Annotated in this window: 57 protein-coding genes, 1 tRNA gene, 1 other RNA gene and 2 pseudogenes (1 of these 61 only partly in view); 27 read left to right on the top strand and 34 right to left on the bottom strand. The window is 71.9% G+C overall.

Going from position 1 to position 55,467, the window contains the following annotated elements:
* The 4 genes and pseudogenes from VK501_RS05565 to lexA all read right to left on the bottom strand — a co-directional run.
* Positions 1 to 587: pseudogene (locus VK501_RS05565) on the bottom strand (hypothetical protein); the annotation flags it as partial.
* 150 nt (positions 588 to 737) lie between these two features.
* Positions 738 to 1,066, bottom strand: an RNA gene (rnpB, locus tag VK501_RS05570) — RNase P RNA component class A.
* A 298-nt stretch (positions 1,067 to 1,364) separates the two neighbouring features.
* On the bottom strand, positions 1,365 to 1,709 hold the full coding sequence (locus tag VK501_RS05575) for a hypothetical protein (protein ID WP_324335472.1): 345 nt from the start codon (positions 1,707 to 1,709) through the stop codon (positions 1,365 to 1,367).
* On the bottom strand, positions 1,709 to 2,353 hold the full coding sequence (gene lexA / locus VK501_RS05580) for a transcriptional repressor LexA (RefSeq protein WP_324335474.1): 645 nt from the start codon (positions 2,351 to 2,353) through the stop codon (positions 1,709 to 1,711). Before lexA ends, VK501_RS05575 begins: the two co-directional genes overlap by 1 nt.
* Positions 2,354 to 2,480: 127 nt before the next feature.
* Between lexA and VK501_RS05585 the strand changes: the two genes are divergently transcribed.
* The 3 genes from VK501_RS05585 to VK501_RS05595 all read left to right on the top strand — a co-directional run bounded on the left by VK501_RS05585 (position 2,481) and on the right by VK501_RS05595 (position 4,873).
* Positions 2,481 to 2,566, top strand: a tRNA-Leu gene (locus tag VK501_RS05585).
* 248 nt (positions 2,567 to 2,814) lie between these two features.
* The gene (locus tag VK501_RS05590) at positions 2,815 to 3,867 is read left to right on the top strand and encodes a Fic family protein (protein WP_324335476.1); all 1,053 of its coding nucleotides are present in this window, start codon (positions 2,815 to 2,817) and stop codon (positions 3,865 to 3,867) included.
* Between the two features lie 361 nt (positions 3,868 to 4,228).
* Positions 4,229 to 4,873, top strand: a complete 645-nt coding sequence (locus VK501_RS05595; RefSeq protein WP_324335478.1) for a hypothetical protein — start codon at positions 4,229 to 4,231, stop codon at positions 4,871 to 4,873.
* A 408-nt stretch (positions 4,874 to 5,281) separates the two neighbouring features.
* On the opposite strand, the gene VK501_RS05600 is transcribed toward VK501_RS05595, so the two are convergent.
* On the bottom strand, positions 5,282 to 5,845 hold the full coding sequence (locus tag VK501_RS05600; RefSeq protein WP_324335480.1) for a dihydrofolate reductase family protein: 564 nt from the start codon (positions 5,843 to 5,845) through the stop codon (positions 5,282 to 5,284).
* Positions 5,846 to 6,393: 548 nt separating this feature from the next.
* Between VK501_RS05600 and VK501_RS05605 the strand changes: the two genes are divergently transcribed.
* The gene (locus tag VK501_RS05605) at positions 6,394 to 7,233 is read left to right on the top strand and encodes an alpha/beta hydrolase (RefSeq protein WP_324335482.1); all 840 of its coding nucleotides are present in this window, start codon (positions 6,394 to 6,396) and stop codon (positions 7,231 to 7,233) included.
* Here the strand turns inward: VK501_RS05605 and VK501_RS05610 are convergent.
* Entirely contained in the window at positions 7,230 to 7,568 is a 339-nt protein-coding gene (locus VK501_RS05610; RefSeq protein ID WP_414641097.1) for an integrase core domain-containing protein, read from the bottom strand. The genes VK501_RS05605 and VK501_RS05610 overlap by 4 nt on opposite strands.
* A 246-nt stretch (positions 7,569 to 7,814) precedes the next feature.
* Positions 7,815 to 8,036: a glutaredoxin family protein gene (locus VK501_RS05615; RefSeq protein ID WP_324335484.1), complete on the bottom strand. Its 222-nt coding sequence runs from the start codon at positions 8,034 to 8,036 to the stop codon at positions 7,815 to 7,817.
* 234 nt (positions 8,037 to 8,270) lie between these two features.
* Between VK501_RS05615 and VK501_RS28715 the strand changes: the two genes are divergently transcribed.
* Positions 8,271 to 8,495: a cysteine-rich CWC family protein gene (locus VK501_RS28715; protein WP_349260977.1), complete on the top strand. Its 225-nt coding sequence runs from the start codon at positions 8,271 to 8,273 to the stop codon at positions 8,493 to 8,495.
* A gap of 25 nt (positions 8,496 to 8,520) precedes the next feature.
* Here VK501_RS28715 and VK501_RS05620 read toward each other — a convergent pair whose 3' ends face one another.
* On the bottom strand, positions 8,521 to 8,988 hold the full coding sequence (locus VK501_RS05620; RefSeq protein WP_324335486.1) for a hypothetical protein: 468 nt from the start codon (positions 8,986 to 8,988) through the stop codon (positions 8,521 to 8,523).
* Positions 8,989 to 9,273: 285 nt separating this feature from the next.
* Between VK501_RS05620 and VK501_RS05625 the strand changes: the two genes are divergently transcribed.
* Both VK501_RS05625 and VK501_RS05630 read left to right on the top strand, forming a co-directional pair.
* Positions 9,274 to 9,558 (top strand): HU family DNA-binding protein, encoded by a 285-nt coding sequence (locus VK501_RS05625; protein WP_324335488.1) that lies wholly within the window; start codon positions 9,274 to 9,276, stop codon positions 9,556 to 9,558.
* Positions 9,559 to 9,716: 158 nt separating this feature from the next.
* On the top strand, positions 9,717 to 10,160 hold the full coding sequence (locus tag VK501_RS05630; protein ID WP_324335490.1) for an SRPBCC family protein: 444 nt from the start codon (positions 9,717 to 9,719) through the stop codon (positions 10,158 to 10,160).
* A gap of 70 nt (positions 10,161 to 10,230) precedes the next feature.
* Here VK501_RS05630 and VK501_RS05635 read toward each other — a convergent pair whose 3' ends face one another.
* Positions 10,231 to 10,659, bottom strand: a complete 429-nt coding sequence (locus VK501_RS05635; protein ID WP_324335492.1) for a MarR family winged helix-turn-helix transcriptional regulator — start codon at positions 10,657 to 10,659, stop codon at positions 10,231 to 10,233.
* 62 nt (positions 10,660 to 10,721) lie between these two features.
* On the opposite strand from VK501_RS05635, the gene VK501_RS05640 reads away from it, so the two are divergent.
* The 5 genes and pseudogenes from VK501_RS05640 (at position 10,722) to VK501_RS05660 (ending at position 15,055) form a co-directional block, all read left to right on the top strand.
* Positions 10,722 to 12,455 (top strand): MFS transporter, encoded by a 1,734-nt coding sequence (locus VK501_RS05640; protein WP_324335494.1) that lies wholly within the window; start codon positions 10,722 to 10,724, stop codon positions 12,453 to 12,455.
* Positions 12,445 to 13,113: an MBL fold metallo-hydrolase gene (locus tag VK501_RS05645; protein ID WP_324335496.1), complete on the top strand. Its 669-nt coding sequence runs from the start codon at positions 12,445 to 12,447 to the stop codon at positions 13,111 to 13,113. The genes VK501_RS05640 and VK501_RS05645 overlap by 11 nt, the downstream gene beginning before the upstream one ends.
* A 219-nt stretch (positions 13,114 to 13,332) precedes the next feature.
* Positions 13,333 to 13,497, top strand: a pseudogene (locus VK501_RS05650) (LLM class flavin-dependent oxidoreductase); the annotation flags it as partial.
* A gap of 56 nt (positions 13,498 to 13,553) precedes the next feature.
* Complete coding sequence (locus VK501_RS05655; RefSeq protein ID WP_324335500.1) at positions 13,554 to 14,495, top strand: LLM class flavin-dependent oxidoreductase; 942 nt, start codon at positions 13,554 to 13,556, stop codon at positions 14,493 to 14,495.
* A 20-nt stretch (positions 14,496 to 14,515) separates the two neighbouring features.
* The gene (locus tag VK501_RS05660; protein ID WP_324335502.1) at positions 14,516 to 15,055 is read left to right on the top strand and encodes a DsbA family protein; all 540 of its coding nucleotides are present in this window, start codon (positions 14,516 to 14,518) and stop codon (positions 15,053 to 15,055) included.
* Between the two features lie 52 nt (positions 15,056 to 15,107).
* Here the strand turns inward: VK501_RS05660 and VK501_RS05665 are convergent, their stop codons facing one another.
* From VK501_RS05665 to VK501_RS05705, 9 genes are all read right to left on the bottom strand, one after another.
* The gene (locus VK501_RS05665; RefSeq protein WP_324335504.1) at positions 15,108 to 17,234 is read right to left on the bottom strand and encodes an MMPL family transporter; all 2,127 of its coding nucleotides are present in this window, start codon (positions 17,232 to 17,234) and stop codon (positions 15,108 to 15,110) included.
* An 87-nt stretch (positions 17,235 to 17,321) separates the two neighbouring features.
* Entirely contained in the window at positions 17,322 to 18,014 is a 693-nt protein-coding gene (locus tag VK501_RS05670) for a response regulator transcription factor (protein ID WP_324335506.1), read from the bottom strand.
* A complete protein-coding gene (locus VK501_RS05675) occupies positions 18,011 to 19,147 on the bottom strand; it encodes a sensor histidine kinase (RefSeq protein WP_324335508.1) in 1,137 nt (378 codons plus the stop codon). Before VK501_RS05675 ends, VK501_RS05670 begins: the two co-directional genes overlap by 4 nt.
* An 84-nt stretch (positions 19,148 to 19,231) precedes the next feature.
* A complete protein-coding gene (locus tag VK501_RS05680; protein ID WP_324335510.1) occupies positions 19,232 to 20,371 on the bottom strand; it encodes an ABC transporter ATP-binding protein in 1,140 nt (379 codons plus the stop codon).
* Positions 20,364 to 22,112: an iron ABC transporter permease gene (locus VK501_RS05685; RefSeq protein ID WP_324335512.1), complete on the bottom strand. Its 1,749-nt coding sequence runs from the start codon at positions 22,110 to 22,112 to the stop codon at positions 20,364 to 20,366. The genes VK501_RS05680 and VK501_RS05685 overlap by 8 nt, the downstream gene beginning before the upstream one ends.
* Positions 22,113 to 22,121: 9 nt before the next feature.
* The gene (locus VK501_RS05690) at positions 22,122 to 23,171 is read right to left on the bottom strand and encodes an ABC transporter substrate-binding protein (RefSeq protein ID WP_324335514.1); all 1,050 of its coding nucleotides are present in this window, start codon (positions 23,169 to 23,171) and stop codon (positions 22,122 to 22,124) included.
* An 82-nt stretch (positions 23,172 to 23,253) separates the two neighbouring features.
* Positions 23,254 to 23,943, bottom strand: coding sequence for a GntR family transcriptional regulator (locus tag VK501_RS05695; protein ID WP_324335516.1), 690 nt, complete (start codon positions 23,941 to 23,943; stop codon positions 23,254 to 23,256).
* Positions 23,940 to 24,248, bottom strand: coding sequence for a DUF4387 domain-containing protein (locus VK501_RS05700; protein WP_324335518.1), 309 nt, complete (start codon positions 24,246 to 24,248; stop codon positions 23,940 to 23,942). Before VK501_RS05700 ends, VK501_RS05695 begins: the two co-directional genes overlap by 4 nt.
* Positions 24,248 to 25,642, bottom strand: a complete 1,395-nt coding sequence (locus tag VK501_RS05705) for an acyclic terpene utilization AtuA family protein (RefSeq protein WP_324335521.1) — start codon at positions 25,640 to 25,642, stop codon at positions 24,248 to 24,250. Before VK501_RS05705 ends, VK501_RS05700 begins: the two co-directional genes overlap by 1 nt.
* Positions 25,643 to 25,912: 270 nt before the next feature.
* Between VK501_RS05705 and VK501_RS05710 the strand changes: the two genes are divergently transcribed.
* Entirely contained in the window at positions 25,913 to 27,316 is a 1,404-nt protein-coding gene (locus VK501_RS05710) for a hypothetical protein (protein ID WP_324335522.1), read from the top strand.
* A 9-nt stretch (positions 27,317 to 27,325) separates the two neighbouring features.
* Here VK501_RS05710 and VK501_RS05715 read toward each other — a convergent pair whose 3' ends face one another.
* The 6 genes from VK501_RS05715 to VK501_RS05740 all read right to left on the bottom strand — a co-directional run bounded on the left by VK501_RS05715 (position 27,326) and on the right by VK501_RS05740 (position 34,413).
* Complete coding sequence (locus VK501_RS05715) at positions 27,326 to 28,051, bottom strand: ion channel (RefSeq protein ID WP_324335524.1); 726 nt, start codon at positions 28,049 to 28,051, stop codon at positions 27,326 to 27,328.
* Between the two features lie 31 nt (positions 28,052 to 28,082).
* Positions 28,083 to 28,580, bottom strand: a complete 498-nt coding sequence (locus VK501_RS05720; RefSeq protein ID WP_324335526.1) for a DUF1269 domain-containing protein — start codon at positions 28,578 to 28,580, stop codon at positions 28,083 to 28,085.
* A gap of 182 nt (positions 28,581 to 28,762) precedes the next feature.
* Complete coding sequence (locus VK501_RS05725; RefSeq protein ID WP_324335528.1) at positions 28,763 to 30,706, bottom strand: amidase; 1,944 nt, start codon at positions 30,704 to 30,706, stop codon at positions 28,763 to 28,765.
* A 288-nt stretch (positions 30,707 to 30,994) separates the two neighbouring features.
* Positions 30,995 to 33,127, bottom strand: coding sequence for a hypothetical protein (locus VK501_RS05730; protein WP_324335529.1), 2,133 nt, complete (start codon positions 33,125 to 33,127; stop codon positions 30,995 to 30,997).
* Between the two features lie 12 nt (positions 33,128 to 33,139).
* Positions 33,140 to 33,727, bottom strand: a complete 588-nt coding sequence (locus VK501_RS05735; RefSeq protein WP_324335531.1) for a hypothetical protein — start codon at positions 33,725 to 33,727, stop codon at positions 33,140 to 33,142.
* 284 nt (positions 33,728 to 34,011) lie between these two features.
* Complete coding sequence (locus tag VK501_RS05740; protein ID WP_324335533.1) at positions 34,012 to 34,413, bottom strand: nuclear transport factor 2 family protein; 402 nt, start codon at positions 34,411 to 34,413, stop codon at positions 34,012 to 34,014.
* A gap of 31 nt (positions 34,414 to 34,444) precedes the next feature.
* Here VK501_RS05740 and VK501_RS05745 point away from each other — a divergent pair, with 31 nt between their 5' ends.
* Positions 34,445 to 35,296: a fumarylacetoacetate hydrolase family protein gene (locus VK501_RS05745; protein ID WP_324335535.1), complete on the top strand. Its 852-nt coding sequence runs from the start codon at positions 34,445 to 34,447 to the stop codon at positions 35,294 to 35,296.
* 92 nt (positions 35,297 to 35,388) lie between these two features.
* Here the strand turns inward: VK501_RS05745 and VK501_RS05750 are convergent, their stop codons facing one another.
* On the bottom strand, positions 35,389 to 35,928 hold the full coding sequence (locus tag VK501_RS05750) for a DUF488 domain-containing protein (RefSeq protein WP_324335537.1): 540 nt from the start codon (positions 35,926 to 35,928) through the stop codon (positions 35,389 to 35,391).
* 5 nt (positions 35,929 to 35,933) lie between these two features.
* Positions 35,934 to 36,869: a LysR family transcriptional regulator gene (locus VK501_RS05755; protein WP_324335539.1), complete on the bottom strand. Its 936-nt coding sequence runs from the start codon at positions 36,867 to 36,869 to the stop codon at positions 35,934 to 35,936.
* 71 nt (positions 36,870 to 36,940) lie between these two features.
* Here VK501_RS05755 and VK501_RS05760 point away from each other — a divergent pair, with 71 nt between their 5' ends.
* From VK501_RS05760 to VK501_RS05770, 3 genes are all read left to right on the top strand, one after another.
* Positions 36,941 to 37,294, top strand: a complete 354-nt coding sequence (locus VK501_RS05760) for a hypothetical protein (protein WP_324335541.1) — start codon at positions 36,941 to 36,943, stop codon at positions 37,292 to 37,294.
* A 70-nt stretch (positions 37,295 to 37,364) separates the two neighbouring features.
* On the top strand, positions 37,365 to 38,333 hold the full coding sequence (locus tag VK501_RS05765) for an EamA family transporter (protein WP_324335543.1): 969 nt from the start codon (positions 37,365 to 37,367) through the stop codon (positions 38,331 to 38,333).
* A gap of 28 nt (positions 38,334 to 38,361) precedes the next feature.
* Positions 38,362 to 39,786, top strand: coding sequence for a DHA2 family efflux MFS transporter permease subunit (locus tag VK501_RS05770; protein WP_324335545.1), 1,425 nt, complete (start codon positions 38,362 to 38,364; stop codon positions 39,784 to 39,786).
* A 150-nt stretch (positions 39,787 to 39,936) separates the two neighbouring features.
* Here the strand turns inward: VK501_RS05770 and VK501_RS05775 are convergent, their stop codons facing one another.
* Positions 39,937 to 40,374 (bottom strand): Lrp/AsnC family transcriptional regulator, encoded by a 438-nt coding sequence (locus VK501_RS05775; protein WP_324335547.1) that lies wholly within the window; start codon positions 40,372 to 40,374, stop codon positions 39,937 to 39,939.
* A 72-nt stretch (positions 40,375 to 40,446) separates the two neighbouring features.
* Between VK501_RS05775 and hppD the strand changes: the two genes are divergently transcribed.
* From hppD to VK501_RS05815, 8 genes are all read left to right on the top strand, one after another.
* Positions 40,447 to 41,574: a 4-hydroxyphenylpyruvate dioxygenase gene (gene hppD, locus VK501_RS05780; protein WP_324335550.1), complete on the top strand. Its 1,128-nt coding sequence runs from the start codon at positions 40,447 to 40,449 to the stop codon at positions 41,572 to 41,574.
* Positions 41,575 to 41,589: 15 nt separating this feature from the next.
* Positions 41,590 to 42,792, top strand: a complete 1,203-nt coding sequence (locus VK501_RS05785) for a homogentisate 1,2-dioxygenase (protein WP_324335551.1) — start codon at positions 41,590 to 41,592, stop codon at positions 42,790 to 42,792.
* Positions 42,793 to 42,826: 34 nt separating this feature from the next.
* Entirely contained in the window at positions 42,827 to 43,450 is a 624-nt protein-coding gene (locus tag VK501_RS05790; RefSeq protein ID WP_324335553.1) for a phosphate ABC transporter ATP-binding protein, read from the top strand.
* Positions 43,447 to 44,241: an ABC transporter permease gene (locus tag VK501_RS05795; protein ID WP_324335555.1), complete on the top strand. Its 795-nt coding sequence runs from the start codon at positions 43,447 to 43,449 to the stop codon at positions 44,239 to 44,241. The genes VK501_RS05790 and VK501_RS05795 overlap by 4 nt, the downstream gene beginning before the upstream one ends.
* Before the next feature lie 95 nt (positions 44,242 to 44,336).
* A complete protein-coding gene (locus tag VK501_RS05800; protein WP_324335558.1) occupies positions 44,337 to 45,311 on the top strand; it encodes an iron-containing alcohol dehydrogenase in 975 nt (324 codons plus the stop codon).
* Entirely contained in the window at positions 45,311 to 46,768 is a 1,458-nt protein-coding gene (locus tag VK501_RS05805) for a TldD/PmbA family protein (protein ID WP_324335560.1), read from the top strand. The genes VK501_RS05800 and VK501_RS05805 overlap by 1 nt, the downstream gene beginning before the upstream one ends.
* An 82-nt stretch (positions 46,769 to 46,850) precedes the next feature.
* Entirely contained in the window at positions 46,851 to 48,212 is a 1,362-nt protein-coding gene (locus tag VK501_RS05810) for a metallopeptidase TldD-related protein (RefSeq protein ID WP_324335562.1), read from the top strand.
* 285 nt (positions 48,213 to 48,497) lie between these two features.
* Positions 48,498 to 48,920, top strand: a complete 423-nt coding sequence (locus VK501_RS05815; protein WP_324335564.1) for an RDD family protein — start codon at positions 48,498 to 48,500, stop codon at positions 48,918 to 48,920.
* A gap of 46 nt (positions 48,921 to 48,966) precedes the next feature.
* Here the strand turns inward: VK501_RS05815 and secG are convergent, their stop codons facing one another.
* The 4 genes from secG to VK501_RS05835 are packed head-to-tail and all read right to left on the bottom strand — an operon-like array spanning position 48,967 to position 52,241.
* Entirely contained in the window at positions 48,967 to 49,197 is a 231-nt protein-coding gene (secG, locus tag VK501_RS05820; protein WP_324335566.1) for a preprotein translocase subunit SecG, read from the bottom strand.
* 21 nt (positions 49,198 to 49,218) lie between these two features.
* Positions 49,219 to 49,629, bottom strand: coding sequence for a hypothetical protein (locus VK501_RS05825; RefSeq protein ID WP_324335568.1), 411 nt, complete (start codon positions 49,627 to 49,629; stop codon positions 49,219 to 49,221).
* A 10-nt stretch (positions 49,630 to 49,639) separates the two neighbouring features.
* The gene (locus VK501_RS05830; protein WP_324335570.1) at positions 49,640 to 51,826 is read right to left on the bottom strand and encodes a heme lyase CcmF/NrfE family subunit; all 2,187 of its coding nucleotides are present in this window, start codon (positions 51,824 to 51,826) and stop codon (positions 49,640 to 49,642) included.
* A gap of 7 nt (positions 51,827 to 51,833) precedes the next feature.
* Positions 51,834 to 52,241 (bottom strand): cytochrome c maturation protein CcmE, encoded by a 408-nt coding sequence (locus tag VK501_RS05835; protein WP_324335572.1) that lies wholly within the window; start codon positions 52,239 to 52,241, stop codon positions 51,834 to 51,836.
* 150 nt (positions 52,242 to 52,391) lie between these two features.
* On the opposite strand from VK501_RS05835, the gene VK501_RS05840 reads away from it, so the two are divergent.
* Complete coding sequence (locus VK501_RS05840; protein WP_324335574.1) at positions 52,392 to 52,670, top strand: hypothetical protein; 279 nt, start codon at positions 52,392 to 52,394, stop codon at positions 52,668 to 52,670.
* Positions 52,671 to 52,751: 81 nt separating this feature from the next.
* Positions 52,752 to 53,066 (top strand): MTH1187 family thiamine-binding protein, encoded by a 315-nt coding sequence (locus VK501_RS05845; RefSeq protein ID WP_324335577.1) that lies wholly within the window; start codon positions 52,752 to 52,754, stop codon positions 53,064 to 53,066.
* 30 nt (positions 53,067 to 53,096) lie between these two features.
* On the opposite strand, the gene cobC is transcribed toward VK501_RS05845, so the two are convergent.
* The 3 genes in view from cobC to VK501_RS05860 are tightly spaced (each overlapping or abutting the next) and all read right to left on the bottom strand, a layout consistent with a single transcriptional unit that may run on beyond the window.
* Positions 53,097 to 54,122, bottom strand: a complete 1,026-nt coding sequence (gene cobC / locus VK501_RS05850; protein ID WP_324335578.1) for an Rv2231c family pyridoxal phosphate-dependent protein CobC — start codon at positions 54,120 to 54,122, stop codon at positions 53,097 to 53,099.
* Entirely contained in the window at positions 54,119 to 54,658 is a 540-nt protein-coding gene (locus tag VK501_RS05855; RefSeq protein ID WP_324335580.1) for a bifunctional adenosylcobinamide kinase/adenosylcobinamide-phosphate guanylyltransferase, read from the bottom strand. The genes cobC and VK501_RS05855 overlap by 4 nt, the downstream gene beginning before the upstream one ends.
* On the bottom strand, positions 54,649 to 55,467 hold the 3' portion of the coding sequence (locus VK501_RS05860; RefSeq protein ID WP_324335582.1) for a CobD/CbiB family cobalamin biosynthesis protein. The gene runs 102 nt beyond the window's last position; the window shows 819 of its 921 coding nt (coding positions 103–921); its start codon lies off the right edge, out of view — the gene reads right to left on this strand; its stop codon occupies positions 54,649 to 54,651. Before VK501_RS05860 ends, VK501_RS05855 begins: the two co-directional genes overlap by 10 nt.

Below are 55,467 nucleotides of genomic sequence, written 5' to 3' on the forward strand. Positions count from 1 at the left end.
TCGAGCAGGTCGGGCAGGACGGCCGTCTGTGGTCGCGAAGCGAGCAGCGAGACCGGCAGCGGCGCCATGTAGGCGGCCAGCCGCCCTGGGCCCTCGGGCGCCAGCTCCGGCCGGCGGGCGCGGGCGCGCGAGGCGGCGGCCAGCGCGGCGAAGCGCGACGGCGCCGCCCCGATCCGCGCCGGGGTGCCGAGCGCGCGCCGGGCGGCGGCGATCACGTCCTCAACCCGGCCGCCGTGGATGGTGCGCAGGCCCGCCGCATCGAACCACGCGGTGCCGGGATGGCCGGGCTCGACCGCCGCGCCGATGCCCTCGAGCGCCACGAGCAGGCGGTCCCACTCGTCGGCGACGCCCGCCGGGTCGGGCGCGACCAGGCGCAGCGTCGGGCAGCGCGCGAGCGCCTCGCCCAGCCGCAGGCCGGCCCGGACGCCGAACGCCTCGGCGGCGGCCGAGGCCTCCCCGATCAGCTGCTCGCGTCCCGTCTCCGGCGCGAGCGCGAGCGGTCCTCCGGCGAGGGCTTCGCGGCCCCCGGCGGCGACGGCGAGCTCGAAGCGCGGGAGCAGGACGCAGACGACCATGATCGAACACATGTTCGCATCCATCCCGGCGGCACGCAAGGGCCGCCGTCTGACCAGAAGGTGTGCCTTTCCTACCTCATGGTCCGCTGGATGACCGGGTGGGGGCGAGTATTGGGTACGCCGGGCGAATCAACTAGGACGAGCCTCTTGCGAGGCTCGTCCGTTAGCAGGCCTATAAGCCGGATTCTGTCTTGAGCAACCATCCATCTCTGCGGCCGACCTGGACCTCGGCGGGCAACCTCCGAACGGTCCTGCTTGGCCTTGCACCCGGTGGGGTTTGCCTGGCCGCCGCGTCACCGCGGCGCCGGTGCGCTCTTACCGCACCTTTTCAACCTTGCCGGCCCGCGCTCGCGCGCGGACGTGGGCGGTGTGTTTTCTGTGGCACTTTCCCGCGGGTTTCCCCGGGTCGGCGTTACCGACCACCGTGCCCTGTGGTGTCCGGACTTTCCTCGACGGGATGTCTCTCCCGCCGCGGCCGTCCGGCGTGCACCGTCGAGCGTAGTGCGGCGGCGCCGTGACGGGAAGGACTGGGATGCGGCGTGCCGCGGAGCGGCGCCGCCTGCGGCGCGCGGCAGCCCGTGTCGAGACGACACGGACCGGCGCACCGCAGGCGGCGCGCTCCCTCGGGGCGCGCGTCGCCAGGCGCGCATCGACGGAGTCGCGGAGATGCGTACGCACCGCGGGCCGGTCCCGACCCACCGCCAGCCACCGAGCGAGCGAGCCCGCCCGCGCCGGCGCCGCACGCGCCGGCGGCCTGTGGCCTGTGGCCGGCGGCCGGCGGCCGGCGGCTCAGCGGATCGTCGTCCCGCAGCCGAGGCAGCGACCGCCGACCGGCACATGCCCGGCGCCGTAGCGAGGCGTCATCGCCTCGCCACAGGCCGGACACGCGACGGTGCGGTGAGCGGCCAGGCCCTCCCAGACCCCGACCACCAAGTCGTCGAGCGTCGGACCGCCACTCGGCGCGGCCCGGCGATCGTGCACGCGCAGGTCGCCGCCGACGGGCTCCGGCACCGGCGACGGCTCCTGCGGGCGCTCGCGGACCGCCCCGTCGCGCGAGGCACGCAGCTGCTCGCCCGCCTGGACAGGGTCGAGGATCGACGGCCGGAACAGATCGAGCGTGAGGGTGGCGTTCATCACACGCTCCGGAACAGGCCGACGACTCGTCCCATGATGCGCACATCCTTGCTGCGGATCGGCTCCATCGTGGTGTTCTCCGGCTGCAGGCGGATGTGGTCGGACTCGCGGAAGAACCGCTTGACCGTCGCCTCCTCACCCACCAGCGCGACGACGATGTCGCCGTCGCTGGCGCTCTCCTGGCGATGCACGACGACGTAGTCACCCTCCAGGATGCCGGCGTCCTTCATCGACTCGCCGCGGATGCGCAGGACGTACTCGCCCTTGTCGCCACCGGCGACCGGCGGCACCTCCACGTACTCCTCGATGTTCTCCTCCGCCAGGATCGGCTGACCCGCTGCGACCGAGCCGACGAGCGGCAGGCCGTTCGGCCGCACCAGCGACCGCACGTTGTCCACCGCATCCTCGACGGCGTTGCCCACGGCCGACGACGCCTTGTCGAGCAGCTCAAGCGCACGCGGCTTGGACGGGTCGCGCCGGAGCAGCCCGAGCTTCTCGAGGTTGGCCAGGTGCGCGTGGACCGTCGACGACGAAGCCAGGCCCACCGCCTTGCCGATGTCACGCACCGTCGGCGGGTACCCGTGCTTGGCCGAATACCGCTTGATGAAGTCGAAGATCTCTTGCTGGCGCTTGGTCAGATCCACCTGAGTCACCTTTCGCCGCTCGCGTCTCGGTCGAACATGTGTTCGTGAAGGTAGCGGGCCCTTCAGACGGAATCAAGCGGAGCGTCGCAGCCGCGACCTGCTCGCTATGCTGGCTTTCGCTGTCCACGCGCCGGTGGCGGAATTGGTAGACGCGCAAGGTTGAGGGCCTTGTGGGGCAATTGCCCCGTGGAGGTTCGAGTCCTCTTCGGCGCATGGAACGGAAGGCCCGCACACGCGGGCCTTTCGGCGTTGCTAGGGCCGATATCCGCGCGAGTCGGCTACGACGTCTCGAGGCCGTGTCCCACACTTTTGTCCCACAAACGGCGAGCCGAACGGGTGACACGCTCTGCGCCGGAGCTCGGTCGCCCAGGTTGGGGCAGAAATGCGTTACACGGCCGATAATGATGCTAATACTACGCCTGACTTAGCATCATTAGCGTCGCGTTATCGCCATTCTTGCCATGTACTCGTTCGCCGACCTCGCCATCTTCGACCGTCAGCCAGCAAGCGTCGGCGTACTGCTGAGTGACATCGACACCGGGCGTGGCCGGCAGGAGCTCTTCGCCGACCAGGTGCCCGAGCTGCTGTCCGCCCTCGCCACGCAAACGCGCGTCGCCTCGATCCGCGCCTCGAACGCAATCGAGGGCATCGACGTCGACGAGGATCGCGCCCAAGCCCTGGACAAGGCCGACGCGCGATTGCGCAACCGGAACGAGCAGGAGTTCGCCGGCTACCGCGATGCGATCGACGGGCTGATGAGCCGCCCCACCGAGGAGCCGATCTCGGTACCGCTCGTTCTCTCGCTGCACCGCCAGATCTATTTCTACTCCGGCGGCCGCGGCGGCAACCTCAAGACCGACGACAACCTCATCGTCAGGTACGGCGATGACGGGCGGCGCATCGTCGTCTTCGAGCCTCCGCCGTGGCAACAGACCGAGGGCCTGCTCACCGAGCTGGTCGACCGCTACAACAACGCTCAGGCTGAGCGGGTCGCCCACCCCATCGTCCTCCTTGCCTCCTTCGTCCTGGACTTCCTCGCCATCCACCCGGTCGCTGACGGCAACGGCCGCGTCGCTCGCCTCCTGACCACCAGCGAGCTCCTACGACTCGGCTACGACGTCGCCCGCTACGTCAGCGTCGAACAACGCATCTACGAGTCCAAGAACACCTACTACGCCGCACTCCGCCAGTCACAGGAACAGTGGCGCGACGGAAAGCACGACATCTGGCCCTGGACGACCTACCTCGTCCAGGTGCTCACCGAGTCATACAAGGACTTCGAGGACCGCGTCGCGGCCGGCCGCGAGAACAGCACCATGAACAAGCAGGAGCGCGTGCAGCATCACGTGCTGCACGTCGGACCAGCGGAGTTCCGACTCCGCGACCTGCGGCGGGCCCTGCCGGGCATCAGCGATCCGACGTTCCGCCTGGCTCTTGCCGAGCTCCGTGACCAAGGACTCGTCGTCGTCGAGGGCGTCGGGCCGGGTGCAGTCTGGAAGCGACTCCACCACTGAAGCCCGAAATCTTCACCGACGCACGTGCCGGCAATCCACGGAGCCGATCGGCTGTGGCGCGTCGCTGTAGATGATCGCGTCTTCGAAGCGCCGGGCGCGCCAGTACGGTGCGCCGATGCACGTCAGCACCCTGCGAGCGGTCGGGTACCGGAATCTGCCATGACGCTTCCGCTGTCGTTCATGCGCTTCGACGAGGCGGACCAGGGCGAAGCCCTGGAGCTGCGGAGCTCGTTCACGGACATGACCCGAGACGGCGTCAAGCTCTGGCCGGCGGGCCAGGCGGCACTCCTAGTCCGAGACGACGAGAACGGCATGTTCGTCATCGAGGTGGGATCGGTGACACGCAGCCACCATGCGGTTCTTGGACTTCGACCGGATCGAGAGCCCGTCAGGTGCGGTGCAGTTCGCCAGCGGCCGCGAGCGGCTGACGGTCGTCAACGTGAATCGGCAGCCGCTGGAGCGAACGACCGGCGCCGACCTGATCTACATCAACGAGACCATCCCGAACTTCGTGCTCGTGCAGTACAAGACGATGCGCCGGGAGGGCAAGGAGCAATCTCGGCTGGTGTACCGGCCCGACGCCCAGCTCAGAAGCGAGCTCGATCGCATGCACAGGATCAAATCGGGCAACGACGACGGGGCGCCGGAGAGTTACCGGCTAAGCGCCGGGAGCTGCTTCCTGAAGCTGTGCAAGCCCGTGGTCCGGCTGGACCGCGGGCAGGAGCTCGTAAGCGGGATGTATCTGCCGTTGGACTACTACGACGTGTTGGCGGAGTCGGATGACGTTCGCGGGAAGCGGGACGGACTGATCTTCAGCTACGAAACCGTGGCGCGTCACATCGGCAACGACCTGTTCGTCGCGCTCGTGCGAGGAGGGTGGGTTGGCTCGCGCGGCGCGACGACCAAGCGGCTAAAGAAGCTGGTGCTCGCGGGCCTCGACGCCGGCCGCTCGGTCACGGTCGCCGCAGGGTCGGTCCGAGGCGAGATCGACAACACAGACCGATAGGCCACTCGACCGCGCTCGGCGCCGGTCGCGGAGGACGGCTCAGCAAGCCTCGACTATTCGGCGTCGCACTGCTGCGCCAAGCGCGGACGGTGCATCGACGCCTTGAGCTCCTCGACGAACTCTCCTGCGGTGTCGAGTACGTCCTCGTTGATGCTGATGGGCCCGCGGGCTGCAACATGCGCCAGCAACTCCAGTCGGAGCGGATGCGCTGTCACGGCCGGTCGAAAAATGGACCACCTGCGCCGGTTGAAAAGTGTCCCACCTGGGGTCGGTAGCCCTGGGGGTCGCTTTAAGTCCGTCTCGGCGATGGGGCGAGATCGCTCGAGCGCTCGCTGCGAGAACTGGGCTGGTGATTGAGGTCAAGCCACTGGCTGGCCCGTTCTTCCTAGGGCTCGGCGGACGAGACGGCTAGCGCGCCACGCGGTAGCGGAGGTAGATGACTCTCGAGCTGAAGGTGCGGGTCTCGACGAGTTCGAGAGCCACCCGGCGCTCGCGCTGGGGAAAGAACGGAATGCCACCGCCAACGAGCACCGGGCAGACCCTGGCCCGGTACTCGTCGATCAGACCCAACGCGGCCGCCTCGGCGGCGAGAGTCGCGCCGCCGATCGCGATGTCACCCTCCCCCGGCTCGGCTCGCAACCGCTCGATCTCCTCCGCCAGGCCGCCCCAGGGCAGGCGGGCATTGCCCTGCACCGCCGACAGCGTGGTGGAGAACACCACCTTTGGGAGCGGCTTCCAGATCGCGGCCCACTCGAGCATTGAGTCGTCGAGCGATGGATCCTGGTCGGCGGTCTCCCAGTACAGCATCGTCTCGTACAGCCGTCGTCCCAACAGGTGGACGCCGACCTCTCGTATCTCGTCGGTGACGAAGCGAAAGACCTCCTCGTCGGGCGCCGTCCAGTCGAAGTCGCCGTCCGGCCCGACGACGTAGCCGTCAAGTGAGACGCCTATCGAATAGGTCACGCTGCGCACCAGAAGTACTCCTCGGGAACAGGTTCGACAGTACGACCGCCGGACGCCGCAGGACTCATCGCGGCTCGCGGGATCCCCTGGGCTACCGCTGCGACCGAGCAGCGGGTACTCTGGCAGCCGCAATGCGCGCACGGCTGATCGGGTGCTCGCTGCGGGCCTGCTTGCCGGGGCGATCCCGGCGCTCGTCGCTGTAGCTTTGCTAGCGAAGCGACTGCTGACGGGGGTCAGGGGAGGTCGGTGGGTGTGCCGGGCGGGCGTCGAGGTCTTTGCCGCGAAGTCGGTACACGGCGTAGCCGTCGAGGGCAGCCCCAGCGGCGCGCTCGGCGGACCCGGTCATGCGTTTGCGATGACGGCGCCGGCGCCGGCCGGCGCGGCCGTCGTCGCGGCGTGCGCCGCGTTCGCGGCGACGCACACGACCAGCGGGGGCGCGTAGCTTGTGCAGCGGTCCCCGCGCCACCGGCCCACGACGCTGCCCTGGAGGTGACGATGCATCCGACGGTCCACTCGTTCCGCACGCCCGACGGAGTCATTGCTTCGGCGCTGGCCTCATGACGACGGTCGAGGCCAACGGCGTCACGCTCGGGGTCGAGCACTTCGGCGACGCGGCGGCGCCGCTCTTTCTGCTCGCGGGCGGCACGACGATGCTCTCCTGGCCCGACGCGCTCTGCGAGGCGCTCGCTCGCGGCGGACGCCACGTCGTGCGGTACGACCTGCGCGACTGCGGCGCGTCGACCACCGTCGATCCCGAGGCTCCCACGTACACGCTGCGTGATCTCGCAGCCGACGCTGCGGCGCTCGCCCGCGGACTCGACGACCGGCCGGCGCACGTGGCGGGCATCGGCGTCGGCGGGATGGTCGCCCAGGTCGCCGCGCTCGACCACCCGGACGCGTTCTCGGCGCTCACCCTCGCCGGGACGCGGCCCGTCGCACCGGGCCCGCCCGACGACGACCTGCCTGACCATGATGCGGCGACGATGGACCGGCTGTTCTCGCACCCGATGCCCGACTGGTCCGACCGCGCTGCCGTGGCGGAGTTCGCCGCCGCCGGCGCGGAGACCCTCGGCGACGATCCCGCCGCCGCACGCGCGACCGCCGAGCGCATCTGGGACCGCACGCCGGGCACGGAGCCCGCGATCCACATGGCCAACCAGATGGGCATGGTGTTCTCCAAGCTGGACTGCAAGCCGCGCTGGCGCGAGCGCCTGCCCGAGCTCGCGATCCCGCCGCTCGTGGTGCACGGTCGCCGGGACCCGTTCTTCCCTGTCGGCAACGGCGAGGCGCTCGCGCGAGAGATCCCCGGTGCGCGGCTGCTCGTGCTCGAACGGGCCGCGACCGCGATCCCCGATGTGGCCGCCGGTGACGTCGCCGCGGCGATGCTCGAGCTCTAGGTGTAAGTCCTGTGGAGGTTGTTCCGTCGTTCGGTGAGTCGGACGATCGGGGGCTTGTGGCCGAGGGCTGAGTGTCGGCGGTGATGGTTGTAGTGCCAGAGCCAGCCGTCAAGGGCTGCGGTGCGATCGGTGCTTGAGCGGTAGATCGCGCCGTAGGCCCAGCCCCCGAGCATCGTGCGGATGAAGCGCTCTGCTTTGCCGTTGGTCTGGGGTCGGTGGGGCCGGGTGCGCAGGTGCCGGATCCCCATGCTCTTGCAGGCGATCGCGTGCACGGTCGGGCGGTAGGCCGAGCCGGCGCGACGTAGAAAGCCGATGACGGTGATCGCGACATGCACGTACTCCCAGCCGGTCTGGCGGCGGCGGATGCCGGCGGCGTCGGTCTTGGCCGTGTTGTGGTGTCGGAACCCGCGGACGCGATGGCCGGGGCCCTTGTCGCCGATGCGGCCGTCCCAAGGCGCCCGAGCTTGACCATCCCGATCCGGCTCAGGATGCTCGAGACCGTCGAGAGGGCCATGTTGGCGGTGCGCGGCGACCCTTCTGCGAGTTGATCTCAGCGGGCGACCGACCGCTCAGTGCACGCGTCAGCCACGGCCGGGCGGGAAGCCGACCTGTACGTCTGCGCCGTTGCTGCGGACGATGGTCGGGACGACGCCGGTGTTGCGCGTGTAGCGCATGAGCTCTGCCTTGAAGGCAGCGTTCTGCGTCGCGTCGCGCTCCTCGATGGCCTCATCCTCGGCCGCCAAGTGCTCGCGCGCGGCCTGGCAGTAGGGGCAGTTCGGCTTGACGTACATGACCGAGCTCACGCTCTCAGTTTGGCATGCATCACGCGATACGAGCGCACCCTCCTCGAACCGCGTCGCCGTCGACGACGTCGAACCTCGGCGAGGCGCAGGACGAGTGCCCCGTCGAAGAAGTGCGATGCCCAATCGCGAGGTGCTCCTGCCATATCGAGCAGAACGAAGGCACTGCCCAAGACCGTTACACCGTCACGGTTGGGGCGCCGGCGCTCGGCCTCTGAAGTACCGTCAAGCCAGCTGATGCCCGAATCATCTTCGTGCGAACGCTGTGGTGTCCAGTTCGGCTGCGGAGCGGCCGACCGAGGCTGCTGGTGCGCAGAGCTCGCGGTCCCGCCGCCAGCGCAACGCGAGCTGTCACGGCTCTATCGGGCCTGCTTGTGTCCGGCATGCCTCGGCGATCGGGCCGTGGCCGACGCAGCGCACTCGGGCGCTGAGCCGGTCACGCACCGACCTCGAGGCGACTGAGCCTGCGGCTCAGTCCACAGCTGCGCTAGGACTTCGAGGCTCCATTGGCGGCGGGCGCCGCGTAGCCCCGCTCCGCCTTCTCAAGCTCACCGGCCCTGGCCATCTGCGTCAGGCGCGTGGCCACCGAATTGCGGTTCAGGTTCAGGCCGGTCGCGACCTCGCCGGCGGTCGCCGGGCCCTGCGCGCGAACAAACTCGATGATCCGCTCTCGCGACGGCGCGGCCTTACTCGACGAGCGTGCTCGTCGAGGCGCGGCCGACGGGGTCTGCGCCGGACGGGCAACACCCGCACCACGCGTCGCGCGGGCCGACGACTTCGAGTTGCGCGCACGCCGCGGCTGCTCGGGCCCGTTGGGCTCAAGGTCGGCAAGCGCTGACTCCAGTCGCGCAAGCTCCTCACGCAGCGCGTCGAAGCGCTCAAGCTCCTCCCGGACCGCATCGATGCGGCTCCGCAGGCTCTCGGTGATCTCATGGGTCGTCACTGTTGCGCTCATGATTGGTGTAACTGTAGGACAACGGTCGGTGCGGCGCGCGCGTTTGACCACCCGCGGTCGGTTAGCCCGATGGGCAACTGTCACCCGGGCCCGCCAATTTGCGCGAGGTCGTCAGTCGTCTGCACGCGCGGAGCGCTGGGTGCGCATCGCAGCGCCGGTCTATGAACACCGCGGTGCACCTCTGGCCAGGACTGATCGATGCCGGTACGCCAAGCGACGAAGCGACGTGCGCGGTTGCCGCTCGTCGCGGCAGCACGGGTCAGCGGCGTCCCCTAGGCTGCCCGCATGAACAAGACCGAGCTGATCGAAGCCGTGGCCAAGGACACCGGCCTGACCAACGCCGATGCCCGCAAGGCCGTCGAGTCGTTGATCGCCACGGTGGGCAAGACCCTCAAGAAGGGCGACGAGGTCGCGATCACCGGGTTCGGGAAGTTCTCGGTCGCCAAGCGCGGCGCCCGGACAGGCCGCAACCCGCAGACCGGCGCGACGATCAAGATCAAGGCCTCCAAGTCGCCGAAGTTCACCGCCGGCGCCACGCTGAAGACCGTCGTGGCCAACAAGCGCAAGTAACACGCCATGGTCGCCCCGTACGGTTCTACGACATGGTGTTGTGGATCCACGTCGCCGCGCTGGTGACGGCCTTCGGTGCGTTGCTCGCCTAGCGGCCGGCGGCCCGGCGCGAGACGTCCGATTGCGCCACCAACCGCACAGGTCTACGCTCGACATCCATGGCCGGACGCTTCGAGGGAACCACCGTCGTAGATCGCCCGATCGCGGAGGTCTTCGCGTTTCTCGCCGACGGTGAGAACGACGTGAAGTTCAGCCCGCGCGTCCAGGAGATCCGCAAGACGACCGACGGACCGCCCGGCGTCGGGACGCACTTCGCGAGCACCGTCAAGGACGCCGGCATGACGACCAAGCGCGAGTTCGAGCTGACCGAGTTCGTCGTCCCGACCAAGATTCGCTGGGCCGAGCGCTCCAAGAACGCGGTGACCGCCCCGGTCGGCGGCTACGACCTCGCGACCGAGGGCCCCGGCACGCGCGTCACGGTCTTCAACGAGCTCGAGGGACACGGCCTCGGCAAGGTCATCGTCGGCCTCGCCCTGCGGTCAGCGCGCAAGGGCGCCGATGACTTCGCCGCCTCGATCAAGCGTGCCGCCGAGGCCGGCTGACACCTGCGCGGCTTCGAGCCGGCCGATGCCGTCCGATCGTCCGCACGATCGGAGGTGCCGTCCGCCGCGCTCAGGCGTCCGCGATCCGATCCAGCAGGACCAGCGCCCTGCGCAGGAGCTCGCGCTCTTCGGCGTCGAGCCCGGCGTCGAGGGTCCCGGTCAGCCAGTCCTCGCGGGCGGCGCGGGTGGCTGCGAGCTTCTCCACGCCGGCGGCGGTCAGCTCGATGAAGGCGCGGCGGCCGTCCGCGGGGTCCGCGCGGCGTGAGACGAGGCCGGCGGTCTCGAGCTCGCGGACGGTCTGGGCCATCGACTGCGGCCGCATGCGCTGGGCGGCGGCGAGGTCGCTGATGCTCGCGGGCCCCTCGCGATCCAGGGCGCCGAGCACGAGAAGCTGCGGGGCGGGCGGCCCTGGCTCGGCGCGCATCCGGCGGATGAGACGCCCGAGGGTCTCGCGCAGCTCGTGGGCGAGGAGCGAGCTGGAGGGCGCCCGGGCAGCCATGCGCGCAGTGTAGATCAACCGGCGACAGGGAAACTGTACAGGTTGCCTGTATAGTGTCAGAGGTGCGTGCCGCGCCCCCGGATCGCTACAAGTGGATCGCGCTGTCCAACGCGACGCTGGCCGTGCTGCTGGCCACGCTGGACGGATCGATCACGATCATCGCGATGCCCGACATCTTCCGGGGCATCCACCTGGACCCGCTCGTCCCGGCCAACTCGTTCTACCTGCTGTGGATGATCCTCGGCTACCTGGTGGTCACCAGCGTGCTGATCGTCAGCCTCGGCCGACTCGGGGACATGGTGGGCCGGGTCAAGATCTACAACCTGGGCTTCGTCATCTACACGGTCGCGTCGCTGCTGCTCGCGCTCGACTGGATGCAGGGCCGCAACGGGGCCGTCTACCTCATCGTCATGCGCCTGGTCCAGGGCGTGGGCGGTGCCTGCCTGCTGGCCAACGCGGCCGCGATCATCACCGACGCCTTCCCCTCCCACCAGCGCGGCATGGCGCTCGGGATCAACAACATCGTCGGCGTCAGCGGCACCTTCATCGGCCTCGTGCTCGGCGGGATCCTGGCGCCGATCGACTGGCGGCTGGTGTTCCTCGTCTCGGTGCCCGTCGGCATCTTCGGAACCGTCTGGGCCTACGTCGGGCTGCGCGAGCTCAGCACGCCGCGCAAGGCGCCGATCGACTGGGCCGGCAACCTCGCCTTCGCGCTCGGGCTGATCCTGCTCATGACCGCGGTGACCTTCGGCATCCGCCCAGCCGGCGGGCACGCGATCGGATGGGGCAGCCCGCGGGTCCTGGGCCTGCTGGCCGCCTCGGTCGCGTGCCTCGTCGCCTTCGTGATCGTCGAGCGACGATCGGCCGACCCGATGTTCCGCCTGCCGCTGTTCGCAATCCGCGCGTTCACCTTCGGCACCCTCTCCACGTTCCTGTCCTCGGTCGCGCGCGGCGGCCTGATGTTCATGCTCATCATCTGGCTGCAGGGCATCTGGCTGCCCCAACACGGCTACGACTTCACCCAGACGCCGCTGTGGGCCGGCATCTACATGCTGCCGCTGACGGTCGGGCTGCTGATCGCCGGGCCCACCTCCGGCTACTTCTCGGACCGCTTCGGCGCCCGGCCGTTCGCGACCGCCGGCATGGTCCTGACGGCGGTCGGCTTCGGCCTGCTGATGCTGCTGCCGACCGACTTCTCCTACCCGGTCTTCGGCGCGATCCTGCTGCTCATCGGCGCCTCGATGGGCCTGTTCGCCTCCCCCAACCGCGCGGCGGTGATGAACAGCCTTCCTCGCGGAGATCGCGGCGCCGGCGGCGCGATGAACCAGACCTTCCAGAACTCGGCCCAGGTCCTGTCGATCGGGATCTTCTTCACGCTGATGATCATCGGGCTGTCGGCGACGCTGCCGCACACGCTGAGCGCCGGCCTCCAAGCCCACGGCGTGGACGCCGCGACCGCGCACCAGGTCGCCACGCTGCCGCCGGTATCGATCCTCTTCGCCGCCTTCCTCGGCTACAACCCGATCCAGCACCTGCTCGGGCCACACGCGCTGATGGCGCTGTCGGCCCACGACCAGGCCGCCCTCACCGGCAACTCGTTCTTCCCAGCCCTGATCTCCGAGCCGTTCCGGTCCGGGCTGCACGCAGCCTTCCTCTTCGCGATCGTCGCCTGCCTCGTCGCCGCCGCCGCATCGCTCATGCGCGGCGCCCGCACGGTCGACGAGGACGACCTCCGTCCCGCGCCCATCCCCAGCCGTCGCCCGACGGCCGAGCCAGAGGAGCAGCATGCAGGTTGAGTGGTACGGACAATCCGCGTTCCGTCTGACCGACGGCGAACACACCGTGGTCATCGACCCCTTCGCCGACGTCTCGGCGCTGACCGCCAGCGGCCGCCGCTGGGACTACCCCGCGATCACCGGCGTCGAGGCCGACCTCCTGCTCGTGACCCACGAGCACCTCGACCACAACGGCGTCGAGGCCATCGGCGGCAACCCGGTCACGCTGCGCTCGACGGCCGGGCGCCTGCCGTCGCCGATCGGCGAGATCCTCGCCATCGCCTCCGAGCACGACGAGGCCGCCGGCACCGAGCGCGGACCCAACACGCTCTTCGCGTTCACGCTCGGCGACTGGCGCGTGGCGCACCTCGGCGACCTCGGCCAACGCGCCCTCCGCGCCGAGCAGACCGCGGCGCTGGGGACCATCGACCTGCTCTTCGTGCCCGTCGGCAACGGCCCGACGATCGGCCCCGAGCAGGCCACCGAGATCGCCGCAACCGTCGGCGCCCGCGTGATCGTCCCGATGCACTACCGGACCGAGCGCATCGACTTCCTCGAACCGGTGGACGCGTTCACCGACCTGGCACGCCATGCCCAGCGCCTCGATGCCCCCACCTTCGAGGTCGAGGCAGTCGCCGCCGGGGACCGTCCGGTCGTCATCGTGCCCAAGGCGCCTTAGCGTCACGATTGCGGGGCTCCGTTGTTTGGGGGGCCGAGTCTTTTTCGCGTCGTCTCGGACGAGGCCCGCTGGTTCACCGGCCAGAGCATCGGCGCCGGCGGCGGGATGTTCTGACCAGCTCGCGTCTCGCGCGGTGGTCCGCGCGCTGTTCCAGACGCGCCACGCGGCGTGATCCGGCATGTCGCGCGAGCCCGGCCGCTGGGCCCGCCCTGTAACGTCGTTGGCGCGGTCGGCGCGACGCGCTTCGACCTGAAGTACGGCATGGGCGGTCTCTCCCACGGCGCGCTCATGACCAACATCGAGCTGTACGGCACGCAGGTCATCCCACGCGTCCGCGAGCTCTTGGCCGACGACTGGCCACTGGCGGATGCGAGATCCGCATGACGGCCGAGATCCTCAGGGACATGAGCACGACAGTCGGCCGGCGTTGACGTTCTCCCATGGACTACGGCCATCCTCTCGAGTTCGGGTACTTCCTCATCCCCGAGGCGGCTGACCCGCAGGGGGTCCTCGAGACCGCGCGCCTGGCCGACGAGCTCGGCTACGACCTGCTCGCCGTCCAGGACCACCCCTACCAACCCGCGCAGCTCGACACGCTCGCGCTGCTGGGCGTGATCCTCGGCCAGACCACGCAGATCCGCGTCTTCCAGGACGTCGGCAACCTGCCGCTGCGCCCGCCCGCGATGTTCGCGAAGGCCTCGGCGACGCTCGACGTCCTCAGCGGCGGGCGCTTCGAAGCCGGCCTCGGCGGCGGCGGCTTCCTGCGCGCCGCCCAGGCGATGGGCGCGCCGCCGCTCAGCGCCGGGGAGAGCTTGGAGGCCTTGGAGGAGGCCGTGGCGATCCTCCGGGCGAGCTGGAGCGGCGCGCCCACGCTGCGCTTCGACGGCGCGCACTACCGGCTCGACGGTGCGCGGCCCGGTCCGGTGCCCGCGCACGAGATCGGCATCTGGCTCGGCGCGATGAAGCCCCGCGCGCTGGCGCTCACCGGGCGCGTCGCCGACGGCTGGGCGGCGCCGTTGATGAACTACCTGCCTCCGGCCGCCGCCGCCGGAGCCCAGACCCTCATCGACCGCGCAGCCCGCGAGGCCGGCCGCGACCCCAGTGAGATCCGGCGCATCTACAACCTTGCCGGCGCGTTCACCGCGACGGCGCCCGCGCCGGCCCGCGACACCGACGACGCGATCATCGGGCCGCCCGACCACTGGACCGAGGTGCTGACCCACCTCGCGCTGGACCAGGGGTTCGGCACGTTTGTGATCATGGGCGAGCCGGATCCTCGGATGCTGCGCACGTTCATCGAGGACGTCGCGCCGCAGGTCCGGGAGCGCGTCGCGTCCGCGCGTGCGCTCGGCGGCGCGGCCGAACGTCCGGCCCGGCTCTGACCAACCTCCTCGAGAAGATGATGACCAGCACACCGCAGAACTCCGAAGCGAAGATGGAGCCGCTCGACGAGGCGGTCGATCACGTCCGGGGCAGGTCGACCGGGCGGCTCGTCGTCGAGTACGGCGACTACGAGTGCCCGTACTCACGGCGGGCGTTCCGGGAGATCGAGCAGGTCGAGCGACGACTGCGCGACGGCGTCCGCTTCGCGTTCCGGCACTTCCCCCTGACCGAGATCCACCCGCACGCGCTCGCGGCCGCCGCCGCGGCCGAGGCGGCCGCGCTCCAGGACCGGTTCTGGAAGATGCACGAGCTGCTGTTCCACCGCCAGCGGGCCCTCGAGGACGACGACCTGGGGGTCTACGCAGCCATGCTCGACCTCGACGTCGAGCGGTTCCACCGCGACCGGACGGGCGCCGCTGTCCTGCGCCGTGTGCGCCGTGACATGGAGAGCGGCATGGCGTCGGGCGAGGTCCTCGGCACGCCGACCCTGTTCATCGACGGCGTCGTGCACCGCGGCGGCTACGACGCGGGCACGCTGCTGGAGGCGCTGGCGCGATGAGCGCGCTCCCAAGGGCGGCTCCGACGGGTGTGTCCGGGTGGCGGCGCGGTCGTCACTGCGCCTGCTGAGCGGCTTGCACCGTCCTGCCCTCGAGCCGCAGGAGTCGCGCGAAGCCGTCGGGCATCCACCAGTTCCATCGGCCCATGATCGCCACGAGGGCCGGCACCAGCAGCGTGCGAACGACGAAGGCGTCGAGCAGGATCCCGAACGCCAGGCCCGTGGCGATCACGCGCACGGGTAGATCCGGGCTCGTGCTGAGCGACAGGAACGAGACGGCCAGGATCATCGCCGCCGACGTGACGAGCCGGCCGGTGCGCGAGAGCGATCCGACGATCGCCTCCCCCGTCGACCCTGTGCGGTCGTACTCCTCGCGCATGCGCGCCAGGAGGAACACCTCGTAGTCCATCGACAACCCGAACAGGAACGCGAAGACGATGATCGGGATGAAGTCGCGGATCGAGCCGGTCGCCGGGACGCCGTAGATCAGCTTCGATCCGAAGCCGTGCTGCCAGAACAGCGTCAGGAACCCGTAGGACGCGCCGAGGGACACGACGTTGAGCACGACCGCCTTCGCGGCCAGCACGATCGACCGGAACGCTCGCGCCAGCAGCAGGAAGGTCGCCAGCGCGATGACCCCCAGCATGAGCGGGAAGTTGCCGTAGACGGCGTGGACGAAGTCGGCGTTCTGGGCCGTGTTGCCGCCCACCTCCACGCCGCCCGGGACCGACGACAGCCGGGAGCGCAAGGTGCCGATCAGGGCCTTGCCGGCGTTCGTGTTGCCCTGGGCCCGCGGGATGACGCTCACCAGCTCGTCGGAGCCCGAGCGGGCGGCGGGCGTGAGCGTGGTGTAGACGCCCGGCGTGTGGTCGGCGATGCGGGCCACCTGCGCGGCGGCGGCAGGGCCGCCGTGGGCGAGGAGCTGGACGGGGAAGACCACGCCCTGGGGGACGCCTTGGCGGTTCAGCGCGGTCAGCGTCCTGGCGGCGGGCGTGGTCTTGGAGAAGGCGTTGGTGCTGGGCTGCCCGGTGTTCATGCCCAGCGCCGGCACGGCGAGCGCCAGGACGATCGCCAGGCCCAGGCCGCCGGCGATCCAACGGCGCCGGACGACGAGCTCGCCCCACCGCTCCCACGTGCGGCTGAACGTGGTGGAGGTCCGGCGCACACGGCGGCGGTCCAGGGCCGGACCCCACGCCGCGAGCGTGACCGGCAGCAGGGTGATGGCCGCGGCGATCGCGACCAAGGGAATCAACAACCCGCCCTCCCCCACGCTGCGCAGGAACGGCACCGGCAGGACGATCAGCGACGAGAGGCCCACTGCGACGGTGAGTCCGCTGAGCACGACGGCGTGTCCGGCCGAGGCGCCCGCGGCGAGGATCGCATCATGGTTGTCGAGGCCCCCTTCGCGCTCCTCGCGCCAGCGGGTGACGATCAGCAGCGAGTACTCGATCGCCACACCGAGGCCGATCAGGGCCACCAGGAACTCCACCAGGAAGCTGACATCGGTGAGATGCGTCAGGCCACCGACGAGCAGGAACGTGATGAAGATCGACGGCACGGCCATCAACAGCGGCACGACGGCGATCGCCGATCCGTAGACCAGCAGCAGGATCACCAGCGCGCCGGCGGCGCCGATGAGCGTCTCCACCAAGACGCTCGGGCCGCTCCCGCCTCCGCCGGACTGCAGCTGCTCGAAGCCCGTGACGCTGACCGTGGCGCCCTGCGGCGCGGCGCCGTGCAGCACGGCCGGGATCCGGTCGATCACGCCCTTGCCCGATGGGATGTCGGGGTTGGGCATGTTGACGAGCGCCCAGGTGGTCCGCCCGTCGGCCGAGATCAACTTGGGGTTCTTGGTCGACGCGTAGTCGGCCACGGCGACAGGACCGGCACGATGGGCAGCCGCGAAGGTCCTGGCCGCCATGGCACGGCCGGCCGCCGTCCGCATGCCGTGCTGCGCCGGGAGGTGCAGGACGGCGATCGTCGGCTGCTCGTTGCCGTCGACGCCGAACCGCTGGAGGATCTGGCGGTTGGTGTCGTACCCGGCGTTGCCGGGGGTCGAGAAGTCGTGCGTGAGACGGCTCGTCGCCGAGGAGGTCGCGTAGGCGCCGACCACCGCCAGCACGATCCTCGTGACCGCGACCAGGCGCCGGTGTGCGAGGGCGAAGCGGGTGATGGAGGCCATGCGATCGAAGCTACGGGCGGCCTCCAGCCCTGTCGTCGGCCGCCAAGACGCACTTCGCGGAGCACGCCGTACTGCTCGCGGAGTACCTCAGGAGTCGCCGCCGGCCGCCGATGGCCGGATGAGACCGCTCTGGTAGGCCATGACCACGAGCTGCACACGATCGCGCAGCCGGAGCTTGGTCAGGATCCGCGACACGTGGGTCTTGGCCGTCAGCGGGCTCAGGTGCAGCGCGGCGGCGATCTCGCCGTTGCTCAGGCCGGTCGCGACGAGCAGCAGCACCTCGCGCTCACGGGCCGTGAGCTCGTCCAGGCCCTCGAAGGACGGCGAGGCCGCCGCTGCGGGCGCCGAGATGTAGGCCTCGATCAGGCGGCGCGTCACGCTTGGCGCCAGCAGCGACTCGCCGGACGCCACCACGCGGATCGCGCCCAGCAGGTCCGTCGGCTCGCCGCCCTTGAGCAGGAAGCCACTGGCGCCGGCCCGCAGTGCGCCGAAGACGTACTCGTCGAGCTCGAAGGTCGTGAGCACGAGCACGCGCGTGGCCGAGAGCGCCGGGTCACCGGTGATGAGGCGCGTCGCCTCCAACCCGTCCATCTCGGGCATCCGGACGTCCATCAGGACGAGATCGGGCCGCACCGCGCGAGCCGCGGAGACCGCTTCGACGCCCGTCGCCGCCTCGCCGACGACCTCGATGTCGGCCTCGGACTGCAGCAGCGCGCGGAACCCCGCCCGGACGATCGCCTGGTCCTCGGCCACCAGCACGCGGGTCGCGGCGCTCGTCACCGGTCTGCCCGGGCGAGCGGCAACTGCGCGTGGACGCGCCATCCGCCGCCGGCCGCCGGTCCGGCCGCCACGTTGCCGCCCAGAGCGCCGGCCCGCTCGACCATCCCGCGGACCCCGTGCCCGTCGACCGCGTGGAGCGTTCCGCCGCGACCGTCGTCGATGACCTCGATGTCCAACATGTTGGAGATCACCGACACCCGGACGCGGGCCGTCGAAGCGTCCGCATGACGGAGGACGTTGGTCAGCGACTCCTGGACGATCCGGAAGCCGGCCTGCCCGACCGGTGAGGGGATCGCCTTGCCGATGACCCGGACGTCGGCGACGGCATCGACTCCCGTCGCCCGCGCGCGCTCGACCAGCCCCGGCACCTCTGAGAGGTCGAACGCGGGCCCGGTCGGCGCGACGTCTCCCTCCTGGCGCAGGAGGCTCAGCGTGCAGCGAAGATCGCGCAGCGCCTCCGCCGACAGATCCTTGATCTCGGCCAGCGCCGCGGGCTGATCACCGGCGTCGGCCAGGTGCGCCGCAACACCGGCGCGCACGTTGATCGCGACCAGCGCGTGGGCCAGCGTGTCGTGCAGCTCCCGCGCGATCCGCAGCCGCTCGCCGACCACCCGGCGGCGGCTGTCCTCCTCGCGCTCATGGGCTGCCCGCGCGAGCCGTTCGAGATTGGCCGCTACCAGCGCGCGGCGCGAGCGAACCGTGTCGCCGACGACCAGCGCTCCGATGGCCAGCAGCAGCCGGAGCCCGGCCTGCTGCACCATGCCGCCCTCGTCGTGCTCGATGGCGGCGATGATCGCCACCAGCACCACCGCGGTTCCCACGCCGACGGCGATCGAACGCCGACGACCGCCGACGACCGCGACGGTGTAGAGCGGGATCATCACGAGGACGATCGCCGTGTCGTAGGGCTCGAACGCGGCCAGGCACGCGATCAGCCCGGCGAACATCGCCAGCAGGACGGTCAGCGGCGCGACCGAGCGCCACGCCAGCGGCGCGCAGGCGACGAGGGCCAAGACGTAGTCCGCAGCCGGCAGCGATGCACCGTGTCTCCGATTGACGCCATCGGCGACCAGGACGGCCGCGCCCACGACGGCGAGGGCGACATCCGGCAGGCGCGGTCGGCGCAACTCCATCACCGCAAGGTACCGGTGGTCCTGCCGTCCGCCATCGGCCATGCGGACGCACCCGAGTACGCCTCGAGGAGTACCCCGGGCCGGCTATCCGACCAGCGCGCCCACGGGCGTCCCGCTCTGGCGTGGCTGTTCCGGGGCGGCGCCGGAGAGCACCACGCACGCGTCGGGCGGGATGACGATGCTGACGCTGCCGGGCTGCATCGCCTGGCCGCCTTGAGCGACGAGGTCGATCCCGCCACAGGTCAGCTCGTAGCGATAGCGGTCTCCCAGGAAGGCCAGGTTGCGCAGCTCACCCTCCAGCACATTGGCGGCGGGGACGAGCTCACCTCGTCCTCGCGGCGCGAGCCGCAGGGACTCGGGCCGAATGGCGATCACCGCACGGTCGCCGATCGTCAGCGCGTCTGCGTGGACGTCGAGCGCGCTGCCGGCGCCGTCGAGCTTGAGCCGGTACCTGCCCTTCTCGATCCGCTCGGTGACCATTGCGCGAAGGACGTTGCACTGGCCGATGAAGGTCGCGACGAACTCGTTGGCCGGCCGCCGGTAGATCTCCTCGGGAGCTCCCACCTGCTGGACGACGCCGCGGTCCATCACGAGGATGCGGTCGCTCATCGCCAGCGCCTCGTCCTGGTCATGCGTGACGAACAGCGTCGTCAGTCCCAACTGGTGGTGGAGCTGCCGCAGCCACGACCGTGCGCGCTCACGCAGCTTCGCATCGAGGTTGGAGAACGGCTCGTCGAGCAACAGCAGGCGAGGGGAGTACACGAGCGCGCGGGCCAGCGCAACGCGCTGACGCTGTCCACCCGAAAGCTCGTGCGGGTAGCGCTCGCCCAAGTCGTCCAACTCGACGAGCGCCAGCATCTCCTCGACGCGGGACTTGCGCTCGGCCCTGCAGATCCCGCGGACTCGTAGCGGGAAGGCCACGTTCTCGCCGACCGACATGTGCGGCCACACCGCGTAGGACTGGAACACCATCCCCAGATCGCGCCGCTCGGTCGGAAGCGAGACCTTGTGCGCCACGTCGACCAGGACGTCGCTGCCGCAGCGGATGACGCCCCTGTCGGGGGCGACGAAGCCGGCGATCGACTGGAGGGTGGTGGTCTTCCCGCAGCCGCTGGGACCGAGCAGGGTGAAGAGCTCTCCGGACGCGGCCGTGAAGCCGACGTCCTTGAGCACCTCGGTGGCGCCGTAGCTCTTCGAGACGCGATCCAGGACGATGTCAGGCACGGGGTGCTCCACGGTTGAGTCGGATCAGCAGCGCGCCGATCCCCAGGACGATCGCGGTGATGCCGAGCTGGATGACGGCCATGGCGGCGACCGGGCCCTCGGTGCCCTGCATGTACTGGCGCACCATCTCGACGCCCATCAGCTCGGTGCCGGGCTTGGCGAGGAAGATCGCGGCTTCGTAGTCGTTGAGCATCGCGACGAACAAGATCGTCAGCGACCCGAAGATGGCCGGGCGCAGCAACGGCAGCACGATCCTGCGGCTCGTCGTCCACCAGCTCGCACCCACCACGCGGCCCGCGCCATCGAGCTCTTCGGCGATCCGCGCCAGCGACGGCGCCATGATCATGTACGCCAACGGGATTCCGCGCACGACCAGGGCGACCCCTTCGCCGACGAGGTTGTTGCGCAGCCAGTCTCCCGGCGGCACGAAGAACAGGTACGACCAGAAGAAGGCGAGCGAGACGATGATGCCGGGGATCGAGCGTGGGTACAGCATTAAGAAGCGCAGCGAGTGCCGCAGCGCGAACTGCGAGCGGTGAGCGACCAGGGTCGCGACGGCGATGAGCCCCGTCGTGGTGACCGCCCCGGCTGCTCCCAGAACCACGCTGTTGCGGATCGACGTCTTCAGCGCCGGGTCGCTCACGGCGGTGTGGAAGTTGTCGAGCGTCAGCATGGAGAACGGCGACAGCAGAGGCGTGAGCAGCGTGACGAAGGACGCCAGGATCACGCCGCCGACGGGCCCGATCACGGTCACGAGCAACAGCGCCGTCGCCACCGCCGCGGCGGGAAGCCTCCAACGGCCGAGCGGAAGCGGCTGGCTCGCCGAGACCCGCGCCTCCGCGATGAAGCGCGTCCCGGCACCGACCAGCCGTTGCCGCAGCATGATCAGGACCGTGGCCGTGAGCAGCAGCAGGACAGCCCCTGCGCTGACGCTGGCCGGATCCGGCGTCTCGGAGTTGCTCCAGGTGTCGTAGAGATAGCTGGCGAAGAAGTTGATGTCGTGTTCGGCGCCGAGGAAGATCGGGATGCCCAGTTGCTCCAGCGAGATCGTGAAGATCAGCAACGCGGCGTTGGCCAATGCCGGGCGCAGCATCGGGATCGTGATGCGCCGGAGGATGAGCGGCGCCGAGGCGCCCGCGCTGCGCGCGGCATCCTCCAGGGAGGCGTCGCCGCCCCGCAGCGCCGACCGGAGCGTGATCAGGGCGACCGGCATCGCCACCGCCCCGCCCATGACCCCCATCCCCCACGGCGTGCCGAGATCCCATGGCAGGTGGAGCGTTCCGGTGATCGTGCCGGTCAGGTAGCCGCCGTCGCCGTACAGCGTCGTCCAGCCCATGATCAGCCCCAGCGGCGGCAGCAGGATCGGCAGCAGCGCCAGGTGGCCGAGGAGCCTGCGCGCGGGGAGGTCGGTGCGCTCGATCAGGACGGCCAGCGCCGCTCCCCACACGACCGAGATGGTGGTGACGGTCACGGCGAACTCGAGCGTGTTCCTCGCCGCCCGCCAGAATGCGGGGTCAGACAGCAGATCGCGATAGCCCTGAAGGGTGAGCGTGCCGCCGGCCTCGTACAGCGGCCGGCTCCGCACCGAGGCGTAGACCAGTGGCAGCAGCGGCAGGATGATGAGCCCGGCCGTGACCAGCCACACGGCGCCCTGCAGTCCCGTCCCGCGCCAGCGTGCCCCCCGCGGGGCGGGGAGCACGCTGCGCTGGGCGCCGACGGAGGAGATCGGACCCGCGCTCATCGCGTGTGCCTACCGGAACGCCTTGTGCCAGCGAGCGACGAAGCCCCTGTGCGCCTGGGCCACCTCGCCGGTGATGGGCACGAGGTAGGTCTTGGTCGAACGCTGGATGCTGGCCAGCGAGTTGCTGCAGCTCACGCCGCGGCGGTAGGCGGTGAATCCAGCCCCGCACATGGCGCGCTGGCCCGCGGCGCTGAACAGGAAGTTCACGAAGGCCTTGGCCCCCGGCGCGTTGCGCGCGCCCTTGGTCACCGCGATCCCGCGCGGGATCAGCGGCGTGAAGTCCTTCATGTAGGTCCAGCCGACGACCTTGCCGTAGTCGCCCGTCAGCGCGTTGCGGATCAGCCCCGACTCGAAGAACGCGAAGTTCGAGCCGCCGGTCAGCACCTGCTTGGCGATGGCCGTGCCGTCGGCCTGGGGCTTGCTCGCCGGTCCCAGGAGGTTGAGCCCGAACCAGCCGTGCTTCTTGGCGAAGCCCCAGTGCGCCGAGTATCCGAACTGGTTGTCCACCGTGTACGTGGCGATCTTCTTCTTGAACAGGCCCGGGTACTTCTTCACGTAGGTCTCCAGGTCACGGAAGCTGCGCGGGACGCGGTTGGCGGGGAGCTTGACCTTGTTGTACAGCGAGATGGCCGGATCGGGCGAGAGCACGAACACGCCCGGCATCTGCGTGATGAAGCTCGGGAACGCGCCGACGTCGCGCGGGGTCCACCTCGCCGCGATGCCGCGGTTCTGGTACCAGTTCATCGGCGAGCTGGCGATGATCACGTCCGCGGTCCTCGCACGCTGGGCGCTTTCGGCGCGGTACTTCGAGAACGAGACGTTGTCGTCCTGGTCGGTGTACTTGACCTTGATGCCGCGGTTGGCCCTCTGGAACGCATCCAGCACCGGCTTCATCTGAGCCGGAGGGGGATTGCCGTAGATGACCAGCGAGTTGTCGCGCGCCGCTGTCGCGGTGACGGACGGCTTGGCCGCAGGTGTGGCGCTGCCCTGGCTGACGGCGGCGATCGCCGCGAGAACGCACGCTGCAACGAGCGCGATGATGCCCAACTTGACCCTCAACACTTCTCTCTCCTCTGGTTTTTTGCCATTTGCTATAGCTAGTCAGGGCCCGGTCAGACCCATGAGCGTCCCGCCTCCGCGCCTACGTCTTTGCCTTGTCGGGCTTGACCTGCAGGAACGCGTCGGTGACCACTGAGATGTGCTCCCGCATGAGCCGTTCGGCTCGGGGCCCGTCACGGTCGGCGATCGCCTCGATGATCGCCCCGTGCTCGCGGTGTCGGTCCATCACTCGGCGGCGGTCGGGGCCGAAGATGTCGCGGACCGTCGTGAGGCGGAAGTCCCAGTCGAAGGCCGTCGCGGTCGCGATCATGCTGATCAGCGTCTCGTTGTGCGAGGCCCGGTCGATGCTGGCGTGCAGCTCACGGGTCAGCGCGAGAGCGCGCTCCGGGGCCAGCGAGATCTCGGTGAACCCCTCATACAGCCGCCGCATCGCGGCGATCTCCGACGTGGTCGCGTTCTCGGCGGCGAGTCGCGCGGCGACGCCCCGAAGGGCGGCCTCGACCAGCGTCAGCTCGAACAGCCGCTTGTGCGAGGGCTCGGCCACCTGGATGCGGCGCGTCCCGGACCGCTCGATGAGGTGCTCGTGCTCGAGCCGCCCGAGCGCCTCGCGCACGGGCGTCGGGCTCACTCCCAACCGCTGAGCAAGCTGCCGTTCGGTGATCCGCTCCCCGGGTTGCAGACGTCCCTCGATGATGTCCTCACGCAGGGCGCGATAGGCCTGGTCGGCCAGCGTCGGCCCGGTCGACAGCGAACGATCCTGATGCTGGGTCACGCGGTCACCTCGATGTCGAGCAGGGGTGCGTACTGCTGGCCGCCATGCATGTCGCCGTCGCCGAACTCGCCCTGGGACAGCCGGCGAGGCATCGAGAACTTCAACGCCAAGGCGTTGTCGCACGCGTAGCCGTCGACGTCTGCGAGCGGCACGCCGTAGATCGCCGCGACCGCGGTGCGATCAAGCGCTCCGGAGTCCCGCACCATCTCGTAGGTCCCTCGGTCGGAGAACATGATGTCGAGCGTCAAGACGAACGGCCCCGCGTTCTTGCTGCGGATGAGGCTGGCGCTCTCCCACAGCTTCATCAGGCGACCTCGGCCACCGCCGGGCGGCTCCCGCGCGTGCCCACCGTCTGCTCCCGCAGGCGAAAGACATCGCGGTCGCCGGGAACGAGCACGTGGTTGAGCGCAAATCCGTAGGCCGGGCCGAGCTCCACCCACGCCGGGTTGTGCAGGCAGGCAAAGCCGGTGATCGATCCCTTCCATTGCGGGATCGGCGCGTGCAGGAGAGGCTGCCGGCACAGCTTGATCATCTCCGTCGCCTCCTCCTGCGTGGGCGCCAAGGTCGTGCAGACGATGCCCACCTCGTGCGCCGGCCCGGGCGCGGGCTCCAACGCGCCCATGACGGCGTTGCGGCCGTAGACCTGAAAGCCGAGACGGTAGTCGCAGTCGTCGATCTCGACACCCATCAGGCGTGCGACGGACCCGCGGACGTACTCGTCGATGACCCCAAGCCACGAGTCCAGCTGGGCGATGATGAGCGGGTCGCGCACGCCGCCCACGATCATCGCCTCGTAGCCCAGCAGCGTGGCGCCCTCGAGCTTGAGCGTGTGCTCGGCAGCCTCGACGAACCGGCTCTCGCGCACGCGCACGGTGACCGCATCCTCCTGCGCGTACGTGCAACCCGTCAGATCGACGGTGCCCGAAGCCTCGGCGAAGTGATAGGGATCGGCCGTCTCGTACAGGCTGTGCGCGGCGACGCTCTGTGGCGTGCAGCGCAGTCCGTCTCCGATCGGCCAGACGGAGAACGAGTCTTCGCGGAGCGTCACCACCATGACGCCGCGGCCCATCGTCTCGCACGCCATGGTCCCGCACTCGACGACCTTGCCGGCGTGCCAGGCCAGGCCTTCGGGAAAGCCATGGACGAGCGGGAGCGCCGCGAAGAGCGCCGCGTCGCTGGAGCGTCCCGCGATGACGACCTGAGCGCCGGTCGCCAGCGCCTGCTGCAGTGGCTCGACGCCCATCATCGCCACGACGCGCTCACACCCGCTCAGGACGTCGCGGGAGAGCTCGGTCGCGTGGCGCAGCGGCCGGATGTCGCCGGCCGCGAGGCGCTCGACGAGCACCGAGCGGTCCTGCTCGGCGTACACCGCCGCCACGCGCAGCGTCTGCTCGAGCTCCTGGGCGATCTCGTCGACGATCCCGACGACCCAGTCGACGTGAACGTCGGCGCCCGCCGTGCCGGCCGACCCCACGATCACGGGGACACCGGCCTCGAGACCCGCCGCGATCATGACGCTCAGGTCGCGCTTGACGGCGTCGCGCGAGAAGGCCGTGGCCCCCGTGCCCAGGGCAAAGGCCCCCGCGTCGGTGGTGCCGGCATCGGCGGCGATGAACTGCGGCCCGACGGCGAGCGCAGCCGACAGCGCATCGGGATCCACTCCGGCCCCGACCGCCCCGATCGCCGCGATGTACGTCATCTCCTGCATCCGACTCCAACAACCCCGATCGCTATTTGCTATTGCAAAGCCACCCTACGCCGTGGCCGCCGCGGATGTCAAGGGTCGAGGCCGGCGCCGGGAACTGAGCGCGAACGCCTATCGCCCGCGCGCGGAACCGTGTTGGTCGCGCGGCCGTCCGGATCTACGTTCGCTGCGGGCCGCCCGCGGATTGCACGGAGGAGCACTCATGACAGGGGCACGGCGTTGGCAGGAGTAGGACCCAGGCGAATCGCGGGTCGCCCCCGCCCCGTGGTCGTCGCGACCCTCGTCGCCGCGGTGGCGATCGCCCTGATCCTGCTCGCCGCCGCTCACATCCACAACGGCGGCTCGAGCGCGATCGGCCAGGTCAAGCTCGAGACCGCTCCGACGGTCGCGCCCCCGACGCCGAACCCCCAGACCGACCCGTTCGGCGCTCCCAGCGCGAAGCCGGACTACTCGGTCCCGCCGCCGCCGGGCCAGCCGACGATGGTGCCCACGTTCGGCACCAAGTCCACGCAGCGGCTCTACGGGGCCGATCCGTTCCAGGAGGCGGTGTCGGTCACCCAGCACGTGTGGACCTCGGCGCTGCCGGAGAACGCGCCGAACGAGAACAACAACGTTCCCGACCGGCCGTGGGGGCTCACGCTGGTGACGCCCGACGATCCGCTCACCGCGATCACCGCGCTGCCGCTGCTGCACTTCCCGAACGACGCGCCGGTCCTCTACGTCACCAGGCACGGGATCCCGAAGGTGACGGCCAACGAGATCAAGCGCCTCGGCGACACCGGCATCTCGCGCTACCACGACGTGGACGCCTTCCTGGTCGGCGCGGCCGCCAACCCCGGCGTCGAGCGACAGCTCAAGGCGATGGGCCTGAAGTACGCCACGGTCACGGCGCCGAGCGTGCCCGCGCTGGCCAACACGGTGGACAAGCTGTACGGCAGGATCGAGAACCCCGACACCGGCGTGCCCAACATGGACAACGGCGCCCAGGACGTCATGGTCGGCTCGATGCAGTCCTACCGGTACATGCTCCCCGCCACGCACTGGGTCGCGCACATGGCCTCGGGCCTGCTGTGGGTCAACGCGAGCTCCGTCCCGCAGGCGACGATCGACGCGCTCGAGCGCCGCCACGGCCGGGCCCACATCTACCTGTTCGGCGGCCCGCAGCAGATCTCCGGCCCCGTCGCGAAGCAGCTCGCTCAGTACGGCACCGTGATGCGCGTGTCCAACGACGACATCGTCGACTTCAACGCGCCGCCGAAGGAGACGCCGGTGGACACGTCGATCGCGTTCTCGAAGATGTGGGACGTCTCGGGCCAGGTCGGTTGGAAGATCACCGGCCCGGGCCACGGGTTCACGCTCGTCAACGAGAACGACTGGCAGGGGGCCGTGGCTTCCGCGCCGCTGTCGCACCTGGGCTTCCACTCGCCGCTGCTGCTCACCGACAGCGCCGGCAGGCTCCCGCCGCAGCTCGACGACTACTTCAAGTCCGCCGCCCCGACCTACCTCACCTCCCCCGACGACGGTCCGTACAACATGACCTACGTGATGGGCAGCTGGAAGCAGGTCACGTGGCCCGTGCAGGCACACATCGACTACGTCTCCGAGATGATGAACCGCCGGGTCTGGAGCCAGGCCGCCGGCGGCCGCTACGCGGACTCCCAGCCGTAGGGGCGGGCGTCATCGCCGGCGCACGAAGTTGCCCACGAGGACGCCGATGACGGTGACGAGATAGAGCTGTCCGACGAGCATCTCGATGACGGCGAGGGCGTGTCCGACCGGCCGCGCGGCGGTGAGGTCGCCGAACCCGGTCGTCGTCAGCACGACGAAGCTGTAGTACACCCAGTCCGACGCGGTGCCGTCGGTCCCCTGGGAGAAGTACGGAGCGCTGTCGACGCGTGCGACGAACCCGATGCTCCAGGCGAACATGAGCCCGATCAGCAGGTAGATCGCCAGCGCGCCGGCGACGGCTTGGAGCGTGACTCCCTGTCCCGCGACGAGCCGCGCGAGCCCGCCGGCCAGGCTGAGCGGGATCGCCGCCGCCAGCAGCCCTGCGAGTGCGAAGTCGGCCGCGCCGGGCAGGACCTCCGTGGCGACGCCGACGACGATCAGCGCGGCCGCGACGCCGGCGGCCGTCGCCCGCGCGCGCCGCACCTCCTCCCGCGCGCGCGAGGTGCCGAACGCGACCACGAGCGCGGCGCCCTCTATGGCGACCCCGACGGCGCGAGACCAGTCGGCGGCCGGCGCGACGATGATGAAGACCACCAGCGCGACCGTCAGCAGGAACACCGCGCCGTAGCGGTATCCCGCCGGACGCAGCGCGGCGGTCCGGAGGTCGACCTCCGCATCTGTGTGGGTGGACGCGTGCGTGCCGCGGATCAAACCGGCGCGCGCGACCCGCGTCATCACCCGGATCGCATGAGCGCGGGGCCCGCTACTAGCCGGGCACGCTGTCGAGCTCTCTCGCGAGCTCCTTGCCGTCGGCGTCGAGCTCGCGCTCCTCGCTCTTCTGCGCCCGCGTGAGCGCCTTGTCGAGCTGCTCCCGGACGCGCGACCTCCCGATCACGATCAGCGCGGCCTCGCCCTCGTCGAGCCGCTCGCCGAGCTCCTTGGCGTCCTTGCGCGACACGCCGCCCAGGGCATGCCCGATCCCGCCGCCCGCAGCGGCGCCGACGACCGCCGCGCCGAGGACTGCCGGCGGAAAGACGATCCCGACGAGGGCGCCGACCGCGGCGCCCGTCCACGCCCCGTGCTGGGTGGGCTTCTCGTGCTTGGTGACGTGGACCTTGCCCTCGTCGTCCTTGTACATGAGCGCGACGTCGTAGCTGCCGACCAGGTCGGCGGAGTGCAGGTCGAGCAGCATGTCGTAGTCCGCTTCGGCGTCCGCGCGATCCGCATACACGGCTCCGTAGACGAATACGGGGTTGTCACTCATCGCTGAGCTCCTCTCGGTCGGGTCAGCTGAGGACGAGTACCCGATCCACGTTGGGGTGTCGTCGCGGCCCGCGCATCACCCGAAGGGGGTGATGCGCAGCCGCCCGCGCGACCGCGGTTGCGCCCGAACGCCGGGCGACCGCGGCAGCGCCGCGGTCGCCCGTGTGGTGCGTGCGCCCGGTGCTACTTCTGTGGGAGCGGCCCGAAGCCGGGCGGCTGGACCCGGTTGTCGGTCACCGCCTCATACGCCGCGCCGATCGCGAACAGCTTCTGCTCGTTGAAGGGCAGCGAGAGCAGCTGGATGCCGGCCGGCAGCTTTGCGGCCTTGGGCGGCAGCAGCGAGCCGTCCTGGGCGCGATCGTAGACCTGCGTCGTGAACCCGGCCGGGACCGTCATGGCCGGGAAGCCCTTGCTGCTGATGCTGTCCCAGACCAGGCCGCGGTCGTTGACCGACGGCTCCTCGGGCGCGGTCAGGATCCCCGGCGGGACGTTGCCGGTCGGGGAGACCACCGCGTCGAGCCCCATCTCCGCGAAGCAGTCGTAGACGACCGTCTGCCACGTGAAGCGGGCCTGCAGCGTGCTGGCGCTCGCCAGCGTCTGCGCCTTGTCGGCGTTGGTCAGGCTCGCCTTGCGGTTGCCCATCATCGGGTTCGGGTCGTTCCAGAAGGTCGACTTCTGGATCAGCTCCGTGAGGTCGTGGATCGCGGCGTCGCCACGCTCCCGGATGTACGCGTCGAAGTTGTACTTCGCGTCGCCCACATCCGTGCTGCTGCCGCCGAGGTTCCGGATGCTGGGCTGCCCGGTCGCGGTGTGGGGCACCGACGACGGGTTGAAGTACATGTCCAGCAGCGTGTTGACGTGGTCGGTGGCCGGCGCGCCGGCGCCGTCCACCGGGAACTGCGCGGCGAACTGCCGGACGAACTGCTGGTTCATCCACTTCGGCACGTACTTGTCGACGCAGCTCTGAAACAGCGCTCCGTGCGGGCCCGGGTCGACGATCGTCGCCCCGAGGTCGCGCAGCTTCTGGATCGCGCGCTCGGCGATGTCGATGCTCTCGGCGTCCACGACCGGGAACAGGCTCTTGTCCATGTACTCGCGGATGACGCCGATCCGGTAGCCGTCCAGGCGCGGCTTCTTGACCGACGTCTGGTACGGCGCGGTCGGAACCCGCCCGGTGCCGAACGCCGTCAGCTCATCCTTGGGATCGAAGCCCTGATAGGCGTCGAGGATGCGGGCGGCGTCCCCGACCGTGCGGCACATCGGCCCCACGCGCGTGGCGATCCCGCGCTGGATCATCCCGTCGGCGCTGACGAGCTCACGCGTCGGCGCGACGCCGACGACGTCGTTGAACACCGACGGCTTGACGATCGAGGCGCCGGTCTCCTCGCCGATGGCGCACGTCACGAAGTTCGCGGCCACCGCGGTCGCCGACCCTCCGCTCGAGCCACCCGGGTCGCGCTCGGTGTCGTAGGGGTTGCACTGCGTGCCACCGAACGAGCTGCGCGCCGGTCCGCCGGCGTACTCATCCAGGTTGGCCTTGGCGAGGATGATCGCCCCGGCCTGGCGCAGCCGCGCCACGACGGTGGCGTCGTCCGGCGGACGGTCGTTGGCCCACTGCACGTCGCCGCCGGACGTCGTCCGCATGTCGGCGGTGTCGTACTGGTCCTTGATGGCCATCACCACGCCGTGCAGGGGTCCGGCCAGCTTGCCGGTCCGGGCGAACTGCTGATCGAGCCGGGCTGCGGTCTCGAGGGCGTCGGGCATCTTGGGGTCGGCGTCGACGGCGTCGGTCATGCTCCGCGCCTTGCGCGCGTCGAAACCCATCGCCTCGCGCGTCTTGGGCCGGAGGTTCAGCGTCATGAGCGCGTTGACCTTGCCGGCGTTCGGGATCATCGTGACGGGTCCCAGGATCCCGGCGGGCTGGCTCACGCAGGTGCCGTTGTAGGCCTTGATCCGCGCGAGGTAGTCGTTGACGATCTCGGTCGTCGTCACCCGGTGGCGCAGGATCGCGTCCTGGATCTCGGGGATCGTCGCCTCTTCGATCTGGAAGGAGCTCCGACCCTGCCGGTCCTTGGAGTCCTTGTTGTCGGCGGCTGCCGCCTGGGCGGCGCCCAGGGTGAGCACCACGGCCAGCAGGCCGGGGAGGCCCGCTCTCCTCCATCCAGCTCTCCTCGGCGCAGCAGGCAACGACTGCTTTTGCAGTCGTGAAGACGAGTACTTCACGGTGGGACACGACCTTCATTTTCGGGTTTGGTAAGGCGGCGCGACGCTATTGGCGCGGCGGCGCGGTGCCTATGGACCGTCTGTCGGTGCGTGCTCGACCATCGTTCGAGCGCGCGTCATCTGCGCCGCGACCGGGGCGCCTGCGGGTCACCCGCCGCTGGGACGGAGGTCACCCTTGGAGCGTGTCCACGGTCACGCGGGGATCACCCGGAACGTGATGCGCCGGGGGCCGGCCTTCAGGTCGCCCGCCGTGGCGCTCACCGTGAGCCGGTAGGTCCGCGGGGTGAGGATCCGCTTGCCGAACCGACCGGTGAACCGGACCACGCCGTTGCCCTTGCGCGCGGAGCGCGTGAGCGTGCCGACGGTCACCCAGCGCCGGTTGCGGCCCTGGCCGGTGACCCGCTCGACGCGCAGCCGGACCTTGGCGGCCTGGTTGAGCCGCCAGGTGATCCGCGACCCGTCGAGCCGCGTCCCCGGCCGCGGGCGCCGGTGGGCCACGCGGAACTGCCGCGGGCTCATGCGCACGTTCGTGAGCCTCAGCCGCGCGGACGTCCCGCCGGCGGCGCCGGGCCGGCCCGAGGCGCCAGAGGCGGACGGCGCCGGCGACACGCCCGGCGCCGCCGTGTTGACCGGCTCGTCGGGCGCGAGCTCGCGCTCGGTCCCGGCGGGGATCGCGGTCCACCCGGAGCGCTGGTTGGCGTAGCGCTCGCCGATGGTCGTCCCGGTGATCGGCACATCGACCGCGGTGGCACCCGCGTTCTGGACGTGCAGGCGGCCGTCCTGCAGCCAGGCCGTGACCTTGCCGCCGGCGAGGTTGGCCGCCCACGTCTCCTGCCGCGACAGCGTCTGGGCGATCTGGGTGCTGGTGAGCTGCACCAGCGGCGTGCTCGCGCGGTCGATCGCGGTGTCGTAGCGCTGCAGCAGTGCGCCGAACACCGAGTAGGCGATCCCGCCCTGGTTGGGGTCGGTCTCGGGCAGCGCCGGGTTGTAGTCGGCCAGGTTGCTCTGGTGGATGAAGTGCGGCCGCGGGTCGTTGCCCATGACGTGGCGGAACATCACGTTGTTCTCGCTCGTGACGTACTGGTCCCACGTCGCCGCGGCGGTGCGGCAGGTGGTGACCTGCGGAATCGCGACGCAGCCGCCGCCGTTGGCCGGTGCGACGTAGATCCAGTTGTACTCGTCGAGCTGCTGGCCCTGGCGCGAGACGTTGTAGTACACGTTGCTCGGGTAACGGGGGACGGCCTGGAAGCCGGCGCCCGGCGTGCCCTGGCGGAACGTCGCCCCGACCGCCAGCGGCGCGCTGGCGAGGCTGGTGGCCACCGACGGGTAGGCCTTCGACGCGTCGGTGGCGACGAAGCCGATCCCCGCCGCGTTCAGGCCGGCGAGGTAGTTCGGGTTCTGCGGGTAGGGCGCGATGGCGGCGCCGTTGACCGCCGGCGGCGTCCCGGCCGTGCCGGCGGCCTGCGCGTCGGTGATCGACAGGACCAGCGGCGCGGTCCCGTCGTCGGTGACCGCGTCGGCGGCCCGGTCAAGCGTCCCGACCACCGACCACGTCGTGGTCCCCGTGGGCGCGCGGTACAGCGTGAACCGGACCGCGTGGCAGACCGCGTTGAACGTGGCCGTGACCGCGTTCTGCGGCGCGGCGACCGCGACGCCGGCGACGGTCGAGGCGATCGTCTCCCCCGCGGCCGAGCGTGCCGTGATGGCGTAGTCGTAGGTGCCGGCCGGGACGGCGCCGCCGGTCACGGTGGCCGGCTCGGCGTCGTTGAGCGACGGCGGGTCGATGGTCCCCGGGTTGCCGGGGCGCGAGTTGGCCAGGCCCGAGTGCTCACCCGTGATCACCTCGGCGCGATCGAGCGGCAGCGCGTGCGCGGTGCCCCACGCGACGTTGTCGGCGATCTCCTTGGTGATGAACGGCGCCGTCGAGCAGTCGATGTTCGGGTGGTCGAAGGTGTGGTTGATGAACCCGAACGCGTTGCGCACGGTCGGGTCCTGCAGCGCGGTGACCAGGGGGTCGGCGGTCGCGTTGTTGGCCGGATCCGCGTCGGAGTTGACCTCGTCGAGCCACAGCTGGCTGCCTCCGCCGTTGAACGCGAAGTCCAGGCGCACGTTGTGCGCCTTGGACCACGTCATCGCCTGACGCACGTCGGCCGCCGTCATGCGGCTGGCGGTCCCCGGGCCGTAGTTGGTGGTGTGCGTCGCGGGATCCCAGGCGTCGTCGGGGAGGAAGAGGTCGTCCGCCTGGATCTCGAGGTAGTTGCGCTGGAAGCCGAGGAACACGCCGCGGGTGACCCAGTTGAGCATCCCGTGGCGCAGCAGCTGCACGTGGGACTGGTTCTAGGGGAACGCGGCGCGGCCGGCGTCGGTGAGAGTCCCGGTGATGCCGTCCTGCGCCGCGCCCCCTACGGTCGCCAGACCGTGAGCGGGTCCTGGCGCGGTGTAGTCGCTGAGTTGCCGGATGCCGAACGTGCGCTCGAACTTCGCGAGCGCGGCCCATTCCGGATCGGTCAGGGCCGAGAGGTACGAGGTCGTCGCGTCGGGGTTGGTGACCGCACGGCCGAGGTCGCCGGTCGAGAGGATCACCGCGCTGTACTTCGCGTGGTCGGCGCCGTAGTCGGCCAGCCGGTCATCGGTGAGCGTCGCGGTCCGCGCCGCTCCCTGGTAGGCGACGAACGTGTCGTACGGAACGCCTTCGCGGGCGAGCTCTGCCTTCCAGGCGCCGAAGCCGGGCTCCGTCCCGTCGGCGGACAGCAGGAGGACCTTCACGTCGATCCGCTGGCCCGGCCCCGGCGTGCCCGGGGTCGCGGCCGACGCGACCGCGACCGCGACCGCGACGGCCACCGCGGCAACGGCCGCCACCGCCAGGAGGGTCGTGCGCAGTTCCGTCGCGCGTCGCCTGCTCCATCGCTTCCGTGCGTCGCTCACGGTGATCTCCATCCCCGGTCGTGAGAGGTCCGCAGCGCATGCTCTGCCGGGCGGCGACGGCGTGTCAAGGTGCCCGGGGCCTGCATGTCTGCGCGTTTGCCGTTTCCACGACGACCCCGTTGCGTATGGATCGAACCTCCCGCGTCGGTCCGTATCCCGGTGGTTCGCGGCGCCGGGTCAGCGCGTCCGGTCCTCCCCCAGCGACGGCAGCTGGTCGCGGAGCCCGCGGGACGAGCCCGTCGGCGACGAGCCCCTCGTCGGACTGCGGACGCCGGACGGCGGCCTTAGCGCGCCATGCCGGCCGGTTCGAGCGCGCCCGAGGTCGTCTCGAAGATGCGGCCGTAGACGATCTGGCCGTCATGCAGGCGGAACAGCCAGCCGGCGGGCGAGTCGATCACGCGGCCGGCGCCCCAGGCGTAGACGCGGCCCGTCGCCACGACGATGCCGCCCTCGCCCTCCCGGAACTCGTCGGGCGAGGGGCGCAGCTCCTGCCACACGCGCGCGACGTCGGCCATGTAGGCGCGCATGCCGTCGTGCCCGCGGTAGGGCTCGCCGCCCGCGGCGACGCGCGCGGTCACCGGCTCGAACACGACGTCGGGCGCGCAGCGCTCCACGACCGCCTCGACATCACGGTGCTCGAACGCAGCGAAGATCCGCTGGACGATCTCGACGTTGGTCGACGCCACCGCGAGCACTATGCCAGTACCGTCCGCGGCCATGCGCCTGGTCACGTTCCACGATCCGCACGGCACGCTGCGCACCGGTCGGCTCGACGGCGAGGACGACGACGTCCGCGTCGTGGAGCTCTCGGCGCCGACGATGCTCGACTGGCTGCGCGGTGACGGCCACGCGCCGACCGGTCGCGACCACGCGCTGGGCGACGTGCTGCTGCTCGCGCCGATCCCCGAGCCGCCGAGCGTGCGCGACTTCTACGCCTACGAGGAGCACGTCGCGACCGGCTCGCGCCTGCGCGGCCGCGACGCGATTCCCCAGGCCTGGTACGCCGCACCGACGTTCTACTTCTCCAACCCCGCGTCGATCCAAGGGCCGGGAACGCCCGTGCGCCGGCCCGCCGGCTGCGAGTGGCTGGACCTCGAGCTGGAGATCGCGGCCGTCATCGGCGAAGGCGGCGAGATCGCCGGCTTCACGCTGCTCAACGACTGGAGCGCGCGCGACCTCCAGCGCGCCGAGATGGAGGTCGGCCTCGGCCCCGCCAAGGGCAAGGACTTCGCCACGTCCATCGGCCCCTGGCTCGTCACGCCGGACGAATTGCCGATGCGGGACGGCCGCCTGCGGCTGACCGCCACGGCGTCGCTCAACGGCGAAGAGCTCATCCGCACCGACGCGGGCGAGATGTACTGGAGCTGGCCGCAGCTCGTCGCGCACGCCGCCAAGGAGACGCGCCTGCGCCCGGGCGACGTGCTCGGCTCGGGCACCCTGAACCGCGGGTGCCTGCTGGAGCTCAACGCCGACGGCGGCGTCGACGGCGCGGTGCGCTGGCTGGCGCCCGGCGACGACGTGACGATCTCGGCGGACGGGCTCGGCACGCTCCGCGCGCCGATCGTGTAGGGGTGCCGTAGGCGGCTAGCGAGGCCGAGGCCCACGACGGCCAGCCGTCGCCGCCGGAGGTGGGTCCCCGGTCGCGACAGCGACACAGTCTCCTAGAAGTTCAGCCCGAGCTGCGCCGCGGGATAGCGCGGCAGCCCGTCCTCGACGACGGCGAAGTCCGTGACGGCATGCGTGATGAGCTTCGCGTCGGGGCCGACGTGCAGGACCTCCCAGCCTCCGATCGCCAGCGCGTCGGACAGCAATCGGCGGTGGCACTTCTCCCACGACGCCTCCGCGCACATCACCGCCGTGCGGCGCGCGGTCGCCAGCGCCTCCAACCGCCGCAGCCCGCGGCCGAACTCGGCCGACAGCACGTGGTCGGCGTAGCCGCGCAAGGCCTCGAGCTCCCAGCCGTCGTTGCGCGATCCGTCCACCGGATCGCGGTGGCCGCCGAGCTCGGGCAGGTGCGCGTAGCTGATGCCGCGCGGCGCCAGCTCGACCGCCAGCGCGTCGTCGTCGTAATGCGGATGACGGCGGGAGCGCGGCCAGCGGCGCACGTCGGCGACCTGCACGATCCCGTGGGCGCGCAGCAGCTCGACGAGCCCCTCGAGGGGGTGCGACGAGTGTCCCACCGTGAAGATCGTGCCGGGCACGGACGTCAGGATGCCAGTGCGAGCTCGGTGCGGCGCGTGCCGAACGCGGCCGACACCTCGGTCAGCACGTCGAGCATGGCCTGCTTCGCGGGCGAGCGGAACGAGTCGGCCAGCGTCGTGGCGATGATCCGCCGCACCGGCGGCCGCGCGCCGAGCGACCGCACGACGACGTCCTCGCGGACCGCGATCAGCGCCAGGTCGGGGATGAACGACACGCCCATCCCGGCCGCGACGAAGCCCTGGATCGCGTTGTAGTCGTCGAGGTTGAACGCGATGCGCGGCTCGAAGCCGGCGGCCTGGCAGGCGCGCAGGAAGATGCTCGCGTCGGGGCAGTTGCCGGCCGTGCCGATCATCCACGAGTCGTCGGCGAGGTCGACCAGGCGCAGGCGGGCGCGACCCGCCATCGGGTGGTCGCGGTGCAGCATGATGTACATCGGGTCGTCGAGCAGCGTGATCGCGTCGACGTCGACGTCGGTGCGCGACGAGAACGTGGCCTCGATCGACAGCGCGATGTCGGCCTCGCCGGCGCGCAGCAGGCGCAGCCCGACGTCGGGCTCGGCGGGATGGAGCGAGAGGTCCACGCCCGGGTGGCGCTCGCGGAAGAGCGCGACGGCGAGCGGCATGAGCGTCGAGCACGCGCTGGGGAAGGCGGCCAGGCGCAGGCGGCCGCCGCGCAGGCCGGCGATCGCCTGCAGCTCGTCCTCGGCGTCGGCGAGCCGGGCGAGGATCGCGTCGGTGTGGCCGACCAGGGCGCGGCCGGCGTCCGTGAGCCGCACGCCGCGAGCGCTGCGCTCGACCAGGCGCGACCCGGCCTCGCGCTCCAGGGCCGCGATCTGCTGGGAGACCGCCGACTGCGTGTAGGACAGCGCCTCGGCGGCGGCGGAGAACGAACCGTGCGCGGCGACCTCCCGCAGGACCCGGAGACGGCGGACGTCAAGCATAAGCGGAACTTACTCCGTCGGTCACCAAATGTCATTTGAGCTGATGGCCCCGGAAGACCATCATGCTGGTCATGCCCGGTAGCACCCGCTCCCCCTCCCCCGCACTGCCTTCCTCCTCCGACGCCGTCGTCATCCGCCCCGCGTACCCCGACGACGCCGCCGCGCTGCAGCGCCTCGCCGCGCTCGACAGCCGCCGCCCGCTGAGCGGCCCGATCCTGCTCGCCGCGCGCGACGGCCGCCCGCTGGCCGCCCTCGCGCGACGCGACGGCCGCACCGTCGCCGACCCCTTCGCCCCCACCGCCGACCTGGTCGCCCTCCTCCGGCTGCACGCCGCCCCCACGGCGGCGCGCTCCGGCCGGCGCCGGGAGCTCCTCCGGCGTGTGGCAGCGAACCCCCGGAGGCGCCCCGCGCTCGCGCGCGGGTAGTCCCCGGGGTCAGATGCGCCGAAGCGCCGGCCCTTCCGCCGCGATCCATCCCCCTCCTCAGGTGTGGCGGGTGTGGTCGGCGCTCGGCGCGATCTACGTCATCTGGGGATCGACCTACCTCGCGATCCGCCTGATGGTCGAGACGGTGCCGCCGGCGCTCGGCGCGGGCGTGCGCTTCGTCCTGGCGGGCGGCGCGATGCTTGCCGTGCTGGCCGTGCGCGGCCGCGGATGGCGCGCGATCCGGCTCCCCGGGCGCCAGCTGCTCGGGTGCGTCGGGGTCGGCACGCTGCTGGCCGCCGGCGGCAACGGCCTCGTGACCGTCGCCGAGCAGGACGTGCCGTCGGGCCTCGCGGCGCTCCTGGTCGCGACCGTACCGCTGTGGATCGTGCTCTACCGCACGGTGGGCGGCGACCGGGTGGCGGCGATGACGCTGGCGGGCGTCGCGCTGGGCTTCGTCGGCGTCGCGATCCTGCTGCTCCCCGGCGGCCGCCCGGACAGCGTGCCGCTCGGCATGGCGCTGCTGATCGTGCTCGCCGGGGCGTTCTGGGGCCTGGGGTCGGTCATCGCCCAGCGCGTGGAGATGCCCTCCGACCCGATCGTCTCCACCGGCTGGCAGCTGCTGTCGGGAGGGCTCGTCGCCTGCCTCGGCGGGCTGCTGCTGGGCGAGGGCGGCGACGTGGACGTCGGCGCGTTCTCCGGCAGGTCGATCGCCGCGTTCGCCTACCTGGTGCTGATCGGGTCGATCGTCGCGTTCTCCTGCTACGCCTGGCTGCTGCGGCACGCGCCGATCTCCCAGGTGTCGACCTACGCGTACGTCAACCCGGCGATCGCGGTCGCGCTCGGCGCGATCTTCCTCGACGAGCGCATCGCGGCGGCGACGGTCGCGGGCATGGTGCTCGTCGTCGCGTCGGTGGCGGTGATCGTCCGGCGCGAGGCGCGCCGCGCGCCCCCGGGCGACCCGGCGGACCTCCGCGGTCCGAGTCAGTTGCATGAAAAGACCGAGGCCGCTACGGTGGTCGCGGTCTCGTCACGCAACTGATCCACGCCGCACTGGAGCCATTCGCATCATGAGCCGCCGCGGGCGCGTCGCCGCCATCGTGTCGGTCGGGGTCTTCGTCGCCAGCCTCGACCTGTTCATCGTCAACATCGCGTTCCCGGACCTGGAGCGTGACTTCGCCGGCACGTCGCTGGCCAGCCTCTCGTGGGTGCTCAACGCCTACGCCATCGTGTTCGCCGCGCTGCTCGTGCCGGCCGGCCGGTGGGCCGACCGCGCCGGGCGCAAGCGCGCGTTCCTCGGCGGGCTGGCGGTCTTCACGCTCGCGTCGGCGGCCTGCGCCGCGGCGCCCTCGGTCGGCGTGCTCGTCGGCGCCCGCGTGGTGCAGGCGGCGGGCGCCGCGCTGCTGATGCCGGCGTCGCTGGGCCTGCTGCTGCCCGAGTTCCCGGCCGAGAAGCGCGGCCTGGCGCTCGGGCTCTGGGCGGCGGTCGGCGGGACCGCGGCGGCGGCCGGACCGGTCATCGGCGGGCTGCTGGTCGAGCTCTCGTGGCGCTGGGTGTTCGTGGTCAACCTGCCGGTCGGCGTGCTCGCGATCGTCGCGGGCACGCGGGTGCTGTCCGAGATCCGCGAGACCGGCGCGCCGCGCCCGGACGCCCTGGGCTCCGTGGTGCTGACGGGCGCGGTCGGCACGCTGATCGGCGCGATCGTCCAGGGGCCCGACTGGGGCTGGACGAGCGGCCGCGTGCTCGGACTGCTCGCCGTGGCGGTCGGGCTGTCGCTGGCGTTCGCGGTCCGGTCGGGGCGCGTGGACGTGCCGGTGGTCGAGCCCGAGCTGCTCCGGGTCCGCGCGTTCGCCGCGGCCAACGCGGCCGGGGTGCTGTTCTTCGTGGGCTTCTCGGCGATGCTGCTCGGCAGCGTCCTGTTCCTCACCGAGGTGTGGGGCGAGACCGCGCTGACCGCCGGCCTGATGATCGCGCCCGGGCCCGCGACGGCCGCCCTGTTCGCCGTGCTCGGCGGGATCCTGAGCGGCAGGATCGGACCGCGCGCCGTCGGCGCGATCGGCACGGCGCTGTTCGCCGCCGGCGGTGTGCTGTTCGCCACCCGCCTGGGCGCCGAGCCGCACTTCGTCGCCGACTACCTGCCGGGCATGGTCGTCGGCGGCGCCGGCGTCGGCTTCGTCAACCCGGCGCTGGCGGGCGCCGCGACCGCGCAGCTGCCGCCGACGCGCCTGGCGACCGGGAGCGCCGTGCTGACGATGTCGCGCCAGCTCGGCTCGGCGCTCGGCGTGGCGCTGCTCGTCGCGGTCGTCGGCACGCCCTCGCCCGCGCACGCGGTCGACGCCTTCCAGGACGCCTGGTGGTTGATGGTCGCCGCGGCGGTCGGGGCGACCCTCGCCTTCGTCGCGGTCGGGCCCCTGGCACGCCCCGCGGTGCAGCCGACGCTCGAAGAGGAGCTCGAGGCCGCGGCGATCGGCGTGGCGCCGGAGGTCGCGGCGTAGGCAGGGCCACACCCGCGCCGGTGGCGGCAGGCCCGCGGCGCGCGCGTGCCCGTGACATCCGGTCGTCATCGCCGACCGACCACCCTGCCCCACGACCAGCGTCGGAGCTGCGCGCCACCGACGCCCGCGCCGCCCCGGCGCCACCGGCTCCTACGCGACCGGCCGCTCGAACAGCGTCGACAGGACCACCTGCGTGTGGGTGCGCCGGACGCCGGGCGTGTCGCGGAGCCGTTCGAGCGCCTCCTCGAGGTGCTGGGTGTCGGCGGCGCGCAGGTGGATGATCGCGCTCGCCTCGCCGGCGACCGTATAGGCGGCCTCGACCTCGGGGTGCGGCTCGATCGCGCTGCGGACCTCGCCGCCGGACATGCGCCCCTCGCAGTAGAGCGCCACGACCGCGTGGGTGTGCCAGCCCATCGCCGCCGGGTCGATCACCGCGGCGTAGGACTTGATGACCCCGCCGGCCTCCAGGCGGTCGACGCGGCGCTTGACCGCCGGCGCGCTCAGCGACACCTGCGATCCGATGTCCTGGAACGACCGGCGCGCGTTCTGACGCAACAGCGCAACGATCTTGCGGTCGATGTCGTCCATTCAGCCACCATACCGCCGTGGACGCAACGAATCGCGATTGCTGCGACGTCCAAACAAGCGGATCATTCCACCATGCCTCCCCAGACCGCCGTCCAGGCCGCCGCGACCCCGCAGGCGACCGAGGACTACATGCCGCTCAACGGCATCGACCACGTCGAGCTCTTCGTGGGCAACGCCAAGCAGGCCGCCTTCTTCTACACGCGCGCGTTCGGGTTCCAGCTCGTCGCCTACTCCGGCCTGGAGACGGGCGCGCGCGACCGCGCGTCCTACGTCCTGCGCCAGGGCCGCATCCGCCTCGTGCTGACCGGCGCGCTGGGCAGCGACTCCCCGATCGCCGAGCACCAGCACAAGCACGGCGACGGCGTGAAGGTCATCGCCCTGAGCGTCCCGTCGGTCGACGACGCCTGGCGCGAGGCCACGTTGCGCGGCGCCGAGGGCGTCGTCGAGCCCCACGCGATCTCCGACGAGCACGGCACCGTGCGCCTCGCGACGATCAAGACCTACGGCGAGACGGTCCACACCTTCGTCGAGCGCGGCGAGTACGCCGGCGCGTTCCTGCCGGGCTACACGGCGATGTCGGACGGCAGCGAGGACACGGGGATGCTCCTCGCGCTCGACCACATCGTCGGCAACGTCGAGCACATGGATCCGTGGGTGAAGTACTACGAGGACGTCTTCGACATGAAGGAGATGCTCCACTTCACCGACGAGGCGATCTCGACGGAGTACTCGGCCCTGATGTCGAAGGTCGTCACCAGCGGCAACGGCGTCGTGAAGTTCCCGATCAACGAGCCCGCCGAGGCCAAGCGCAAGTCGCAGATCGACGAGTACCTCGAGTTCTACGAGGGCCCCGGTGCCCAGCACCTCGCGGTGGCCACCCGCGACATCGTCGCCACCGTGGCCGAGCTGCGCCGCCGCGGCGTCGAGTTCCTCGACATCCCGGACGCCTACTACGACGAGGTCCCCGCGCGCGTGCCCGAGGTCCAGGACATCCTGGCCGACCTGCGCGCCCAGGGCATCCTCGTCGACCGCGACGACGACGGCTACCTGCTGCAGATCTTCACCAAGCCGGTCGGCGACCGGCCGACGGTCTTCTTCGAGGTCATCGAGCGCCATGGCGCCCGCGGCTTCGGCGACGGCAACTTCAAGGCCCTGTTCGAGGCGCTCGAGCGCGAGCAGGACCGTCGCGGCAACCTCTAGGAGTACGGTCACACCATGCGCTACGTCAGCCTCGGCCGGGTTCCCGCCAAGCGGCACGTGCAGTTCCGCGCAGAAGGGAACGGCAACGGCGCCGGCCCGTCCGGCGCGCTGCTCACCGAGGAGGTCCTCGGCTACGAGGGCTTCAGCGGCAACGAGACGATCCTGTACCACCTGCACTCGCCGTGCCGGATCGCGGAGGTCGGCGCGTTCGCCCCGATCCGGCGCGAGGAGTGGGTGCCCGACACCCACGTGCACCGGCTGGCCGACGCCAACGCGATGCCGCCCGGCGGCGACCCGCTCAGCGGGCGGCAGCTGTTGATGTACAACGGTGACATCGAGGTGGCGATCGCCAAGCCGACCGAGCCGCAGGAGGGCTTCCACCGCGACGGCGAGGGCGACGAGGTCTTCTACATCCACCGCGGCGGCGGCAAGCTGCGCACGAACTTCGGCCCCGTCGAGTTCCGCGAGCGCGACTACCTCGTCGTGCCGCGCGGGACGACCTACCGCTTCGAGGCCGATCCGGGTCTGGAGCAGTTCTGGGTGTGCTTCCACACGCCGGGCGAGATCGAGACGCCGAGCCGCTACCGCAACCGCTACGGCCAGCTGTTGGAGCACGCGCCGTACTCCCAGCGCGACTTCCACGGCCCGATCGAGGTCGAGACCCACGACGAGGCCGGCGAGTTCCTGCTGACCGTCCGCGTCCGCGACGGCGTCCAGGCCTACATGCTGGACCGCCACCCGTTCGACGTCGTGGGCTGGGACGGCTACGTGTTCCCCTACACCTTCAACGCCGACGACTTCGAGCCGCGCACGGGCCGCTTCCACCTCCCGCCGCCGGCGCACCAGACGTTCCAGGGGCAGAACTTCGTGATCTGCACGTTCGCCCCGCGGATGCTCGACTGGGACGAGCAGGCGGTTCCCCTGCCCTACCACCACTCGAACATCCAGTCCGAGGAGGTCATGTTCTACGCCGACGGCGACTACGCCGCGCGCAAGGGCGTGGACGTCGGCTGCCTGACGCTGCACCCCTCGGGCCTTCCGCACGGCCCGCAGCCCGGTGCGGTCGAGAAGGCGCTGGGCGCCAAGCGCACCGACGAGCTGGCGATCATGTGGGACACGTTCAAGCCGCTGAAGCTGGCGGCCCTGTGGCGCGATCACGACAAGCCGGAGTACGCGTACTCGTGGAATCCGGACCGGGCGGCCGCGGCCACCGGGTGACGCACGGACGCGGGCGCGCGATGATGCCGCGCTCGTGTCCCTCTTCGACCTCGAGTCGGTGACCGTCGCGGGCGTCCTGCGCCCGCGGCTGCACGACGTCTCGGTGAGCGTGCCCACAGACGGCATCACGGTCCTGCAGGGACCGTCGGGCTCGGGCAAGTCGACGCTGCTGCGGCTGCTCAACCGCCTCGAGGCGCCCGACGCCGGGTCGGTCCGCTACCGCGGCGAGGATCTCGCGGCGCGCGACGTCCTCGCCCATCGCCGCGAGGTCGGCATGGTCTTCCAGGCGCCGGTCCTCTTCCCCGGCACGGTCGCCGACAACCTCGCGGTCGCCCGGCCGCAGGACCCACCCGCCGCGCTGCTGGAGCGCGCCGGCCTGCCGGCGGAGTTCCTGGCCCGGGACGCCGGCACGCTGTCGGGCGGCGAGGCGCAGCGGGCCTGCCTTGCGCGGGCGCTGGGGACGCGCCCGCGCGTGCTGCTCATGGACGAGCCGACGTCGGCGCTGGACCCGGCCGCCTCGCGGCTGATCGAGCAGCTTGCGCGCAGCCTCGCCGCCGACGGCGTGCCGATCGTGCTCGTCAGCCACGACCGCGAGCAGGCGCGCCGGCTGGGCGACCGCATCATCGACCTCGACGAGGGCCGGGTGCTCGCCGCGTGAGCAGCAGCGGCGACGTCAGCTGGTGGGGCCTGGCCGGCTCGCTGATCATGATCGCCGGCGTCGCGCTCGTGAGCTGGCGCCAGCGCCTGCGGCTGGAGCGCGACCTCGCGGTCGCCGTGCTGCGCTCGCTGTCGCAGCTGCTGCTGGTGGGCGCGGCGCTGGGGATCATCGTCGACCCCGACACGTGGATCGGCTGGTCGTTCGTGTGGCTGACCGGCATGGTGCTCTTCGCGGCCGCGACGGTGAGCCAGCGCGCGCCGCAGCTGCCGGGCGTCTTCGGCGTCGCCCTCGCGGCGCTGGTCGCGAGCTCGGTCATCGGCCTGGGCCTGCTCTTCGCGCTGGGCATCTTCCCCGTGGAGGGGCGCACGGTCGTCCCGCTGGCCGGCATGGTCGTCGGCAACTCGCTCGCCGCCGGCGTGGTCACCGTGCGCCGGCTGGTGGACGCCGTCGCCGAGCGCCGGGCCGACCTGGAGGCGCGGCTGGCGCTCGGGCTGCCGTGGCAGCAGGCGGTCCGCCCGACGGTCCGCAACGTGCTGCGGACCGGCATCGCGCCCGATGTCGAGCGCATCAAGGCGCTGGGGATCGTGGTGCTGCCGGGCGCGATGACCGGCCTGATCCTCGCGGGCGTCGATCCGCTGGACGCCGTGCGGGTCCAGCTCGCGCTCATGTACGTGATCCTCGGCGCCGTGACCACGACCGCCACCGTCGTCGCGCTGCTCGGCACGCGCCGCCTGTTCACGGCCGACCATCGCCTCAGACCGCTGGCCCGGGACACGCGCGACGAGGGATGACCGGGGACTGTCCCCCACCGCCGTCCGGCGGACGACCGCCAGCGCCGGCGCTCAGGGACTGTCCCCACCCCGTCACACCCCATAGGGTGAAGGACATGGACTTCACGTGGCAGGACGGCGAGCGCACGGTCCGCTTCGGCCGGGGCGCCGTCGGCGAGGCGCAGCAGCTGCTGGGTGAGCCCTACATCCTGCTCACCACCGACCGGGCGCAGGAGATGGCGCCGGCGCTCGTGGAGTACGCGGAGGCCGTCCACCTCGTCGACCCGGGCTTCGTCGACCACCTCGCCGCCAACCTGCTGCACGTCGAGGGCGACCTCGTCGTGGCGCTCGGCGGCGGCCGCGTGATCGACACCGCCAAGGCGGTCGTCGGCGCCCGCGAGGGCGCCCGCGCCGCGGCCATCCCGACGACGCTCAGCGCCGCCGAGATGACCTCCGTCCACCGCCGCCCGGCCGGCCACGAGCAGCGGGCGCGCCAGGTCCGCCCCGCGATCGTCATCAACGACCCGGACTTGTCGGCCTCCCAGCCCGTCTCCGAGCTCGCCGCCAGCTCGGCCAACGCGCTGTCGCATGCGGTCGAGGCCACGATCACCGTCTTCGCGTCGCCCGTCCCGAGCCTCGCCGCCCGCGAGGCGCAGCGGCTCATCGACGTCGCCTGGCTCGTCGAGGGCGAGGATCCCAGCCACACCGGCCGTGAGCAGCTCGCGCTCGCCTCGCTGCTGTCGGGCTACGGCATCGACGCCGCGAAGTACGGCCTCGCCCACGTCCTCAGCCAGACGCTCGTGCGTGTCGCGGGCGTCGGGCACGGCCAGGCCAACGCCGCGGTCCTGCCCGCGGCCATCGCCGCGCTGGAGCGCCGCTTCCCCGGCCGGGTCGACCCCGACGGCTCGCTCGGCGAGCTGGCTCGCAGGCTCGCTCGCCGCGCCGGCGCCGACGGCATCCACCGCCTCGGCGTCACCGAGGCCCAGCTCGACGCGGCCGCCGACGCCGCCGCCCAGCGGCCCGACCTGTCCTACACGCCTCCCGCGGCCGACCGCGACGAGCTGCGGGCGATCTACGCAGAGGCGTTCTAGTGGGGGCCCGCGAGCCCGTGCTGGACCTGCTCCGCGAGACCGTCGACCGCGCGGCCGGGCACTGCGCCTACGCCGAGGCGCGCCACGTCCACGCGCTGCGCGAGGATCTCGCGATCCACGACGACCTGGTCGACGCCGTCGACGCCGACGAGAGCGCGGGGCTCGGCATCCGCGTCCTGGTCGGCGGCGCGTGGGGCTTCGCCGCGACGCGCGACGTGAGCTCCGCGGGTGCCGATGCGGCGCTGAAGCGGGCGCTGGCGGTGGCCGCGGCACAGCCCGCCGCGGGTGCCCGCCCGCTCGCTCCCGTGATGCCGTCGGTCGGCCACTGGGAAGGCCCGTGCGCGATCGACCCGTTCGCGGTCGGTCTGGAGGCGCGGCTCTCGCACCTCTTCGCCGCGGTCGCCGCGATGCGCGGCGACGCCCGCATCATCCGCGCCGAGGCCAGCGCGACGATGGTCCGCACGCGCAAGGCGCTGGTCACCAGCGACGGCACCGCGGTGACCCACACGGCGACCGAGTGCGGCGCCGGCCTGGAGGCCACCGCGGCCGCGGGCGGCGAGATCCAGACGCGCACGTACCCGAGCTCGCACGGCGGCAACGTCGCTGCGGCGGGATGGGAGCACGTGCTGGGCCTCGACCTCTTGGCGCACGCGCCGCGCGTCGCCGAGGAGGCCGTCGAGCTGCTGACCGCGCCCGAGCTGCCCGGGGGCCGGCGCACGCTGATCCTCCACGGCGAGCAGCTCGCGCTGCAGCTGCACGAGTCGATCGGCCACGCGCTCGAGCTCGACCGCATGCTGCTGGGCGAGGCCTCCTACGCGGGCACGAGCTGGGTCGCGCCCAGCGACCTCGACGCATCCCTGCGCTACGGCTCCGAGCGGCTGAACGTCACGGCCGACGCGACGCTGCCCGGCGGGCTGGGCACGTTCGGCTGGGACGACGAGGGCGTCCCCGCCGCCCGGACCATGTTGGTGGAGAACGGCATCCTGCGCGCAGCGCTCAGCGACCGCCAGTCGGCCGCCGCCGCCGGCCTGCCGCGCTCCGGCGGCTGCGCGCGCGCCGAGGGCTTCGCGCGCCAGCCGATCGTGCGCATGACCAACGTGTCGGTCGAGCCCGGCGACGCCGGCTCGCTGGCCGACCTCATCGCCGACACCGACGACGGGCTGTACCTGGAGTCCAACCGGTCATGGTCGATCGACGACCGCCGCTGGCAGTTCCAGTTCGCCACCGAGGTCGCGCGCGAGATCCGCGGCGGCGAGCTCGGGCGGCTGTACCGCAACCCGTCCTACGCCGGGATCACCCCGCAGTTCTGGGGGTCGCTCGACGCCGTCTGCGGCCGCCAGGAGTGGGGCCTCTGGGGGCTGACCAACTGCGGCAAGGGCGAGCCCGGCCAGATCATGCAGGTCTCCCACGGCACCGCGCCCGCGCGATTCCGCGACGTTCAGGTCGGTGTTGCGTGAGGCGGACGGCCTCGCCCGGGCGCTCGGGTTCCGCGCGCGAACTCGCCCAGGGGCTCGCTCGCGCGCGCGAGGGGGGTCCGGCGTGAACGGTCCGCTCGAGCTCTCCGAGCGCGCGCTCGCGTTCCTGCAGGGCGAGGGTCAGGCGACCGTCACGCGCGAGCGCTCGCTGCTGCTGCGCTACGCGAGCTCGGCCCCGACGCAGGCGACCGAGCTCGACGACACGTCGATCCACCTGCTGTCGCTGCGCAACGGCCACGTCGGCGCCGCCACGACCAACGTGTCGACCGACGAGGCGTTGCGCAACGCCGCCCGGCGCGCGATGGCCGCCGCCGAGGCCGCAGCGCGCGCTGCCGCCGGCCCGGGCGACCACCCCGGCCTGCCCGCGCCGCCCGAGGGCTACCGGGCCCACGACGGCTACGACCCGGTCACCGCGCGGATCGACCCCGCGCCCGGAGGCGCCGCCCTGCAGGCCGCGTTCGACGTCGCCGCCGAGCACGGCCTGGAGGCCTTCGGCGCCTGGACCTCGGGCGCGGTCGAGACCGCCCTGACCTCCACGGCCGGCATGCACGCCGTCGACCGGGTGACCGACGCCTACCTGAAGACGATCCTGCGCGACGCGCGCGGGCGCACCGGCTGGGACGCGCAGTCGGCGGCGAAGGTGGGCGACCTCGACGCCACCGCCGGGGCCCGCCGGGCCGCGGCCAAGGTCACGCCCGAGGAGCCCACCGTGCTCCCGCCCGGCGAGTACCCGGTGGTGCTCGACGCCGACGCCGTCGGCGGCCTGCTGGAGTTCCTCGGCTCGCTGGCGTTCAACGGCCAGGCGCACGCCGAGGGCCGCGGTGCGCTCGAGGGCAGGCTCGGCACCCGCGTCGCGGCACCCGCGATCAACCTCAGCGACTCGCCGCGCTACGCGCGCACGCTGCCGCGGGCGTTCGACTTCGAGGGCGTGCCGAAGGCGCCGATCCCGCTCATCCAGGACGGCGTCGCCCACCGCGTGGTGCACGACACCCGCTCGGCGGCGCTGGCCGGCGGTGGCGCGCGGTCGACCGGCCACGCGATCACGCCGGGCGGCGACCACCACGGGCCGACGCCGACCAACCTCGTGCTCGTCGGCGGCGGCGCGGCCGACGTCGCGGAGCTCGCCGCGCCCGTCGAGCGCGGCATCTACGTAACGCGCCTGTGGTACCTCAACGTCGTCCATCCCCAGCAGACGCTGCTGACCGGCACGACCCGCGACGGCACCTTCCTCATCGAGGACGGCAGGATCGCCCGGCCGCTGCGCGACGTCCGCTTCACCGACTCGGTCCTGCGCCTCCTCGAGACGACCGAAGCGCTCTCGGCCACCCCGCGGCTCACCAGCGAGGGCGAGTACTACGGTCGCCGTTTCGCCTGGGGCACCGTGGCGCCGGCGCTCCGCGCGCAGGGCTTCCGCGTGACCGGGTAGGCCGCCTGATTTTCAGGGGCCTTCCAGGGATCCATGTCGGACTGCCCCCGAAATACGGGGTCAATCCAGCATGCGTTGCCGTTCGTGGGCGAACGATGACCTTCCAGGCCGGCCCGGGCGGCGGCGCCGGGACCTCGCGAGGCGCCGTCGGTGACCTCGTAGGGCGTGGGCGTGCAGGGTCGCCTGCTGACATGTGCCAATCTGGCGGAACCCGGTGGATCTGGCGCGGCGGGGGTACAGCACCGCGCACCGCCGGAACCACCACCACCGAGGGATGAGAGGCACATGACCGATCAGACGTTCGCACCACCCGCGCCCGCTGGAGCAGTCACCGATGCTCGCGCGGGGTTCTGGATCCGCTTCGGCGCCGCCATCGTCGACGGCCTGCTGCTCGGCATCGTGAGCTCGATCCTGCAGATCGCGATGGGCGCCAGCGGCTACGCGCTCAGCCTGCTCGTCGGCGTGGCGTACTACACGTACTTCGAGGGTGAGAGCGGCCAGACCATCGGTAAGCGCGCCGTCGGCATCCGCGTCGTGGACATCGACGGCGGCGGCCCGATCGGCTACGGCCGGGCGTTCATCCGCTACGTCGGCCGCATCATCTCGACGCTCGTGGTCTTCCTCGGCTACCTCTGGATGCTGTGGGATCCGCAGAAGCAGACCTGGCACGACAAGATGGCCAACTCGGTCGTCGTGCCGCAGCGCTAGCGCGCTCCGCGCCGCCGGGTCCGACGCCTGCGCGTCGGGCTCGGCCCTAGGAGAGCTTGAGCAGGATGATGGTGTTGACCGCGAACAGGATGGCGAAGGCCACCGTCCAGCGGTTCAGGTTGCGCTCGACCAGCGAGCCGCCGCCGAGGGGGCCCGTGCCGCCGCCGACGCCGAAGGCGCCCGAGAGCCCCGCGTCCTTCCCCGAGTGCATGAGCACCAGGAAGATGAGGACGACGCTGATCGCGACCTGGACGATGGAGAGCACCGTTTCGAGCATGTCGTAGCTGATGGTATCCGCTCAGCGCTCTCCGGGCACGTCGACCGGCTTGCGCGCGGGCGGCGGCGCGGCGGCGTCCGCATCGCCGGCGGCGGTGGCCTGCTCGGCAGCCGCGGCCTCGGCGCCCTGGCGCATCCGCTGCGCCTCGGCCGCGCCCAGCGCGTCCAGCCGGCGCAGCAGCTCGACGGCCTCGGCGCGCAGCTGGCGATCGATCGCCTTCCAGTCGGCCTCCGAGAGCTTGCCCGTGCGGAAGTCCATCTCCGCCTCGCGGATCTCGCGGTAGCGCGCCTCCTTGGCGGTCTCCAGGTCGGCAAGCTGGGCCTGGTGGGCCTGGTCGTCGGCCTCGAAGCGCCCGCGGCGCAGCGGGCCCGCCACGACGTAGGCCGCGGCGAAGGCCGCCAGAAGCACGAGCAGGACGGCGAAGACGTCCATCGGCGACCGCCTACGCCCGGCCGAGCTCGCGCGCCACGCGGGCGGCGTAGCTCGCGGTCGCACGGCGGCGGGCGAGATCGGCGGTCGGCCACAGGCAGATCAGGGCGCCGAGGAAGACCATCAGCCCGCCGAGCCAGATCCAGGTGACCATCGGCGAGACGATCAGGCGGAACGTCGCCGGGGGCGCGTTCTTGCGGTAGCTGGTGACCAGCCCGTTGATCGCGGTGCCCAGCGCCTGGTCGTACTGCGCCTGCGGCAGCTTGCCGGCCGCGTCGCGGAACGTGTCGTCGCCGATCTTGACCGTCTTGAGCGTCGGATCGAGGTTCGGCGTCACGGCCGACCAGACGTCGCGGCCCAGCCCCGCCTTCATCGCGATCTCGCTGGTCGACTCGCCGTTGAAATAGCGGCCGATCGCACCGGCGAACGGCGCGCCCTCGATCGGGTAGTAGCCGCGCTCGGGCTGCAGGACGTCGATCTTCTTGCCGTCCTTGGTCAGCGTCAGGCGCGCACCGAACACGAGGCGCTCGACGCCCTGCTTGGTCACCACGATCCGCGACGTCGGCCGCTCGTACTTCACCGCGTAGCCGTTGCCCATCTTCTGGGTCTGGCCCGGCTTCATCTGCACGACCTTGACGTGCTGGAACGCCGACGAGGCGGCGACCCCGATGAACAGCACGGCCATCCCGAGGTGGATCGTGTACCCGCCATAGCGCCGGCGGTTGCGGCGGATGAGCGTCAGCAGCGCCAGCGGCGGCGCCTCGCCGGTCATCGCTCGCCGAGCCCGCACGCCGCGGACGAACTCCTGCGTGACGGTCCCGATCGCGAACGCCGCGATCGTGAACATCGCCAGCGCCAGCGGGCGCCCGGCCACGCCGAACGGGAGCAGCACGACCAGCGTCACCGCGCCCGTGATCAGCGGCCACGTGAAGTTGCGCCGGGCGTTCTTGGGGGTCGCCCGGCGCCATGCGATGACCGGCCCGACGCCCGACAGCAGCACGAGCGCGAGCGCCAGCGGCACCGTGTAGTTGTCGTACCAGGGCGGCCCGAGCGACTGCTTTTTGCCGGTCAGCGCCTCGGAGATCAGCGGGAAGAACGTGCCCCAGAAGACGACGAACGCCATGCCGACGAGCACGAGGTTGTTGCCGAGGAACATGGCCTCGCGCGACAGCAGCGAGTCGAGCTTGTGCTCGGAGCGCAGCGCGTCGCGGCGGCTGACGACGAGCGTCACCGACCCGAGGATCATCAGGCCGATGAGGATCACGAAGGGGATCCCGAGCGTCGACGCGCCGAACGCGTGGATCGAGTCGAGGATCCCCGAGCGCACGAGGAACGTGCCGAGGATCGCCAGCGTCCCGGTCGCCAGGATGAGCGAGGCGTTCCACGTCTTCAGCATCCCGCGCTTCTCCTGCACCATGATCGAGTGCAAGAAGGCGGTGCCGGTCAGCCACGGCAGCAGCGACGCGTTCTCCACCGGATCCCAGGCCCAGTAGCCGCCCCAGCCGAGCTCGGCGTAGGACCAGCGGGCGCCGAGCATGATGCCGATGCCGAGGAAGAACCAGGCGCCCAGGGCGAAGCGGCGCGTGGCGCCGATCCACTCGGCGTCGACCCGCCGGACGACCAGCGCGCCGACCGCGAAGGCGAACGGGATCGCCCACAGCGTGTAGCCCGAGTAGAGCATCGGCGGGTGGATCATCATGCTCGGGTGGCGCAGGAGCGGGTTGAGGCCGGTCCCCTCCTGCGGCGCCATCGCGAGCGTGTCGAACGGCGAGACGGCGAAGACCATCAGGCCGGCGAAGAAGGTCGCGAAGCCCAGCAGCACCGCGATCGCATACGGCTGGATGTCGCGCATCCGATGGCGCGTGGCGAACAGCACGATGGCCGACCACAGCGACAGCAGCCACAGCCAGAGCAGCAGCGAGCCCTCCTGCGAGGACCACGCCGCGGCGGCCTTGTAGAACGTCGGCGTCGTCGTCGAGGAGTGCGACTGCACGACGCTGAAGGAGAAGTCCGAGCGCAGGAACGCCAGCTCGAGGACGATGAAGGCGCCGGTCGTCAGGCCGGCCAGCGCGTAGACCGCGCGGCGCGCGGACGTGACCCAGTCGCGGCGATTGGCGATACCGCCGTACAGGCCGGCGCACACGCCGTACACCGCGATGGCGAACGCCAGGAAGGTCAGGCCACGGCCGAGGTCAGCCATGCCGCGATCAGGTCTTCTGGGTCTTGGACTCGGTGAACTTCGAGGGGCACTTCGTGACGAGCGAGTCCTTCTCGCCCACGAACGCATCGCCCTCGCGCTTCACCGTGACGATGACCTCGCGGCCGGCGCGGAACGTGTCCGCCACCGAGCCGGTGTAGACCACCGGGACGGCCGCCTTGCCGTCGCGATCGCGCACCTCGAAGCGGTACGTCGTGCCGTGCTTCTGGATCGAGCCGTCGACGACTCGGCCGGTCAGCTGGTAGGAGCGACCGGCGCTGGCGCCCGCGAGCAGCTGGCTCGGGGAGCGCGCTTCCGAGGAGGCGCTGAAGCTGGTGTAGACGAGCGCGCCTGCCAGCAGGACGGCGGCGCTCAACGCCACGACCAGGCGTACGCGGCGCTTGCGTGCGGGATCCATCGCCAGCCAGTATCGCAGCCTCGGCGCCGAGACCGAGCCCCAACCGGGGTTAGGCCAGGCGTCCAGGCGCGCTCAAGCGCCATCGGACCCCGACGACGACCCGGAACGAAACCTCTGGCATCCCACGGTGTCTGAGGTGGAAGACCCCATATGCGCGTCAGACCTCTCCGTCCCACCGACCGCCGCCCCCTCGCCGAACGCCGCCCGCACGTCTTCGGACGTCCGGCGGAGGAGGAGCCCGACGCGTCCGAGGCCGCTCCGGAGGCCCCGCCGGCGGGCGATCACCATCTGCAGGCCGAGCGCCGCCACCGCGCCTCGGTCGCCCCCGAGGACCACGCGCACTACGGCTGCTCCTGCGGCTTCCAGTTCCAGGCGCCGGTCTCGACGTCGGTGTCCTGCCCGCATTGCGGGACCGCGCAGGCCTGGTAGCCGAACGCTCGCCCAGAGGGCGAGGTTCGGACGCGGGTGTTCGCCCAGGAAGCGAAACCCGCAGGGCTGTAGCTTCGCGCCATGGCGACCGCAGACGTGACGATCATCGGGCTGGGGCGCAGCGACCCGAGCGCCAGCCGCTACATCGCCGCGATCCAGCGCCGGCTGGCGCAGCAGGACCGCGTGAAGTACCTCCTGCATGCGATGGGCACGTCGCTGGAGGGCGAGACCGCCGACATCCTCGCGCTCGTCGGCGAGCTGCACGCGGTGCCGTTCGAGCTTGGGCTGCCGCGGGTCTACACGGTGCTCAAGCTCGACGAGCGCCGCGACAAGGCGCAGACCCTCGAGGACAAGGTGGCGTCGGTGCAGCGGGCGCTGGGTGCGGATCCCGGCTGACGGTGGGCCCCGGCGCTGCGGCCACGAGGTCTACCGCAGCAGCGCGTGCAGCGCGGAGACCAGCCGTGCGTCCGCGTCGCCGCCGCGAGCGGTGAGGCGCAGGTGGCCGGCGCCCAGGCCGGGGAACGTCGCCGCCGGGCGCACCGCGATGCCGTGGCCGCGGCGCAGGGTCTCGGCGAGGGCGCGCCCGTCGCGCCCGGCCGCCTCGACCAGCACGAAGCCCGCGGCGCCGGGGTGCACGCGCAGGCTCGGGACGCCGGCGAGCGACGCGGCCAGCGCGTCCCGGTCGGCCCGCGCGCGGAGCGCCGCGGGCGCCAGGCGCGCCGGGTGGTGGCAGGCCGCGGCGCACGCCGCGAGCGCCAGTCCGTTGACCGCCCAGGCCTGCCGGCGGTCGCGCAGCCGCGCGGCCAGCGGCGACGGCGCCAGCAGGTACCCGACGCGCAGCCCGGGGACGGCGAGGATCTTCGTGAGGCTGCGGACGACGACCAGGTCGTCGTGGTCGGTCGCCGGCGCCAGCGAGTTCGCCTCGCCGCCGACGAAGTCCATGAACGCCTCGTCGACCACGACCGTCCGTCCTGGCGCGATGATGGCCTCGATCGCCGCGCGCGGGTGCAGCACGCCGGTCGGGTTGGTGGGGTTGCCGACCACGACGAGATCGGCGTCGACCGGGATCGCGTCCGGATCCAGCGCCCATGGCTCGCCCAGGATCACGGGCGCCGCGGCGCAGCCGGCCGCGGCCAGCGCCCGGTCGGGCTCGGTGAACTGCGGATGGACCACGACCGGCCGCCGCGGCGCCAGCGTCTCGGCGATCAATGCGAAGCCATGCGCAGCGCCGTTGAGCAACACGACCTCGTCCGCCGAGCGTCCATGCCGATGCGCGACCGCCGCGGTCGCCTCCGCCTCGTCGGGATACGCCCGGATCGCCCCGTCGAGCTCCTGGCGCAGCAGCCGGCGCAGCCAGTCGGGCGGCCCGCCGGCGGCGACGTTGACGGCATGATCGGCCCGGGCGCCGCGGGCCCAGTGGTCGCCGTGGAGATCGGGACCCGGCGGCGTCATGGGAGCTCCAGCGTCCGTCCGGCGACGACGAGCAGCGCGCGGTCGGCGGCGGCGCTCAGCGTCTGCGTCGCGTCGCCCAGGGCGTCGAGCCAGAGGCGGGTCGCGCCGCTCGGCGGGACCGGTCCCCATCCAGCCTCCTCGGCGACGACGATCGTCGCGCCGGGGCGCTCGCGTGCGGCGGCGACGAAGGCGGTGGCGCCGGCGCGGACCTCGGCGGCGGCCGCGCGCCCGTCGGCGCCCTCCTCGAGCGCGCCCGCACGCCAGAGGATCTCGCTCACCCACGTCCCGAGCGAGTCCAGCAGCAGCGTCGCCCCGGCGGCCGCGTGGTCGATGACCCCGACGACGTCCGCTGTCTCCGCGGTGGTCCACCCGTCCGGACGGGCGGCGCGGTGCGCGGCGACCCTCGCGGCCAGCTCGTCGTCGGTCACGGTGAGCGGGGCGATCACGACGACCGGCGCGCCCAACCCGGCGGCGAGCTGCTCGGCGACGCGGCTCTTGCCGGAGCGCCGCGGCCCGAGGACGAGCGTCAGCGCCACGCCGCCACCGCCGCCGCCAGGGTGAGCAGCCTGCTCGCGGTCGCGCTCAGGCGCACTGCGCGGCGCAGCGCCGCCGTGTCGGGCGGCGGACCGTCGCCGAGGCGCGGGAGGTGCTCGACGCGCCCGCCGTAGTCGTTGGTGCCGCCGAGCGTGACGCCGAGCGCACCCGCGAACGCGGCCTCGACGCGTCCGGCGTTCGGGCTCGGATGGCGCGCGCCGTCGCGGCGCCAGGCGCGCAGCGCGCCACGCGCGTCCTCGCCGGTCAGCGCCGCGGCGGCGACGGTCGCGGCCGCGCACGCCCGCGCGGCGGGCCAGCCGAGGAGGTCGTCGAGGCGTGCCGCGGCCCAGCCGAACCGGTCGTAGCGCTCGCTGCGGTAGCCGACCATCGCGTCGAGCGTGTTGGCCGCGCGGTGCGCGACGACCCCCGGCGCACCCGCCGCGGCGCACCAGACGAGCGTGCCCGCCTCGGCGTCGGCCGTGTTCTCGGCCAGCGACTCGAGCGCGGCGCGCGTCAGCTCGGGGCCGTCGAGCGTGTCGGTCCGTCGCGCCACCAGCGACCGCGCGAGAACCCGCGCCGCGGGCAGGTCGCCGGCATCGACGAGATCGGCCATGCGCGACGTGGTGCGCCGGAGCGAGCGGCCGCCGAGCGCCGCCCACCCGCACGCGGCGACGGCCACCGTCCGGCGCATCGCGCTCCCGCGCCCCGCGGCACGGGCGGCGAGCAGCGTCGGGACGGCGACGAGCACGGCCGCGTGGCCGGCCCCCGCGCGCCGCGACGGCCGGTAGCTGACCCGCTCGAGCGCGGCCGC

Source organism: Baekduia sp. (genome assembly GCF_035318805.1).
Lineage (GTDB): Bacteria > Actinomycetota > Thermoleophilia > Solirubrobacterales > Solirubrobacteraceae > Baekduia.

Excerpts from the sequence above, each read along its gene's own strand:
- VK501_RS05775 (WP_324335547.1), bottom strand. The coding sequence starts at position 40,374 with ATGGACGACATCGACCGCAAGATCGTTGCGCTGTTGCGTCAGAACGCG.
- VK501_RS05760 (WP_324335541.1), top strand. The coding sequence starts at position 36,941 with ATGCCCGGTAGCACCCGCTCCCCCTCCCCCGCACTGCCTTCCTCCTCC.
- secG (WP_324335566.1), bottom strand. The coding sequence starts at position 49,197 with ATGCTCGAAACGGTGCTCTCCATCGTCCAGGTCGCGATCAGCGTCGTC.
- VK501_RS05800 (WP_324335558.1), top strand. The coding sequence starts at position 44,337 with ATGGACTTCACGTGGCAGGACGGCGAGCGCACGGTCCGCTTCGGCCGG.
- VK501_RS05575 (WP_324335472.1), bottom strand. The coding sequence starts at position 1,709 with ATGAACGCCACCCTCACGCTCGATCTGTTCCGGCCGTCGATCCTCGAC.
- VK501_RS05635 (WP_324335492.1), bottom strand. The coding sequence starts at position 10,659 with ATGGCTGCCCGGGCGCCCTCCAGCTCGCTCCTCGCCCACGAGCTGCGC.
- VK501_RS05835 (WP_324335572.1), bottom strand. The coding sequence starts at position 52,241 with ATGGATCCCGCACGCAAGCGCCGCGTACGCCTGGTCGTGGCGTTGAGC.
- VK501_RS05605 (WP_324335482.1), top strand. The coding sequence starts at position 6,394 with ATGACGACGGTCGAGGCCAACGGCGTCACGCTCGGGGTCGAGCACTTC.
- VK501_RS05840 (WP_324335574.1), top strand. The coding sequence starts at position 52,392 with ATGCGCGTCAGACCTCTCCGTCCCACCGACCGCCGCCCCCTCGCCGAA.
- VK501_RS05645 (WP_324335496.1), top strand. The coding sequence starts at position 12,445 with ATGCAGGTTGAGTGGTACGGACAATCCGCGTTCCGTCTGACCGACGGC.
- VK501_RS05785 (WP_324335551.1), top strand. The coding sequence starts at position 41,590 with ATGCGCTACGTCAGCCTCGGCCGGGTTCCCGCCAAGCGGCACGTGCAG.
- VK501_RS05720 (WP_324335526.1), bottom strand. The coding sequence starts at position 28,580 with ATGAGTGACAACCCCGTATTCGTCTACGGAGCCGTGTATGCGGATCGC.
- VK501_RS05815 (WP_324335564.1), top strand. The coding sequence starts at position 48,498 with ATGACCGATCAGACGTTCGCACCACCCGCGCCCGCTGGAGCAGTCACC.
- VK501_RS28715 (WP_349260977.1), top strand. The coding sequence starts at position 8,271 with ATGCCCGAATCATCTTCGTGCGAACGCTGTGGTGTCCAGTTCGGCTGC.
- VK501_RS05745 (WP_324335535.1), top strand. The coding sequence starts at position 34,445 with ATGCGCCTGGTCACGTTCCACGATCCGCACGGCACGCTGCGCACCGGT.
- VK501_RS05845 (WP_324335577.1), top strand. The coding sequence starts at position 52,752 with ATGGCGACCGCAGACGTGACGATCATCGGGCTGGGGCGCAGCGACCCG.
- VK501_RS05825 (WP_324335568.1), bottom strand. The coding sequence starts at position 49,629 with ATGGACGTCTTCGCCGTCCTGCTCGTGCTTCTGGCGGCCTTCGCCGCG.
- VK501_RS05770 (WP_324335545.1), top strand. The coding sequence starts at position 38,362 with ATGAGCCGCCGCGGGCGCGTCGCCGCCATCGTGTCGGTCGGGGTCTTC.
- VK501_RS05665 (WP_324335504.1), bottom strand. The coding sequence starts at position 17,234 with ATGGCCTCCATCACCCGCTTCGCCCTCGCACACCGGCGCCTGGTCGCG.
- VK501_RS05660 (WP_324335502.1), top strand. The coding sequence starts at position 14,516 with ATGACCAGCACACCGCAGAACTCCGAAGCGAAGATGGAGCCGCTCGAC.
- VK501_RS05620 (WP_324335486.1), bottom strand. The coding sequence starts at position 8,988 with ATGAGCGCAACAGTGACGACCCATGAGATCACCGAGAGCCTGCGGAGC.
- VK501_RS05625 (WP_324335488.1), top strand. The coding sequence starts at position 9,274 with ATGAACAAGACCGAGCTGATCGAAGCCGTGGCCAAGGACACCGGCCTG.
- VK501_RS05700 (WP_324335518.1), bottom strand. The coding sequence starts at position 24,248 with ATGAAGCTGTGGGAGAGCGCCAGCCTCATCCGCAGCAAGAACGCGGGG.
- VK501_RS05675 (WP_324335508.1), bottom strand. The coding sequence starts at position 19,147 with ATGGAGTTGCGCCGACCGCGCCTGCCGGATGTCGCCCTCGCCGTCGTG.
- VK501_RS05590 (WP_324335476.1), top strand. The coding sequence starts at position 2,815 with ATGTACTCGTTCGCCGACCTCGCCATCTTCGACCGTCAGCCAGCAAGC.
- VK501_RS05655 (WP_324335500.1), top strand. The coding sequence starts at position 13,554 with ATGGACTACGGCCATCCTCTCGAGTTCGGGTACTTCCTCATCCCCGAG.
- VK501_RS05830 (WP_324335570.1), bottom strand. The coding sequence starts at position 51,826 with ATGGCTGACCTCGGCCGTGGCCTGACCTTCCTGGCGTTCGCCATCGCG.
- VK501_RS05755 (WP_324335539.1), bottom strand. The coding sequence starts at position 36,869 with ATGCTTGACGTCCGCCGTCTCCGGGTCCTGCGGGAGGTCGCCGCGCAC.
- hppD (WP_324335550.1), top strand. The coding sequence starts at position 40,447 with ATGCCTCCCCAGACCGCCGTCCAGGCCGCCGCGACCCCGCAGGCGACC.
- VK501_RS05685 (WP_324335512.1), bottom strand. The coding sequence starts at position 22,112 with ATGAGCGCGGGTCCGATCTCCTCCGTCGGCGCCCAGCGCAGCGTGCTC.
- VK501_RS05630 (WP_324335490.1), top strand. The coding sequence starts at position 9,717 with ATGGCCGGACGCTTCGAGGGAACCACCGTCGTAGATCGCCCGATCGCG.
- VK501_RS05715 (WP_324335524.1), bottom strand. The coding sequence starts at position 28,051 with ATGACGCGGGTCGCGCGCGCCGGTTTGATCCGCGGCACGCACGCGTCC.
- cobC (WP_324335578.1), bottom strand. The coding sequence starts at position 54,122 with ATGACGCCGCCGGGTCCCGATCTCCACGGCGACCACTGGGCCCGCGGC.
- VK501_RS05705 (WP_324335521.1), bottom strand. The coding sequence starts at position 25,642 with ATGACGTACATCGCGGCGATCGGGGCGGTCGGGGCCGGAGTGGATCCC.